Annotated in this window: 56 protein-coding genes; 41 read left to right on the top strand and 15 right to left on the bottom strand. The window is 47.0% G+C overall.

Going from position 1 to position 54,433, the window contains the following annotated elements:
• The first annotated feature begins 84 nt into the window (after positions 1–84).
• The 8 genes from rpmH to rsmG are packed head-to-tail and all read left to right on the top strand — an operon-like array spanning position 85 to position 7,025.
• Positions 85–234 carry a 50S ribosomal protein L34 gene (gene rpmH, locus ACZ5ZV_RS20540; protein ID WP_262555132.1) on the top strand — a complete coding sequence of 50 codons (150 nt, stop codon included), beginning with the start codon at positions 85–87 and terminating at the stop codon, positions 232–234.
• Positions 224–583: a ribonuclease P protein component gene (rnpA, locus tag ACZ5ZV_RS20535; protein WP_262555134.1), complete on the top strand. Its 360-nt coding sequence runs from the start codon at positions 224–226 to the stop codon at positions 581–583. Before rpmH ends, rnpA begins: the two co-directional genes overlap by 11 nt.
• Positions 498–821: a membrane protein insertion efficiency factor YidD gene (gene yidD / locus ACZ5ZV_RS20530; RefSeq protein ID WP_464119146.1), complete on the top strand. Its 324-nt coding sequence runs from the start codon at positions 498–500 to the stop codon at positions 819–821. The genes rnpA and yidD overlap by 86 nt, the downstream gene beginning before the upstream one ends.
• A complete protein-coding gene (yidC, locus tag ACZ5ZV_RS20525) occupies positions 805–2,421 on the top strand; it encodes a membrane protein insertase YidC (RefSeq protein WP_464119144.1) in 1,617 nt (538 codons plus the stop codon). The genes yidD and yidC overlap by 17 nt, the downstream gene beginning before the upstream one ends.
• A gap of 47 nt (positions 2,422–2,468) precedes the next feature.
• Positions 2,469–3,029, top strand: a complete 561-nt coding sequence (locus ACZ5ZV_RS20520; protein WP_464119142.1) for a Jag family protein — start codon at positions 2,469–2,471, stop codon at positions 3,027–3,029.
• 18 nt (positions 3,030–3,047) lie between these two features.
• A complete protein-coding gene (gene mnmE / locus ACZ5ZV_RS20515) occupies positions 3,048–4,478 on the top strand; it encodes a tRNA uridine-5-carboxymethylaminomethyl(34) synthesis GTPase MnmE (protein WP_464119141.1) in 1,431 nt (476 codons plus the stop codon).
• Positions 4,479–4,480: 2 nt separating this feature from the next.
• Positions 4,481–6,409, top strand: coding sequence for a tRNA uridine-5-carboxymethylaminomethyl(34) synthesis enzyme MnmG (gene mnmG / locus ACZ5ZV_RS20510; protein ID WP_464119139.1), 1,929 nt, complete (start codon positions 4,481–4,483; stop codon positions 6,407–6,409).
• A complete protein-coding gene (gene rsmG, locus ACZ5ZV_RS20505) occupies positions 6,360–7,025 on the top strand; it encodes a 16S rRNA (guanine(527)-N(7))-methyltransferase RsmG (protein WP_464119137.1) in 666 nt (221 codons plus the stop codon). Before mnmG ends, rsmG begins: the two co-directional genes overlap by 50 nt.
• 20 nt (positions 7,026–7,045) lie before the next feature.
• Here rsmG and ACZ5ZV_RS20500 read toward each other — a convergent pair whose 3' ends face one another.
• Positions 7,046–7,537, bottom strand: a complete 492-nt coding sequence (locus ACZ5ZV_RS20500; RefSeq protein WP_464119135.1) for a hypothetical protein — start codon at positions 7,535–7,537, stop codon at positions 7,046–7,048.
• Positions 7,538–7,664: 127 nt separating this feature from the next.
• Here ACZ5ZV_RS20500 and ACZ5ZV_RS20495 point away from each other — a divergent pair, with 127 nt between their 5' ends.
• The 10 genes from ACZ5ZV_RS20495 to atpC all read left to right on the top strand — a co-directional run bounded on the left by ACZ5ZV_RS20495 (position 7,665) and on the right by atpC (position 15,791).
• Complete coding sequence (locus ACZ5ZV_RS20495; protein WP_464119133.1) at positions 7,665–8,477, top strand: ParA family protein; 813 nt, start codon at positions 7,665–7,667, stop codon at positions 8,475–8,477.
• A 14-nt stretch (positions 8,478–8,491) separates the two neighbouring features.
• Positions 8,492–9,508 carry a ParB/RepB/Spo0J family partition protein gene (locus ACZ5ZV_RS20490; protein ID WP_464119131.1) on the top strand — a complete coding sequence of 339 codons (1,017 nt, stop codon included), beginning with the start codon at positions 8,492–8,494 and terminating at the stop codon, positions 9,506–9,508.
• Positions 9,499–9,864 (top strand): bactofilin family protein, encoded by a 366-nt coding sequence (locus ACZ5ZV_RS20485; protein ID WP_262555149.1) that lies wholly within the window; start codon positions 9,499–9,501, stop codon positions 9,862–9,864. The genes ACZ5ZV_RS20490 and ACZ5ZV_RS20485 overlap by 10 nt, the downstream gene beginning before the upstream one ends.
• Positions 9,865–9,959: 95 nt before the next feature.
• Complete coding sequence (locus ACZ5ZV_RS20480) at positions 9,960–10,394, top strand: ATP synthase F0 subunit B (protein ID WP_464119129.1); 435 nt, start codon at positions 9,960–9,962, stop codon at positions 10,392–10,394.
• A gap of 12 nt (positions 10,395–10,406) precedes the next feature.
• A complete protein-coding gene (locus tag ACZ5ZV_RS20475) occupies positions 10,407–10,955 on the top strand; it encodes a F0F1 ATP synthase subunit B family protein (RefSeq protein ID WP_464119127.1) in 549 nt (182 codons plus the stop codon).
• Between the two features lie 4 nt (positions 10,956–10,959).
• A complete protein-coding gene (gene atpH, locus ACZ5ZV_RS20470) occupies positions 10,960–11,508 on the top strand; it encodes an ATP synthase F1 subunit delta (RefSeq protein ID WP_464119126.1) in 549 nt (182 codons plus the stop codon).
• Positions 11,509–11,510: 2 nt separating this feature from the next.
• Positions 11,511–13,034: a F0F1 ATP synthase subunit alpha gene (atpA, locus tag ACZ5ZV_RS20465; protein ID WP_464119124.1), complete on the top strand. Its 1,524-nt coding sequence runs from the start codon at positions 11,511–11,513 to the stop codon at positions 13,032–13,034.
• 12 nt (positions 13,035–13,046) lie between these two features.
• Entirely contained in the window at positions 13,047–13,931 is an 885-nt protein-coding gene (gene atpG / locus ACZ5ZV_RS20460; protein ID WP_464119123.1) for an ATP synthase F1 subunit gamma, read from the top strand.
• 11 nt (positions 13,932–13,942) lie between these two features.
• Positions 13,943–15,349 carry a F0F1 ATP synthase subunit beta gene (gene atpD, locus ACZ5ZV_RS20455; RefSeq protein WP_464119121.1) on the top strand — a complete coding sequence of 469 codons (1,407 nt, stop codon included), beginning with the start codon at positions 13,943–13,945 and terminating at the stop codon, positions 15,347–15,349.
• 25 nt (positions 15,350–15,374) lie between these two features.
• On the top strand, positions 15,375–15,791 hold the full coding sequence (gene atpC / locus ACZ5ZV_RS20450; RefSeq protein ID WP_464119119.1) for an ATP synthase F1 subunit epsilon: 417 nt from the start codon (positions 15,375–15,377) through the stop codon (positions 15,789–15,791).
• A gap of 71 nt (positions 15,792–15,862) precedes the next feature.
• On the opposite strand, the gene ACZ5ZV_RS20445 is transcribed toward atpC, so the two are convergent.
• Entirely contained in the window at positions 15,863–17,398 is a 1,536-nt protein-coding gene (locus ACZ5ZV_RS20445) for a glycoside hydrolase family 3 protein (RefSeq protein WP_464119118.1), read from the bottom strand.
• Between the two features lie 180 nt (positions 17,399–17,578).
• Here ACZ5ZV_RS20445 and ACZ5ZV_RS20440 point away from each other — a divergent pair, with 180 nt between their 5' ends.
• Positions 17,579–18,517: a hypothetical protein gene (locus tag ACZ5ZV_RS20440; RefSeq protein ID WP_464119117.1), complete on the top strand. Its 939-nt coding sequence runs from the start codon at positions 17,579–17,581 to the stop codon at positions 18,515–18,517.
• Position 18,518: 1 nt separating this feature from the next.
• On the opposite strand, the gene mfd is transcribed toward ACZ5ZV_RS20440, so the two are convergent.
• Positions 18,519–22,043 (bottom strand): transcription-repair coupling factor, encoded by a 3,525-nt coding sequence (mfd, locus tag ACZ5ZV_RS20435; RefSeq protein ID WP_464119115.1) that lies wholly within the window; start codon positions 22,041–22,043, stop codon positions 18,519–18,521.
• A gap of 120 nt (positions 22,044–22,163) precedes the next feature.
• Between mfd and ACZ5ZV_RS20430 the strand changes: the two genes are divergently transcribed.
• The 10 genes from ACZ5ZV_RS20430 to ACZ5ZV_RS20385 all read left to right on the top strand — a co-directional run bounded on the left by ACZ5ZV_RS20430 (position 22,164) and on the right by ACZ5ZV_RS20385 (position 33,326).
• Positions 22,164–22,535, top strand: coding sequence for an NADH-quinone oxidoreductase subunit A (locus ACZ5ZV_RS20430; protein ID WP_262555174.1), 372 nt, complete (start codon positions 22,164–22,166; stop codon positions 22,533–22,535).
• Positions 22,536–22,538: 3 nt separating this feature from the next.
• Positions 22,539–23,696 (top strand): complex I subunit 1/NuoH family protein, encoded by a 1,158-nt coding sequence (locus tag ACZ5ZV_RS20425; protein WP_464119113.1) that lies wholly within the window; start codon positions 22,539–22,541, stop codon positions 23,694–23,696.
• Between the two features lie 9 nt (positions 23,697–23,705).
• The gene (locus tag ACZ5ZV_RS20420; RefSeq protein ID WP_464119112.1) at positions 23,706–24,242 is read left to right on the top strand and encodes an NADH-quinone oxidoreductase subunit J; all 537 of its coding nucleotides are present in this window, start codon (positions 23,706–23,708) and stop codon (positions 24,240–24,242) included.
• Positions 24,232–24,555: an NADH-quinone oxidoreductase subunit NuoK gene (gene nuoK, locus ACZ5ZV_RS20415; protein WP_464119110.1), complete on the top strand. Its 324-nt coding sequence runs from the start codon at positions 24,232–24,234 to the stop codon at positions 24,553–24,555. Before ACZ5ZV_RS20420 ends, nuoK begins: the two co-directional genes overlap by 11 nt.
• A gap of 28 nt (positions 24,556–24,583) precedes the next feature.
• The gene (gene nuoL / locus ACZ5ZV_RS20410; protein ID WP_464121438.1) at positions 24,584–26,497 is read left to right on the top strand and encodes an NADH-quinone oxidoreductase subunit L; all 1,914 of its coding nucleotides are present in this window, start codon (positions 24,584–24,586) and stop codon (positions 26,495–26,497) included.
• 3 nt (positions 26,498–26,500) lie between these two features.
• Complete coding sequence (locus ACZ5ZV_RS20405) at positions 26,501–28,054, top strand: complex I subunit 4 family protein (RefSeq protein ID WP_464119108.1); 1,554 nt, start codon at positions 26,501–26,503, stop codon at positions 28,052–28,054.
• A complete protein-coding gene (locus ACZ5ZV_RS20400; protein ID WP_464119106.1) occupies positions 28,054–29,514 on the top strand; it encodes an NADH-quinone oxidoreductase subunit N in 1,461 nt (486 codons plus the stop codon). The genes ACZ5ZV_RS20405 and ACZ5ZV_RS20400 overlap by 1 nt, the downstream gene beginning before the upstream one ends.
• 77 nt (positions 29,515–29,591) lie before the next feature.
• Positions 29,592–30,506, top strand: a complete 915-nt coding sequence (locus tag ACZ5ZV_RS20395; RefSeq protein ID WP_464119104.1) for an AAA family ATPase — start codon at positions 29,592–29,594, stop codon at positions 30,504–30,506.
• A complete protein-coding gene (locus ACZ5ZV_RS20390; RefSeq protein ID WP_464119102.1) occupies positions 30,442–31,386 on the top strand; it encodes a DUF58 domain-containing protein in 945 nt (314 codons plus the stop codon). The genes ACZ5ZV_RS20395 and ACZ5ZV_RS20390 overlap by 65 nt, the downstream gene beginning before the upstream one ends.
• Positions 31,383–33,326: a transglutaminase TgpA family protein gene (locus ACZ5ZV_RS20385; protein WP_464119100.1), complete on the top strand. Its 1,944-nt coding sequence runs from the start codon at positions 31,383–31,385 to the stop codon at positions 33,324–33,326. Before ACZ5ZV_RS20390 ends, ACZ5ZV_RS20385 begins: the two co-directional genes overlap by 4 nt.
• Here the strand turns inward: ACZ5ZV_RS20385 and ACZ5ZV_RS20380 are convergent, their stop codons facing one another.
• Positions 33,327–34,529: a patatin-like phospholipase family protein gene (locus ACZ5ZV_RS20380; RefSeq protein ID WP_464119099.1), complete on the bottom strand. Its 1,203-nt coding sequence runs from the start codon at positions 34,527–34,529 to the stop codon at positions 33,327–33,329.
• Positions 34,530–34,820: 291 nt separating this feature from the next.
• Here ACZ5ZV_RS20380 and ACZ5ZV_RS20375 point away from each other — a divergent pair, with 291 nt between their 5' ends.
• The gene (locus ACZ5ZV_RS20375) at positions 34,821–35,306 is read left to right on the top strand and encodes a hypothetical protein (RefSeq protein WP_464119098.1); all 486 of its coding nucleotides are present in this window, start codon (positions 34,821–34,823) and stop codon (positions 35,304–35,306) included.
• A 43-nt stretch (positions 35,307–35,349) separates the two neighbouring features.
• Here the strand turns inward: ACZ5ZV_RS20375 and ACZ5ZV_RS20370 are convergent, their stop codons facing one another.
• From ACZ5ZV_RS20370 to ACZ5ZV_RS20360, 3 genes are read right to left on the bottom strand one after another with little or no spacing between them, the layout of a single operon-like run.
• Positions 35,350–36,432, bottom strand: a complete 1,083-nt coding sequence (locus ACZ5ZV_RS20370; RefSeq protein ID WP_464119097.1) for a PulJ/GspJ family protein — start codon at positions 36,430–36,432, stop codon at positions 35,350–35,352.
• On the bottom strand, positions 36,429–36,929 hold the full coding sequence (locus ACZ5ZV_RS20365) for a type II secretion system protein (RefSeq protein ID WP_464119096.1): 501 nt from the start codon (positions 36,927–36,929) through the stop codon (positions 36,429–36,431). Before ACZ5ZV_RS20365 ends, ACZ5ZV_RS20370 begins: the two co-directional genes overlap by 4 nt.
• Entirely contained in the window at positions 36,930–39,464 is a 2,535-nt protein-coding gene (locus ACZ5ZV_RS20360; protein ID WP_464119095.1) for a hypothetical protein, read from the bottom strand. It lies immediately after the preceding gene.
• 180 nt (positions 39,465–39,644) lie between these two features.
• Here ACZ5ZV_RS20360 and ACZ5ZV_RS20355 point away from each other — a divergent pair, with 180 nt between their 5' ends.
• Positions 39,645–40,880 (top strand): ISL3 family transposase, encoded by a 1,236-nt coding sequence (locus ACZ5ZV_RS20355; protein ID WP_464119094.1) that lies wholly within the window; start codon positions 39,645–39,647, stop codon positions 40,878–40,880.
• Here the strand turns inward: ACZ5ZV_RS20355 and ACZ5ZV_RS20350 are convergent.
• The 3 genes from ACZ5ZV_RS20350 to ACZ5ZV_RS20340 form a co-directional block, all read right to left on the bottom strand.
• Positions 40,875–41,789 carry an IS630 family transposase gene (locus ACZ5ZV_RS20350; RefSeq protein WP_464119093.1) on the bottom strand — a complete coding sequence of 305 codons (915 nt, stop codon included), beginning with the start codon at positions 41,787–41,789 and terminating at the stop codon, positions 40,875–40,877. The genes ACZ5ZV_RS20355 and ACZ5ZV_RS20350 overlap by 6 nt on opposite strands.
• Positions 41,790–41,938: 149 nt before the next feature.
• Positions 41,939–42,514, bottom strand: a complete 576-nt coding sequence (locus ACZ5ZV_RS20345) for a hypothetical protein (protein WP_464119092.1) — start codon at positions 42,512–42,514, stop codon at positions 41,939–41,941.
• Between the two features lie 140 nt (positions 42,515–42,654).
• A complete protein-coding gene (locus ACZ5ZV_RS20340) occupies positions 42,655–43,806 on the bottom strand; it encodes a hypothetical protein (protein ID WP_464119091.1) in 1,152 nt (383 codons plus the stop codon).
• Positions 43,807–44,135: 329 nt separating this feature from the next.
• Between ACZ5ZV_RS20340 and ACZ5ZV_RS20335 the strand changes: the two genes are divergently transcribed.
• From ACZ5ZV_RS20335 to ACZ5ZV_RS20320, 4 genes are all read left to right on the top strand, one after another.
• On the top strand, positions 44,136–44,720 hold the full coding sequence (locus ACZ5ZV_RS20335) for a hypothetical protein (protein ID WP_464119090.1): 585 nt from the start codon (positions 44,136–44,138) through the stop codon (positions 44,718–44,720).
• Between the two features lie 53 nt (positions 44,721–44,773).
• Positions 44,774–45,088: a transposase gene (locus tag ACZ5ZV_RS20330; RefSeq protein ID WP_464119089.1), complete on the top strand. Its 315-nt coding sequence runs from the start codon at positions 44,774–44,776 to the stop codon at positions 45,086–45,088.
• A gap of 20 nt (positions 45,089–45,108) precedes the next feature.
• The gene (locus ACZ5ZV_RS20325) at positions 45,109–46,080 is read left to right on the top strand and encodes a transposase (protein WP_464119088.1); all 972 of its coding nucleotides are present in this window, start codon (positions 45,109–45,111) and stop codon (positions 46,078–46,080) included.
• Positions 46,081–46,182: 102 nt separating this feature from the next.
• Positions 46,183–46,455: a hypothetical protein gene (locus ACZ5ZV_RS20320; protein ID WP_464121442.1), complete on the top strand. Its 273-nt coding sequence runs from the start codon at positions 46,183–46,185 to the stop codon at positions 46,453–46,455.
• Here ACZ5ZV_RS20320 and ACZ5ZV_RS20315 read toward each other — a convergent pair.
• Complete coding sequence (locus ACZ5ZV_RS20315; RefSeq protein ID WP_464119087.1) at positions 46,361–46,873, bottom strand: ATP-binding protein; 513 nt, start codon at positions 46,871–46,873, stop codon at positions 46,361–46,363. The two genes, ACZ5ZV_RS20320 and ACZ5ZV_RS20315, sit on opposite strands and share 95 nt — an antisense overlap.
• 254 nt (positions 46,874–47,127) lie before the next feature.
• On the opposite strand from ACZ5ZV_RS20315, the gene ACZ5ZV_RS20310 reads away from it, so the two are divergent.
• On the top strand, positions 47,128–48,717 hold the full coding sequence (locus ACZ5ZV_RS20310) for a hypothetical protein (protein WP_464119086.1): 1,590 nt from the start codon (positions 47,128–47,130) through the stop codon (positions 48,715–48,717).
• A 12-nt stretch (positions 48,718–48,729) separates the two neighbouring features.
• Here the strand turns inward: ACZ5ZV_RS20310 and ACZ5ZV_RS20305 are convergent, their stop codons facing one another.
• On the bottom strand, positions 48,730–49,056 hold the full coding sequence (locus ACZ5ZV_RS20305) for a hypothetical protein (protein WP_464119084.1): 327 nt from the start codon (positions 49,054–49,056) through the stop codon (positions 48,730–48,732).
• Positions 49,057–49,130: 74 nt separating this feature from the next.
• Here ACZ5ZV_RS20305 and tnpA point away from each other — a divergent pair, with 74 nt between their 5' ends.
• The 3 genes from tnpA to tnpC are packed head-to-tail and all read left to right on the top strand — an operon-like array spanning position 49,131 to position 51,357.
• On the top strand, positions 49,131–49,421 hold the full coding sequence (gene tnpA, locus ACZ5ZV_RS20300) for an IS66 family insertion sequence element accessory protein TnpA (protein WP_464118800.1): 291 nt from the start codon (positions 49,131–49,133) through the stop codon (positions 49,419–49,421).
• The gene (tnpB, locus tag ACZ5ZV_RS20295) at positions 49,418–49,774 is read left to right on the top strand and encodes an IS66 family insertion sequence element accessory protein TnpB (RefSeq protein ID WP_464118799.1); all 357 of its coding nucleotides are present in this window, start codon (positions 49,418–49,420) and stop codon (positions 49,772–49,774) included. Before tnpA ends, tnpB (ACZ5ZV_RS20295) begins: the two co-directional genes overlap by 4 nt.
• A 35-nt stretch (positions 49,775–49,809) precedes the next feature.
• Positions 49,810–51,357, top strand: a complete 1,548-nt coding sequence (gene tnpC, locus ACZ5ZV_RS20290; protein ID WP_464118798.1) for an IS66 family transposase — start codon at positions 49,810–49,812, stop codon at positions 51,355–51,357.
• A gap of 10 nt (positions 51,358–51,367) precedes the next feature.
• On the opposite strand, the gene tnpB (ACZ5ZV_RS20285) is transcribed toward tnpC, so the two are convergent.
• Positions 51,368–51,724 carry an IS66 family insertion sequence element accessory protein TnpB gene (gene tnpB / locus ACZ5ZV_RS20285; protein WP_464119083.1) on the bottom strand — a complete coding sequence of 119 codons (357 nt, stop codon included), beginning with the start codon at positions 51,722–51,724 and terminating at the stop codon, positions 51,368–51,370.
• A 521-nt stretch (positions 51,725–52,245) separates the two neighbouring features.
• On the opposite strand from tnpB (ACZ5ZV_RS20285), the gene ACZ5ZV_RS20280 reads away from it, so the two are divergent.
• Complete coding sequence (locus ACZ5ZV_RS20280; RefSeq protein WP_464119082.1) at positions 52,246–52,482, top strand: GyrI-like domain-containing protein; 237 nt, start codon at positions 52,246–52,248, stop codon at positions 52,480–52,482.
• 40 nt (positions 52,483–52,522) lie between these two features.
• On the opposite strand, the gene ACZ5ZV_RS20275 is transcribed toward ACZ5ZV_RS20280, so the two are convergent.
• Both ACZ5ZV_RS20275 and ACZ5ZV_RS20270 read right to left on the bottom strand, forming a co-directional pair.
• Positions 52,523–52,807 carry a hypothetical protein gene (locus ACZ5ZV_RS20275; RefSeq protein WP_464119081.1) on the bottom strand — a complete coding sequence of 95 codons (285 nt, stop codon included), beginning with the start codon at positions 52,805–52,807 and terminating at the stop codon, positions 52,523–52,525.
• A 52-nt stretch (positions 52,808–52,859) separates the two neighbouring features.
• A complete protein-coding gene (locus ACZ5ZV_RS20270; RefSeq protein ID WP_464119080.1) occupies positions 52,860–53,048 on the bottom strand; it encodes a DUF1328 domain-containing protein in 189 nt (62 codons plus the stop codon).
• Between the two features lie 836 nt (positions 53,049–53,884).
• On the opposite strand from ACZ5ZV_RS20270, the gene ACZ5ZV_RS20265 reads away from it, so the two are divergent.
• Positions 53,885–54,298, top strand: a complete 414-nt coding sequence (locus tag ACZ5ZV_RS20265) for a hemerythrin domain-containing protein (RefSeq protein ID WP_464121437.1) — start codon at positions 53,885–53,887, stop codon at positions 54,296–54,298.
• Positions 54,299–54,433: the final 135 nt, after the last annotated feature.

Below are 54,433 nucleotides of genomic sequence, written 5' to 3'. Positions count from 1 at the left end.
TAGTTGTAACCAACTTTGTGGAATACATATATAGGTGTCTTTGACGTCAGTTAGCGTCGTAAAAAAACCCTGGGGAGAATAGTAATGAAACGTACATACCAACCATCCAATAAACGTCGTAAAACCACTCACGGTTTCCGCGCTCGTATGGCTACTAAATCTGGTCAAGAAGTTCTTAATCGTCGTCGCGCTAAAGGTAGAAAGCGTTTGACGGTTTCTACTGGTGGAAAATAACTCTCCACAAGTTATTAAGCGAAGTTCTGAGTTTCTCTCTCTAAAACAAAACGGGAAAAGACACTGGCCTACAAAGTGGTTGCTTCTGAATTATCAGAAGAACCAGGTGGGTCAGTTGCGTTTTGGCGTAACTGCTAGTCGTAAAACCGGCTCGGCCGTTGTGCGCAATAAGTTGAAACGCTGGACGAGAGAGTATTTCAGAAGCTTCCTTGTGGCGGGACATCCCCTTGAAGCTGACATCAATCTCATTTTTAAACCAATGGATGCAAACTTTTACAAAGGCCTCAGTCATGAGGAATTTGTTAAAGCTTTGGACCGGGGTTTGGAAACTCTACGAAAACACCTCTAAGTATATCTTGTGGCTGTTGATTGGAGCTTACCGAACTCTGGGGACCACTCATTTGGGTGGATCATGTCGTTTCGAGCCTAGCTGCTCTGCCTATGCCCTTGAAGCTATAAAGACTCATCATACACACAGTGCTCTGTGGTTAATAACCAAAAGAGTGTGCAAGTGCCGACCGGGGGGACCTTATGGGTACGATCCGGTACCGCCTGCAAAGGGAGTAATCCATGCAACAAAAGAATAATCCATCGTTCTTCGATCCGAAAACCCTTCTTGCTGTTGCCGCTGTGGCAATCGCTTATTATGGCTGGAATACTTATCTGGCTAAAAAGTATCCGAACTATAACAAACCAAAGACTCAATCTGAGCAAACTGTCGGCGCCACATCGGGCGCAACTTCTTCTGAATCAGGCGCAGCTTCTGCAAATACTGTTGATACAAAATCTGAAATCGTGACAGCACCGGCTGTAGCGAAAGAATTTCACTTTGAAAATGACAAAGTATCTTTCGTTGTAACCAGTTTCGGTATGGGGTTGAAGAATTACACCATCAACAACTATCAGGATAAAGAAAAGAACAATATCAAACTAGGTGTGTCCCAGACTGATGGTTTGTTTGAAATGCGTTGGGCAGGGGATGTTAAGCCTCTGAATTTTGATCTGGCTGAACAGGCTCCTGGTCATTATATCGGTACCGCGCAAGTTGGTGAAACAGTTGTAAAAAGAGAGTTGAAGTTCAACACCGAAACCTCCTCTTTCACAAACACGATCTCTGTATCAAATCCAACAGAAGAACTTAAAAAGGGCTTCTCTTTATTGATTCCAGAGACTATTCACACACCCGCATCCACTTCCTTCTTGTTCCCTTCTTATGAACATCAGGATTTCTTTGTTACCCACAGCGCGGGTAAGCATGAGACTGTGAACTTCAGTAACTCCAAAGAGAATGTATCAAAGGACTTTACCGGTGCATCTTTGGTTTCTGTGAGCTCTCAGTACTTTGCGGCGGCTATTCTGGATAAGTCTGATGTTATCCCTGAAGTTAAATTGAATGCCCAGATTAACAACAAGACTGCTATGGCGGAGCTAGTTTACAAACCGGCTCAGATTAAGTCTGAAATGACCTTCTCTGAGATCTTCTATGCGGGTCCTAAATCCATTGATGCTTTAAAAGCAGTGGACCCTGAGATGGCTAGCCTGATTGATTTTGGTTTCTTTGGCTTTATCGCTCGTCCACTTCTTTATGTGATGAAAGCGGCCCATTCTGTTGTCGGTAACTGGGGTTTTGCGATTATTATCCTGACCTTGCTGGTTCGTCTGTGTGTGTTGCCGTTTAACATCATGTCCTTCAAATCCATGAAGGCGATGCAAAAGGTTCAGCCGATCATTCAGGGGCTTCGTGAAAAATACAAAGAAGATCCAATGCGTTTGAATCAGGAAATGATGGCTGTGATGAAGCAAAACGGAGCAAATCCATTGGGTGGCTGTTTGCCGATGTTATTGCAGATTCCGGTGTTCTTCGCGCTTTATCGTGTGATCGGTTCTTCCATCGAGCTTTACAATTCTCCGTTCATCTTCTGGATCACGGATTTGAGCTCTCACGATAAGTTCTATGTGTTGCCGGTCTCTATGGCGGTCTTCATGTATATCCAGCAAAAACTCACTCCGAGCACGATGGATCCGACTCAAGCGAAAATCATGGCGTTCCTGCCTGTGGTGTTCTCTTTGTTCATGTTGCAGCTGCCAAGTGGTTTGACTCTTTATATGGTGATCAGCACGTTGTTCGGTATCATCCAGCAGTATCTGATCATGAGAGAACCGAAAGCTGCCACGGCCAAGGCGTAACTGGCCATTTTTTATTTGAATTTTTATTATTTTATATAGGAGGCAAAATGGGTTTTTTTAGTAAGCTTTTCGGGGGGAAAAGCAAAAGTGCTAATAGCGAAGTAGAAGCACTGGTTGAAAAAACGCTTGAGGGAATCATCGAGAAAGCTCAATTTGAACTTTCTTTTGAACTGTCCACCGAAAAAGACGACGACGGTTCGACAACATTGGCTGTTCAGTTTTCTGGAGCCGATGAAGAGATTCTGAAGGATAAAAAAGGACAGATGTTGGATGCTTTCCAATTGTTCCTTAAGCGCGTGATCCAGCACAATTTCCCTGACGATAAAACAAACATCACAGTGGACTGCGGTGGTTACCGCGATGAATCTGCAAATGCTTTGATTGAGCGTGCAGAGAATCTAAAAGCAATCTGTATCGAGCAAGGAAAGTCTGTTTATTACAGAGCTCTTCCGCCGAAAGACAGAAAAGTCGTTCATCAGTACCTTGCCAAGGATCCGCGTGTGAAAAGCCGCTCTTTGGGTGATGGTCTGTATAAAAAAATCAAAATCTATCCTGCAAAAGGCGGTAACGCCAACAGTTCAGGTAATGAGGAAGCGGCTCACGACTAGTGAGCCCAGGTGGGGCCTATGATCCGCGGAGATCGTGATAAGGATACAATTTGTGCGATCTCCACTCCTCATGGAGTGGGTGGAATCTCTGTCATCAGAGTTAGCGGGCCCCAGACTCTTTCTATCGTTTCGAAAATATGCACTTTTTTGCCTGAACATCCTGAGTCTCATAAAGTTTATTTCGGTAATCTGAAAAATGCCCAGACGGGTGATGAGATTGACGAGGTTTTGGCAACCTACTTCAAACAGGGACGCTCTTTCACCGGTGAAGAAGTCATCGAGATTTCCTGCCACGGAAGCCCTCTGATCTGTCAGACAATCTTAAATCAGCTCATTCAATTGGGGGCTCGAGCCGCAGATCGCGGTGAGTTTACCTACCGTGCGTTTATGAACGGTAAGTTGGATCTGGTTCAGGCCGAATCCGTTTTGTCTTTGATCGAATCGCAAAGTCAGCAGGCAGCCAAGTTGGCTCTTCGCCAGCTGAAGGGTTCGTTGTCTGAAAAGCTAGAGAAAGTGGAAGATGACATGACCTGGATTTTGGCGCACGCCGAAGCCAGTATTGATTTTTCCACCGAAGGCATCGAAGTCATCGAAGACAATGTGGTGCAGGTTCGCCTACGCAAAGTTGAAGCTGTTTTGAAAGAATTGGTGGCGACGTTTAAAGTCGGACGCCTTCTGAAAGACGGATTCCGCGTTGTTTTGACCGGTCTTCCCAATGTCGGAAAATCCAGTTTATTGAATTTGTTCCTGGAAGATGAACGTGCCATCGTGACCGATATCCCCGGGACCACCCGCGATGTTATTCACGGGGATACCAGCTTTGAAGGCGTAAAGTTCACGTTTGTGGACACGGCTGGCCTGCGGGATCAGGCAACAGATCTGGTTGAACGCATTGGGATTCAGAAAAGCTATGAGGCGCAGAATGAATCCGATGTGGTGTTCTTCGTTTTTGATATTGAAAAGGGTTTAAGCCCTGAAGAGTTGCTGATCTTGGATTCTTTAGAGCCTCAGAAGACCTATATTTTGGCCAATAAAACCGACAAAATTGGGGGGTCTAAACCCCTGGAAACCGTCGAAAAAGCCCTTAAAAACAGTAAATTTTTCCAAAAAATTGGCGACAGCCCGGCTTTCTTCACAAGAAGGGTGTTCTTTGTCAGCGCTCTTGATAAAAAGGTGCGTTCTGAAGTGCTCCAAAGCCTGGTGAAGGAATTCGCGGACTTGCAGGTGGAAAACACAGTTTTGATTTCCAATGCCCGTCACTATGAAAACCTCAATCGTGCTTTGGAGAACACACGACGTTCTCAATCAGTTGTGGATCAAGGCATGGGCGCTGAGTTTTTGGCTCTTGAGCTTAAAGAAGCTCTCATTGCGATTCACGAAACTTTAGGGAAGCGGTTTGATGATCAGATCATGGACCGAGTCTTTAAAGAGTTTTGTATCGGGAAATAAATATGGCGAATAAAAAGTATGATGTGATTGTTGTCGGTGCCGGCCATGCGGGTATCGAGGCCTGTTTGTCGTCAGCGCGTTTGGGTTTAAGCACTCTGATGGTGACCACAAACACGGATCGCATCGGTTATATGAGTTGCAATCCTTCCATTGGCGGTCTTGCCAAAGGGCATATGGTTCGTGAAATCGATGTGCTGGGTGGACAGATGGGTGTTGCAGCTGATGAAACTTGCATCCAGTACAAACGCCTTAATGCCTCCAAAGGTCCCGCAGTTCGTGGGACGCGCGTGCAGAATGACAAACATCTTTATTCGCAGTTTCAAAAGAATGCCCTGTTCAATCAACCGAATCTGGAAGTTCTCCAGGGTGAGGTCAAACGCCTGATTCTTGAGAAGGATCTGTGTGTGGGTGTGGTTCTTCAGGATGGCTCTGAAATTTTCGCTAAAGCGACGATCATCACCACTGGAACTTTCATGAACGGAGTGATGCACATCGGTCTTCGCCAGGAGGCGGGTGGCCGTGTGGGTGATAAACCATCCATTGGTTTGTCGGATCAATTGGCTCAGTTCGGGTTTGAAGTAAAACGACTGAAGACTGGGACGCCAGCGCGTCTTTTGAAGGATTCCATCGACTGGTCAAAAACGGTTCCTCAGGGCGGTGATGAAAAGGTTTATCCTTTTAGTTATAAGTCCTCTGATAAACTCAAACTGCCGCAGGTGTTGTGCTACCTGACTCGCACGACAGAGAAAACCCACGAAATCATCCGTGGGAACCTGGATAAGTCCCCGATGTATTGTGGAATTATTGAAGGTGTCGGACCTCGATACTGTCCGTCTATCGAAGATAAGATCACTCGTTTTGCGGAAAGAACCAGCCATCAAACATTCCTGGAGCCGGAAGGTCTTTCCACGGATTTGATTTATCTTCAGGGCATTTCAACCAGTCTTCCGGAAGAGGTTCAGGATCAGTTCTTGAAAACGATCCCGGGACTTGAAAATGTCAAAGTCGCTCGCTATGGCTATGCTGTCGAATATGATTATATCGAGCCCACTCAGATCTGGCATCGACTGGAAACCAGAACGATTCGCCAGCTTTTCCTAGCGGGTCAGATCAACGGCACCTCCGGTTATGAGGAAGCAGCTGCTCAAGGTTTGATTGCCGGTATAAACGCGGCTCATAGTATTTTGGGTCGGGAAGAGTTCATTTTGGGCCGCGATCAAGCCTATATGGGTGTGATGATCGACGATCTTGTGACGAAGGGAACGCGTGAGCCGTATCGTATGTTTACATCTCGCGCGGAGCACCGCCTTGTTTTACGAGAAGATAATACTATCGATAGGTTGAGTGATATCGGTATGAAGTTGGGTCTTGTGCCGGCGGAGTCTTACGAGCTTTTGAGCAAGTTGCGCGAACGCCGTCAGATTTTGCATGATCGACTTCGCAATACGGTTGTTTATCCGACCAAAGATGTGCAGCAGATTCTTGCGACAATACCGACTCCAGCTATGACAAAGTCTCTGACTTTCGAGGAGTTGCTGCGACGCCCTGAGCTTACTAGTTCACATCTGGAACTGCTGAATTTTGAGCTGGATCCGGACCCAAATGTGGTTGAACCGGTCGAGATTGAAGTGAAGTACTCGGGTTATGTAAAGAGACAGATGGACCTGATCGTTCAGTCCAAAAGAATGGAAGAAATGGTTCTTCCAGACGGTCTTTCTTACAGTGAGATTCGTGGTCTTTCTAATGAAGAGAAAGATAAGCTGCAACGCGTTAAGCCACGGACCTTAGGTCAAGCTCAAAGGATAAGTGGTGTTAATCCTTCGGCCATTCAGGCTATAATGATCCATCTAAAAGGTCATAAGAAGATCAAGGAGATGGATCTTGAAGGACAACAAGGAACAGGAAGCGCCGATAATACACTGGCGCATTGATGAGTGGTTTCCCGATTTAAGTCCAGATTTACGAACTAGACTAAAGACGTATCATGAAGAGCTGATTAAGTTCAATCGAACGGTGAATCTGATTTCACCCAAGACGCTCTTCGTGGCCGATGCGCTTCACTTTGCGGACGCCATTCTGGCCTCTCAAGTAATTTATAAGGCTAACCCTAAGATCGATAAGATTTTTGATTTGGGAAGCGGTAATGGCTTTCCGGGGTTGGTTTTTGCCCTTTTGTATCCGCAGGTCCAGGTCGTTTTGATTGAGTCGGATATTAAAAAGGTTGAGTTCTTAAAACACATGGCTGCCATGCTGAAAGCGTCTAATTGTACGGTCGAACACAGAACAGTAGAATCGATGCCGGATAATTCTATGCAGTTCGTGATGGCTCGTGGTTTTAACTCTATTTCAAAGGCAATCATGCTTGTGCGCAAAAGCGTTCAAAAGGGTGGTGCTTTTTATCATCTCAAGAGCGAAGAGTGGGGGATTGAGGTGGGAGAGATCCCGACTCAGCTTTGCTCTATTTGGTCGCCCTCGCTAGTGGGGGAGTACAAGCTTCCGGTGGGGGCTGTGAAGTTTTCCGTGGTAAAAACAGAGAAAATCGCCTGAATGTTCCACGTGGAACATGTCTAATGACCCCCGGCCGCTGGTTCGGGGGTTTTTTCTTGCCCTAAACCGGCTTCTTTCATTCTTTCTTTTGCATCCCAGGTTCTTTTTGCGCTTCTTAGGCGTTTCTCTGTCTGATAGGAGTCCCATTCCTGGGGGTTAGGCCATGGATCACCTTTTTTAAATGCTTTGGAATAAGATTTCTTAGCCTCGCGCTTGCGGGCATCGACTTTTAACTCAAGATACTGCTTTTCCTGCTCCAGCCGGACAATTCTTTCTTTCGACTCGCGCACACGCTTCTGAGCGTACTTTATTTGACCTGTTTGAGGGACTACGTCAGACAATTCCTTTTCGAACCCCTCTAAGTTCTTCTTTTCTGCTTCCAGAAGCTGACCTGCCTCTGCGGCGCTGGCTTGAAGATCATTGAAGATCGGATCCTTCAACTCGGGGTTGGGATCGGGTTTGTTGCAGGCAACGAGGCTTAAACTAAGGATGATCAGACAAATTATTCGCATAAAAACACGTGTTCCACGTGGAACATCGGAAAAAACGCATAAAAACATAAGGTGTGGCGCGAAAAACTGGTCTTTATTCTTGAATGTTCACGCGATTCGAGCGACTTTTTCTACTCAAGGAGGAAAAATGGCAAAAACAATCTGTATAGCGAATCAAAAGGGTGGTGTTGGTAAGACAACGACGTCTGTAAACCTCTCCTCTGCCTTGGCTTCTCTTGGTAAAAGAGTTCTTTTGATCGACATGGATCCACAAGGTAACGCCTCCAGCGGTTTGGGTATCAAAAGATACGAAAGCCAGGATGCGAATAGCTACCATGTGCTCATCGGCGAGAAGACTCTATCAGAGGCTACTCAAAAAACTTCCAATCCAAATTTGCAAGTATCCACGGCTAATCCTGATCTGGTGGGCGCGGAGATTGAATTGGTTGATATGCCGCAGCGTGAATACCGTCTAAAACAGGCGATTGCCACTGTGGCTGATCAATATGACTTCGTGATCATCGATTGCCCTCCATCTTTGGGGCTTTTGACTTTGAACTCCCTGAATGCGGCGGACAGTTTCCTGGTGCCTCTGCAGTGTGAGTACTATGCGCTTGAAGGGCTTAGTCAGCTTTTGAATACGGCAGGACTAATCAAAAAGAATTTGAATCCTCAATTGCATATCGAAGGCATCGTTCTGACGATGTTTGATATTCGAAATAATCTAAGTCACCAAGTTGTGACCGAGATTAAGAACCACTTTGGCGAGAAAGTATTCAACGCCATCATTCCAAGAAATGTACGCCTATCCGAGGCACCAAGCCATGGTCAGTCCATCTTCGAATACGACAGCAAATCCATTGGCGCAACCAGATACCTAGAGCTTGCCCGCGAAGTGATCGCCCGTTCCGAGGTGAAAACGACGTCCGAAGCGGCTCCACACGCAGAACAGATGGCATAAGAGGGGAATTATAAATGTCTGATATTGCTGTTGAATCCTCAAACAATAAGAAAAAGGGACTGGGCCGAGGCCTAGGTTCCTTGTTGGGTGGCCCAGCTCCGGCGGCCGAAGCTCCAGTGGCGAAGGCCCCAGCTGCACCTATTAATAATGTGAACTCCACGCCAGCTCCTGCACCAGCAGCTGCGCCTCAGGCAGTCGCAACACCCGTTGCCCCTCCCGTAGATCCTGAGAGCAAAATCTGGAAGGTTGCTATCGATAAACTGTCGCCAGGCCAATATCAGCCTCGTAAACAGTTCGACAAGGAACCGCTGCAAGAGCTGGCTCAATCTATTAAAGAAAACGGTATTCTTCAGCCAATCGTGGCGCGCAGAACCGCTTCCGGAAAACTGGAAATTGTCGCAGGGGAGCGTCGTTGGAGAGCATCCCAACTGGCGGGCTTGCATGAAGTTCCAGTTATCCTGAAGAATTACGATGACAAACAAGCGCTGGAACTGGCGATTGTTGAGAATATTCAACGTGAAGATCTGAATCCAATTGAGGAAGCAGAAGGTTACTCCCGTCTGATTTCTGAATTTAAGTTGTCGCAACAGCAAGTGGCTGAAAAAGTCGGCCGTGACCGTGCGACGGTAGCTAATGCAGTTCGTCTTCTTTCCTTGCCTGAGCCGGTGAAAGAAATGATCTCCGGAAACGAACTTTCCGTGGGCCACGCCAAAGTCCTTCTTTCTTTGCAAGATCCAAAGAAGCAGATCGAATTTGCGAAGAAAGTTTTGAACGAAAAGATCGCAGTTCGTAAGCTTGAAAAAATGGTGCAGGCGGTCGTAAAAGGCCAAGAGGAAGTTGAAGAGGCGCCAACTTTTGATTCTAATGTAACCCAGCGATTGATTTCTGGTTTGAGCGATGAGCTACAGAAAATGCTGGGAACAAAAGTGAACATTGATTATGCCAATTCAAAAGGTAAAATCAGCATTCATTTCTATTCCGATGACGAACTAACCAACTTGGTAGATAGGCTTAAAGAAGGATGGCAGTAGGACTTTCCCCCGCACTTCAAGAAGATCTTCTTTCTGGTCATGTGACAGCGATCCTTGACCAGGGGACCCATTTCGAAGGAAAGCTCAGTTTCGAAGGGACTGTTCAGATCGGCGGAGACTTTAAGGGGGAAATCTTTACTAAGGACACCATCGTGATCAATGAGGGGGCCTCTGTGACCGCCCAAATTGAGGCCGACACCATCGTTATATCCGGCCGGGTAGAGGGAAATCTCTTTGCCCGCCGCAGGGTTATCATGCACCCTCCCGCTATATTCAAAGGCACCGTAACATCTCCAAGTCTACGTATTGATGAAGGGGTTGTTTTTGAAGGGGCTTCATACATGCCTAAGTCTTAGGCAGTCCAACATTATCAGTTAGAAATACGCCTTGACCTGTTCTGTCCCCCAATGCTAATCCCGAAGGTCAAAAAATCAGTAGGGATTTCAACCAAATGGACATTTTTGGACAACTAGGTATCAATACCACGGCAGTCATTCAGTTTGTGCTCTTTGCAATCGCCTTGATCTTCTTGAGCAAGGTTGTATTCGCTCCTTATGCTCATGCATTGGAGGAAAGAGAAAGAAGAACCAAAGGCGGGGAAGACCTTGCCCTTGAGTACCAAAGCAAATCCATCGAATTGCAGACAGAATACGAAACAAAAGTGCGTGATCTGAATGCTCAGATGAAATCCATCATCGATGCTGCGAAAACTCAGGCAAACAAAGACTATGAGTCTTTGGTTTCCAAGGCGCGCACAGAGTCTGAAGCTCTTGTTCAGAACAATAGAACAAAAATCACCACAGCGGTTTCATCTGCGGCAGCGGATTTGAAATCTCAAACAAATGCTGTGGCAATGGCAATCACTAGCAAGCTTCTTGGTAAATAAGAGAGACACACTATGAAATTGATCTTGAATCTGATGGTATTGTTGGCTCCTGCGGCTGTATTGGCAGCGGGTGGACATGGTGGTGAGGGTATTCCTAAGGCAGTCATGTACCAGGCGATCAACGTTGTGATCCTTGTTGCAGGTCTTATTTACTTCACAAAAGATGGTATTGTTTCTTTCTTCGCAGGCAGAAAAACAGCTTATCTTGAGGCTGCTCAGAAATCTGCTTTTGCGCGTGAGCAAGCTGAAAAAGAATTCGTGGATATCAAATCCAAATTGGCAAATTTGGATCAGACTCGTGAAGAGAACCTGCGCAAAGCACAGACTCATGCAGAAGAGCTGAAGAAGCAAATTTTGGACGAGGCTGCTGATGTATCCAAGCGCATTCAAAACGATGCGGAACTGACTGTGAAGTTGGAAGTTCAGCGTGCGCAGAAGGAACTTCGTTCTCAGCTATTGAAAGATTCCGTCGAGGCGGCACGCATCGTTTTGACGAAGGATCTTGGTTCTGCAGATCAACAAAAATTGCAAAAAGATTTCATCAACAACGTTGGAGTGTAAGCCGATGAGAGTCAGCGAGATTTCCAAAAGATATGCGAAAGCCCTTTTGGCTGTAGCAAAACAAAAAGGCATCCACTCCCAGGTATTTGGGGAACTGCAAACACTGGTACAGTCCTTTGCGGCCGATGCATCTGTAAAAAACTATTTCGAAAATCCTATGGTCAGCTCTGATCAAAAGGTTGCCGCTGTAAAGGCGGCTTTGTCAGGCAAAGGTGTGTCTGAAGAAGTCGTAAATACACTGGTTCTTTTGGCAGAAAAAAACCGCATGGACATCCTTGGCCAAATGGCGATCGCTTTCCGCGATCTTTTGGACATTGAAGAGGGTGTTACCCGCGGTGTGGTTCGCTCTGCTCAGCCTTTGACTGCTGATGCACAAAAAGAGATCGAACAGAAAATTAACAAAGTTTTGAATAAGAAAATCGTTCTGACGTACGAACAGGATTCCAAACTGCTTGGGGGCGTTGTTGCCTCTGTAGGCGGCTGGACTTTCGATGACAGCATCGACACACATCTTAAAAAATTGAATGAAGAATTAAACAGGAGAGCCAACTAAAAATGGAAACACAAATCCGTGCCGACGAAATCAGTCGCGTTCTCAAAGAGCAAATCAATCAATACAACAAAAAGATTGAAGTAAGTGAAACAGGTAGCGTTCTTTCCGTAGGGGACGGGGTTGCTCGTATCTATGGTCTTGAAAATGTAATGACTGGTGAACTTATCGAGTTCCCAGGTGAAGTTTTCGGGATGGCTTTGAACCTTGAAGAAGGTCACGTTGGTGCCGTTCTTTTCGGTGAAGACCGTCTTATCAAAGAAGGCGACGTTGTTAAGAGAACTAAGAAAATCGTTTCCGTTCCAGTTGGTGAAGCGCTTCTCGGCCGTGTTGTTGACGGCTTGGGTAACGCCATCGACGGCCGTGGTCCTATCAACACTCCTCACAGCCGCATCGTTGAAACAAAAGCTCCTGGTATCGTTTACCGTCACCCGGTTGAAGAGCCTCTTCAAACAGGTATCAAGGCGATCGACGCCCTTGTACCAATTGGACGTGGTCAGCGTGAGTTGATCATCGGTGACCGTCAAACTGGTAAAACAACTATCGCAGTTGACACTATCATCAACCAAAAAGGTCTTGGTGTTCAGTGCTTCTACGTAGCTATCGGTCAAAAGCAGTCCACAGTTGCCTTGGTTGTTGAAAAACTTCGTGCAGCGGGCGCTCTTGAGTACACTACTATCATCGCGGCCAACGCGTCTGACCCAGCTCCGCTTCAATACTTGGCGGCGTACACTGGTACAGCTATGGCGGAATACTTCCGTGATACTGGCAGACACGCTTTGATCGTTTACGATGACTTGACGAAACAAGCACAAGCTTACCGTCAATTGTCCCTGCTTCTTCGTCGTCCTCCAGGCCGTGAAGCTTACCCAGGCGACGTATTCTATCTTCACAGCCGTTTGCTAGAGCGTGCATCCAAATTGTCTGCTGATAAAGGTGGCGGTTCTTTGACTGCTTTGCCAATCATCGAGACTCAAGCGGGTGACATCTCTGCTTACATCCCGACAAACGTTATCTCCATCACTGACGGTCAGATCTTCCTTGAATCCGACTTGTTCTATAAAGGTATCCGTCCAGCGATCTCTGTCGGTAAATCTGTATCCCGCGTGGGTGGTGCCGCTCAGATCAAGGCGATGAAACAGGTTGCCGGTTCCATGAAACTTGAGCTTGCTCAGTTCCGTGCGATGGAAGCTTTCGCAGCGTTCGCTTCTGACCTGGATAAAGCGACTCAACAACAGTTGGCTCGTGGTCGTCGTTTGGTCGAAGTTTTGAAGCAGCCTCAATATCAACCGGTGAAGGTTGAAGAGCAGATCGTTATGATCTTCGCAGCTTCCAATGCCTTCGTTGATAGCTACCCAGAAACTGATGTTAAGAGATACGAAGCTGAGATGATCGAGTTCTTGAAAAACAAGCATGGCGACATCCTGAAAACTATCTCTGAGAAGAAAGCTATCGGCGACGACACTAAAAAAGCGTTGTTGGCGGCTCTTGAAGAGTTCAAAGCGATCTTCCAACCTTCTAACAAGTAATTTGGTGCTTAAATGGCAAGCTTGAAGGATATCCGGGCTCGAATTGAGTCCACTAAAAACACCCAGCAGATCACGAAAGCGATGAAGCTCGTGTCTGCTGCGAAGTTGAGAAAGGCGCAGAATAACATCGTTAATATGCGTCCTTATGCTCTGACTTTGCGTAAGGTGATTGCGGATATCGCTGTGACAAACAAAGTGTCGCATCCGTTGATGGAGAAGAAAGAACAAGTAAAGAATGTTTTGCTTGTTGTTATCAGCTCTGATCGCGGCCTGTGCGGCGCTTTCAACAGCAATATCAACAAATTCACTGAGAACTACTACAAAGAGAACAAGGATAAGGTCGAGAAGATCGACTTCCTGTTCATTGGCCGTCGCGCTCATGACTACTTCGTAAGAAGAGACATCAAGCCTGTTGATTACATCACCAAGCTTGATAAGGATATCTCCTATGAGCTGGCTTCCAAGGTTTCAAATCGTATTTTGAACGACTACCTTGAAGGTAACTACGACGAAGTTCGTATCGTTCACAACGAATTCAAATCTGCGATTTCCCAGGTTGTTGTATGTGAAACAATCCTGCCGATCGATATCGGCATGACGACTTTCAACACGCAGCCAGAGAAAGCGAATGATTTTGCTGTGGATATGATTTTCGAACCGGCTCCAGAGAAGATCATCAAAGAGCTTCTTGAAAAGCACTTCGAACTTCAGGTTTACAGATGTATGTCCGAGTCCGTAGCGGGTGAACATGGTGCTCGTATGAGCGCGATGGAGAACGCGACGAACAACGCGAAAGAGATGATCAACAAACTCACTCTGACGTACAACAAATTGAGACAAGAAAAAATTACTACAGAATTGACTGAAATCGTATCGGGCGCAGAAGCGCTTAAATAGGGAGCTGAATAATGGCATTCGGTAAAGTAAAACAGGTGATGGGTCCCGTAGTGGACGTGGAATTTGAAGGCGGCGAACTTCCTGCCATCAACTCCGCTCTTCGTGTAACTAATAAATTTATCTCTGACTCTGAGTTCAACCTTGTTCTAGAAGTTGCCCAGCACTTGGGTGACGGTGTTGTAAGAACAATCGCGATGGACCAAACTGAAGGTTTGGTTCGTGGTGAAAAAGTTAAAGCATTGGGCACTCAGATCACAGCTCCAGTGGGCCGTGAATCTTTGGGTCGTATCATCAACGTGGTTGGTGAGCCAATCGACGAACAAGGTCCAGTAAACGCAAAAGAACACTGGGGTATCCACAGAAATGCTCCTAAGTTTGAAGACCAAGCGACTGCAGCTGCGATGTTGATGACTGGTATCAAGGTCGTTGACTTGCTGGCTCCATACGCAAAGGGTGGTAAGATCGGTTTGTTCGGTGGTGCGGGCGTTGGTAAAACAGTTCTGATCCAGGAGCTTATCCGTAACATCGCGACTGAGCACGGTGGTTTCTCCGTATTTGCCGGCGTAGGTGAGCGTACTCGTGAAGGAAATGACTTGTGGCAAGAGATGAAGCAGTCTGGCGTTTTGGCTAAGACTTCTTTGGTGTTCGGTCAGATGAATGAACCTCCTGGAGCACGTGCGCGTGTTGCTTTGACTGGTTTGACTGTTGCGGAATACTTCCGTGACGTTGAAAACCAAGACGTTCTTTTCTTCGTGGATAACATCTTCCGCTTCACTCAGGCGGGTGCTGAAGTTTCCGCGTTGTTGGGTCGTATCCCTTCTGCCGTTGGTTACCAACCAACTTTGGCGACTGAGATGGGTGCTCTTCAAGAGCGTATTACTTCCACTAAAAAAGGTTCCATCACTTCCGTTCAAGCGGTTTACGTACCAGCGGATGACTACACGGATCCAGCTCCAGCAACCACGTTCACTCACTTGGATGCTACGACAAACTTGGATCGTGATATCGCGGCTATGGCGATCTTCCCTGCGGTTCACCCATTGACGTCCACTTCACGTCTTTTGGATCCAACTGTTATCGGTGAAGAACACTACAAGTGCGCTCGTGACGTTCAGGCGTTGTTGCAGCGTTACCGTGAACTTCAAGACATCATCGCCATCTTGGGTATGGACGAGTTGTCTGAAGCGGATAAACTGGTTGTTTCCCGTTCTCGTAAGATCCAGCGTTTCTTGTCTCAGCCGTTCTTCGTTGCTGAGCAGTTCACTGGCTTGCAAGGTAAATACGTTGATATCAAAGACACTGTTAAGGGCTTCCGTGAAATCCTTGATGGTAAACATGATGCTCTTCCAGAGCAGGCGTTCTACCTTGTTGGTACTATTGAAGACGCTATCGAGAAAGCTAAGAAGCTGCAGGCCTAGTGCCTGCCCTTCCTAAGGGGTGAATATGAAACTAACAATCGTGACTCCGGAAAAGCGCATCCTTGTTGGCCAAGAGGTTGACGAGGTGACTGTTCCAGCATTCAAGGGGGAACTCAACATTCTTCCTGGTCACGCTCCTTTGATCACGACTCTGGAAACAGGCGTGATGAAATGGAAACTCAAAGGAAAAGAAAAGCAGGACGTGGCTGTTATCAGCTGGGGTTACTGCCAGGTTTCTCCTGAGGGCGTGAATATTCTTGCGAACATTGCTGATCTTCCAGAAGAGATCGATCTTCAGGCAACGAAAGAGTTCCTGGCTCTTTCTGAAAAGAAGATCATGAACGAATTGATCACAGACGAAGACTGGGCAGAGTTCCAGCGCGACTGGGCTCATGCCAGAGCAAAAATCGAAGTGGCAGAACAACTGCCAGCCAAGAAGTAAGAATCAAAAACGGAGGCCCAAAGCCTCCGTTTCTTTTTTAGGTGAAGCCACCATTTCTATACTGAAGAAAACTAATCGTTCAGGGCAAAGGTGCCCTGAGAACTTTGCAGGATCTCCTCGCGATACTTGGCGATCTTCCTTCCTGCGTCCGTGTGATTAAAATAAAGCTGAATGACCTGGCGATATCCACGACTGCGCGGGAACAGGCGGGGGGCTCCCAGATTCACGATAATCAGTTTGCTCTTGTGCTCAGGACTCAGACCACGAATCTGGCGGGCGGTGCGGGGACCGGTTACACCAACAAACAAAGCCGTGCAGCGATGCTTCTTCATCCATAAAGCGATATCGCCAGATCCGGTTCGACTCTGCATGTGAACAGATGGCATCTTCGTTCCTTCGGTGAACGTGTTTAAGAAGTCCTTGGAAGGTGAAGCCGCACAGACCCTTTCAGTGCTGGCGGGTTTCCGCGGGGCTTTTATCTGGGGAAGGTTGCGTGGAATCAGGCTGGTTTTCAGATTCTGAGAAAGAACTTCGTCCTCAAGGCTGGCATAATCACGCGATGTCAGGCTGTTGCCACTTAAAAGAGAAGGCATCTTTGGGTCCTTGCGATAGACGTTGGCAAAGGCCTTTACACGAAGAATCCGTCTCAGTTTGTTGTCCACGTCCTGGGCGGAAAGATCACCGTCCTGCAGGGCCTTGAGGACGTAATCAAATGCTTTTCCTTGATCGGCAAAAGACCATGTCAGCATCACAATGTCAGAACCTGACTTTAATGCTTTCAACGCCGCGGCCTCGGGCCGCAGAACCTGCTTTGATCCCTGCATCTGCAAGTCATCCGTCATGATAAGACCCATAAACTTTAAATCATGGCGCAGAAGATCTGAAGCAATCCTGCTGGAAAAGCTGGCGGGTTCGCGGCTGGAATCCAACTCCGGATAAATCAGATGTGACATCATCACGGCGATGTTCTGTCCAAGTTTGCTGTACCCGATAAATGGAACCAGATCGCGCTTTTTGAAAGTTTCCAATGGCGTCTTGTTTTCAACGACAGTCACGTGAGGATCCTGATTCAGACTGCCGGTGCCAGGGAAGTGTTTTGCCGTGGGAATCACGCGCGCCTTCAGAAGACCCTTGGAGTAGGCAACACCAATATCTCGAACCATTTCAGGGTCGGAGCCAAAAGAGCGCACACCAATGAAGCTGGTCGAATAGGGATCTACTACATCCAGAACCGGGGCTAGATTCATGTTAAAGCCCACTTCACGCAGGAACAAACCGGTCTGATGTCCCATTTCCTCTGCCAGCAAAGGTGATTGCGTCTGTCCAAGAGCGAGCGCGTTCGGAGGTGCAGGAGTGATGGGAAGTCGGGAGACGGCACCACCTTCCTGGTCGATGGCGATAAACGGAGGCAATTGGGAATATCTGTAGCTGGCCTTGTACAGACTTAAATTCAACTCACGGATCTGTGAGGCCGAAGTGATATTGCGTTTAAACAGTAAGAAGGAGCCGGGCTTGTATTTTCCGATAAACGCTTCAAGCTCGGGTGTGATTTCGGTGTAGGGAAAGCCCACGATAAAAAGCTGCCCCACTTTTTCTTCGGGGGTCATCTGGGCTATTTTCTTATCGATAATTTTTGCGATCCGATCTGGACCAGCTAGCACAAGGTGGGGAAAAACAAGAATCAGCAGACTAATGCTCAAATTCCTAAAGATTTCCCTGATATACTTGCTCATATATTCAGACTATCACTGTGCCTGAACGAAGGTAGGCAAGATTTGAGAGACAGCATGAAATTGCACCAAAGTCTTAAATCAAAGGTATGTATTCTGCTAACAGTCTTTGTTGGTTTTACTGCCATGGCTCAGGATCTTGAGGAAGAATTCGAGGCCGTGGAATCTCAAGATGTTATTGTCGAAGAAGCGCCCGTCGCGGATGATGCACTGGATTTCGCTGCGGAAGAAGAGGCAGCGGTTGAAAGTGAAGAAGCCACTGTCGAAGCTGCTCCCATTGAGGAGGAAGCTCCGGCTGTCGTTGAAGCTCCTCAAGAAGAAACTATCCCCGTGGAGAATATGGTCGAGGTGCCGCCTCAGGATCTTCCCTTGGTGGAGCTGCAAATTCGACAGGACAACCTGGCACCTTACAAAGAGCGCCGGGAAACTCATGGGGTCTATTTTGGCATGGACTATGAGGCTATTAACTTTAAAAATTTGATCTCGACCCTGGATGGCATGTCTTACAAGGATGTCTTCGGTGAAGACACAGTCAATTTGGTTCAAGCTGGTATCGACTATAAATTCAATTTCACTTTGGGCTCTCTGTCTGCTGGAATTTTCTATGGGATGGGCCGGGTTGATGCGGAAAACTCCCGCAGTCTTGAGATCAGTAAATACGGGGCGGCCTTCCGATTCACAGCAGACATGATTATGAATGAGCCCTATGTGGTACCTTACGTCGGGGTCAATGTCTGGCAGATGGGGATATCCGAAAAAAGTGCGACAGATTCTTTCTCTGCGACAACTCAGTTGGGCTATAACTACTCGCTGGGGCTGTTGATCCAGCTTGATTGGATTGATTACGAGACGGCGAAAGAGACGACCTTTAACTGGGGCTTGGAGAATACCTTCCTGGATGTGTACGCCACACAGTATGCGAAAACAGAAGCGCCGGATGATCCCAATACTGAAACGGACTTTACTTATGGCGCGGGTCTGCGTTTTGAGTTCTGAATCAAATTAAGCGCAAGAGCGCATCGAGCTCATCATGAACAGCAGACCACGTGATCGTGGAAAGCTTGATGTTCAGGCGGTTGTCCGGAGTCAGTGAATACTTTTTACTTTCTCGCACGGCCAGCTGAATGACTTTCTCCGGGCTGAGTTTTGTTTTCTCAGTAAAGATCAAGGACACGGATTTTAAGCCGGCGCTGATATCACGAACACCCAGCTCTTTACACTGACGACGAATCAGCATCAGGCCCATCAAATTCACAGTTTGATCAGGAATCGGTCCAAACTGATCGCGCAATTCTTCTTCAATACGATCCAGATCTTCGTTGGAAGAAATATCCGCCAAAGCCTTATAGTACCCCAGACGAATACGGATGTCCTTGATGTAAGAATCCGGAATCAGTGCTGGAATCTTCAGGTTGATCTCTGGATCCAGATCCATGTCCTCAACGGTTTCGCCTTTGGCTTCCGCCAGGGCCTCATTCAAAAGATCCATATAAAGTTCATAACCCACAGAGTTGACGTGGCCGGATTGCTCTTCGCCCAGAATGTTTCCAGATCCACGCAGTTCCAAATCGTACTGTGCGATCTTGATACCGCTTCCCAGGGCGGTGTTTTCCTGAATGATTTTCAGGCGCTCTTGCTGTTCTTTGTCCAGCTTGCGATCCCGTGGCATCATCAAATAACAATAGGCGCGGGTCTTGCTGCGACCGACACGTCCGCGCAACTGATAAAGCTGCGAAAGACCAAACAAGTGGGCCGTGTCGATGAACATCGTGTTAGCGCGAGGCACGTCCATTCCGGATTCCACAATCGCCGTACAGACCAGAACATCGATCTCATGATGGAAGAAAGCCAGCATGGCTTTTTCCAGCTCGTGTTCCTCCATCTGTCCGTGAGCCACGCGAATGCGGGCTTCCGGCACGATCTGGCGAAGTTCGTCCACCAGGCCATAGATGGACTCGATGCGATTGTGAATAAAGTAAACCTGGCCGCCACGGGAGATTTCTGCAGTGATGGCTTTGCGAATGGTTTCAGGATCAAACTTTGTCACGAAGGTTCTTGTTGGCAGACGATCCACGGGGGCCGTATTGATCAAGCTGAGATCCCGAATGCCCACAAGAGCCATGTTCAATGTTCTTGGGATCGGTGTGGCTGACAAAGTCAGAGTGTCGACGCTGGTTTTAATCTTTTTGATCTTTTCCTTGTGAGTGACGCCGAACTTTTGTTCTTCATCAATAATTAAAAGCCCCAGATCTTTGTATCCAACGCCCGAACCTAACAACTTGTGTGTGCCCACGATCAGGTCCACCTTGCCGTCCTTCAGATCTTGCAGGGTCTTTTTAGCTTCAGCGGGTGGAACGAATCGATTCAGCACGCGAATATCCACAGGCCAGCCCTCGAAGCGCTTTTTGAACGTTTCAAAGTGCTGGAATGTCAAAACCGTTGTGGGCGCTAGCACCGCCACCTGTTTGCGAGCTTGAATGGCAAAGAATGCCGCACGCATGGCGACCTCGGTTTTACCAAAGCCCACGTCGCCGCAGACCAGGCGGTCCATCGGTTTGGTGGACTTTAAATCGCGACGAATGTCGTTAATTGCACGAAGCTGGTCATCTGTTTCTTCGTAAGGGAAGCCGTTATCAAACATCGCCACTTCGTTTTCATTGATCACAAACGGGGGCCTGTGCATTTCTGCACGTTTTGCATAGAGCTGTAAAAGTTCCGAGGCAATGTCGCGAACGTGGGCTTTAACTTTGGCTTTGGTTTTTTCCCAGGCCGTGCCGCCAAGTTTATCCAGAACACTGGTGGCTCCGGCGCCGGAGAACTTCTGCAACTGCCCCACACGATAAACAGGCAGATACAGCTTGTCTTTATCTTTGTAGCCGACCTGAATGTACTCAGATTCGACGCCGCCGATATTCATGATCTTGAGACCTTCATATTGGCCAATGCCGTGTTTGACATGCACCACCAGGTCGCCCGGCTTCAGATCACCAAAAGACAGTCGCTTGGCTTGTTTCTGGAAGTCCTCTGCGCCTGAACTTTCGCGGGAAGAGCGTTGTTTTTTGCCGTAGAAGTCTTCATCACGCAGGAAGATGATGCGTTCTTCTTCAAGACGCAGGCTTTCTGCCAGATAGCGCGGCACAATATGAATCCAGGACGGATTGTGATCCTGTTCCTGAAGCCAGGAGTCCCAGCGGTATTCATCATTATTGGTGCGAACAGCTTTAAGCTCCAGTTTTTCAAAGATCAAAGAAAGGCGATCGATGTGCGACTGGTTCTTTGTGCTGACAAAGATGCGATAGCCGTCATCCCGCCACCGGTGAAGTTTGTTGGTGGCTGCCTGCAGCCACTGTTCAGAGCCAACGGCATTGGCAAGTCCCAGATTGGTAAAGTCCTGGGTCAGGGCCGTGCGATACTCCACGCGAGTATCGTCAGAATTTTCCTCTTCAAAATACTCCAAGGACGAGAAATAAATCTGCCGAGAGTTCAGCGGGTAATTCAAATTTTCAAAAACCGTGTACAGATCCTCCAGGGCCGGGCGGATCACATGTCCTTCGCTGGTGGCATAGTCTGCTTTGATTTCTGCCCAGCTTTCGTCGGCACATCGGGAAATCTCTACGGGATCCAGGAACCACAGGTTTAAGGCCCCTGGGAAATGATCCACGGGTGTTGCCAGCTCTCCGTAAAAGTACGGAAGCAAGAATTCAATTCCCGGAAAGGCATTCTTTAAAACCAAAGAGCGCAGAGTTTCTTCAGACTCTGCCTTATCCACCTTGCGGCCGTCGATAGAGGTGCGCACCCGTTGCAGCAGTCGTTCATGGGTTTCGTCGCGGAAAAGCACCTCGCGGGCCGGAGTCAGAACAAAGGCAGAGATTTCATCAGCACTACGCTGATCGGAAATCGCGAAGTGACGAAGGCTTTCAACCTGATCGCCAAACAGATCCATGCGGATGGGTTGAGGCTCGGTGGGTGGATAGATATCCACGATGCCTCCGCGAACGGCGAATTGACCTTTGTCTTCAACCATTGGGGCTGCGACATACCCCAATGAACCAAAATATTCGTTAAGATTCTCGGGAAGCTCATCGCCAGCCCGGATTGTGCGGGAAAGATCCTTCAGGATTTTCACCGGCAAGGTCTTCTGCATCAGCGCGTCAGAAGAGGATATGAATATTTCTCCAGCTTTGGCGGATTGAGCTTTCGCCAAAAAGCGAATGCGATCAGCGACCACCTGTGTGTTTGGATAAAGACCCGAATACGGAGAAACGTCGAAAGCAGGCAGAATATGACTTTGACGACTTGGGTCAAAGAACTCCAGAAGCTGCTGCAAAGTCACAGCATCGCGATGACTGCCGACCACAACAAGATGCGGCAAGCCGTTGATTTTTTTAGAGTATGTTTGTGACAAGAAGTACGCAAGCGCAAGCGGTGACGCTGCCCCGGTCACTTGAATCTTACCGCGAGTTGTTTCGAAGGCCCTTTCCAGGATGGATTCAAGCCTTGTGTGAGTGATTTCCGCTTTCATTTGGTGGGCTCATCTTGCCACGCTTATCGCCTTGTTTCCATTCATATTTCTTGGTTTTCACTGACGACACATATATAACTAATTGAAATCCAAATAATAACGACAACTTTGGAGGGACTAGTGCCACTCGGTGGAGTCATATTCATCGTCATATTCATTGCTCTGTTTGGAGCATTTTTAGTTTGGCTTGCAGCCAACATTACCGGAACGAAACCGGTTTATAACCCCGTGAAGTACGAGCCCTACGAGTGCGGTATTCCTGGGATCGAAAAGAAAGAAACAAAGATCTCTGTTAAGTATTATTTAACAGCGATTCTTTTCATTCTTTTCGATATCGAGATTATCTTCATGTACCCTTGGGCGATTTCTTTCCGTGAATTCATCTCGACAGGTGGGGGCGCCTTCGTCTTCATTTCGATGATGGTGTTCATCGCGATCTTCATCTTCGGGCTCTTCTGGGAAGTTAAATCAAAAGCTTTGGAGTGGGACTAATCAATGGGAATGGGTAAAGATATTTTCGAAATCACCGTGAATGGCCTGAAGTTGGTCGTCATCTTCCTGATGATGGTTCAGTTGGTGCCGATTCTGGTTTGGCTTGAGCGCCGTGGTTCTGCTTTCATTCAAGACCGTCTGGGTCCGAACCGCGTGGGTCCATTGGGTTTGATGCAGCTTCTGGCTGATGCCGTGAAGTTCCTGACCAAAGAAAACTTCGTTCCTCAGAATGCAAAAACCTTCCTGTACTATGCAGCGCCGGTGTTTGCTTTGATTCCGGGTGCGGTGGCTTTCTCGGCAATTCCAATGTCTTCTCCAATTCAGGTTGGGACCTTTGAAATGTTTGGCTCCACATGGGGTCCTTACACTTTCCTGGTTCAGGGCTACGAAATTGGCGTGGGTATCGTCTTCATCCTGGGTGTCAGCTCCTTGGCTGCTTACACATTGTTGATGGCTGGTTGGGGTTCTGGAAATAAGTACACCCTGATGGGTGCGCTTCGTGCTTCCGCTCAAACGATCTCTTACGAGCTGGCATTGGGTCTTTCCATTGTCGGCGTGATCATGCTTTACGGCACGTTCAATCTGACGGAGATGACACTGGCTCAGCAAGGTCCTTTGACCTTCACGTTCCTGGGTCACACGATCGCGGCGAACTGGCTTCCGAACTGGGGTATCTTCTATCAACCGCTAGGGGCGATTTTGTTCTTCTCTGCGGCGTTCGCAGAATCCAACCGTCTGCCATTCGACTTGGCCGAAGGTGAATCCGAGCTGGTCGGTGGTTTCCATACAGAGTACGGCGGTTTCAAGTTCAACATGTTCTTCATCGGTGAATACGGCCACATGATGATCGCTTCCGGTCTGATGGTTTTGTTCTTCTTTGGTGGTTACACAATCCCATTTGTTTCTGTTGCAGAACTGAATGAGTGGGCCGCAGGTGTTACATCAACAGCAGGCAAGGCAAGTGCTTTGGTGGCGCTGATTCACTTCCTGGTGTTCAACGTGAAATTTGCATTCTTCATGTGGGTCTTCATCTGGGTTCGCTGGACTTTGCCTCGTTTCCGTTACGATCAGTTGATGGATCTGGGCTGGAAGACGATGCTTCCTTGGGCTTTGGCAAACACCATTCTCACAGCCTTTGTGATCTTCATCGCATCTTTGTAAGGAGTTAAAATGACAGCAGATGCATTTCTTTTCTGGTTCTTAGCGTTTGTCACTCTGGCCTCTGGCCTTAGTGTCATTTTGATGTCCAATCCGATCTATTCCGCTTTGTGCCTGGCGATGACAATGGTGGGTATCTCTGCCTTGTTTGTGACCTTGAATGCCTTCTTTATTGCGGGTGTTCAGTTGATCGTTTACGCCGGTGCGGTCATGGTTCTGTTCACGATGGTGATCATGCTCTTTGACTTGAAAAAAGACGTACAGGCCTTCACCAAAGGCAAATTCACTGGGGCGGTTAAAATCGCTTCCGTGGGCTTGTTGGCGGGTCTGGTTGTGGGTGCTATTGCCATGTCCGTCAGCTTGATGGGTGAAAAGACCACCGACAATCCAGTGATGGTCGGCACAGGCATGGAAACAACCAAGGCATTGGGTAACATCCTGTTCACCAAATACATCTTCGGTTTCGAGGCTTTGGGTGTGCTTCTTTTGGTAATCGCAGTTGGTGCAGTTGCATTGGCACGCAGTAAAGGTGGAACACATGAACACTGAGTTCATTACTAATATCGGCCTGACACACTATTTGGTTCTGGCAGCTATGTTGTTCGTTATCGGTATGGCAGGGGTTCTTCTGCGCCGTAACGTAATCGTACTTTTGATGTCTATTGAATTGATGCTGAACTCTGTGAATCTGACGTTCATTGCCTTTAGTAAATACCTGGGCATTCTGGATGGTCATATCATGGTCTTCTTTGTTATGACGATTGCTGCTGCCGAGGCAGCGGTGGGTCTGGCGCTGGCAGTATCCATCTTTAAACGATTCAACGAAGTGAACATTCGCTTCTTTGAGCACTTGAAAGGATAGGGGATAAGCTGTGAATCATTCTCTATTAATGGCAATCCTGATTCTGGCTCCTTTCGTTGGTTTCCTGATCAACGGTGCCAGATATAAAAAACACTCCGGAAATGTGGCTGGTTCCATCGCAACAGTAGCGGTGGCGATCTCCTTTATTTCTGCGATTCTTTTGGTTGTAGACCTCGTCTCCATGCCGGCTGAAGCCCGTCGTATTGCGGTGAGCTTCTTTGAATGGATGGCGATTGATAAATTCAAGGTCAACGCTGGCTTTGTAGTCGATCAAATCAGCGCCATCATGATCCTTGTGATCACGGGTGTTGGTACTTTGATCCACCTGTTCTCTATCGGCTACATGCACCACGATAAGGGTGTGGCGAAGTACTTCGCTTACCTGAATCTGTTCATCTTCAACATGTTGTTGCTTGTCCTGGGCGACAGCTTGCTGGTGATGTTCGTTGGTTGGGAAGGTGTCGGTCTTTGCTCTTATCTGTTGATCGGTTTCTGGTTCACGGACAAGGAAAAGGCAGCTGCCGGTATGAAGGCCTTCATCACCAATCGTATCGGGGATGCGGCGTTCTTGTTGGGTATGTTCGTTCTGTTCATTACTTTCGGAACATTGAATTTCTCTGAACTGAATGCCTTGGCTCCGACAGTGGTTGAGTCCTCTTGGTTGGGGGCCGTGACTTTGGGGACTTTGTTCCTGTTCATCGGTGCGACCGGTAAATCTGCACAGATTCCATTGTACGTTTGGCTTCCAGACGCGATGGCCGGTCCAACACCGGTTTCTGCGTTGATCCACGCGGCGACGATGGTGACTGCCGGCGTATACATGATTGTTCGTCTGAATCCGCTCTTCATCATGGCTCCGAACACGATGATGGTTATTGCGATCATCGGTGCGGCGACGGCTGTGTTTGCGGCGACTATCGGTATCACACAAAATGATATCAAGAAGGTTTTGGCTTATTCGACCGTATCCCAGCTGGGTTATATGTTCCTGGCAGTGGGTGTGGGGGCCTTCGGGGCAGCGATGTTCCACTTGATGACTCACGCCTTCTTTAAAGCTTTGATGTTCCTGGGTTCTGGTTCTGTGATTCACGGAATGCATGAAGAACAAGACATCAGAAAAATGGGCGGCCTGAAAAAGTACATGCCAATCACGCACATCACATTTGTGATGGGTTGGCTGGCAATCATCGGAACTCCACTGTTCTCTGGTTTCTTCTCTAAAGATGAGATCCTGGCTTATGCATTCCATTCTCCAATGGGTTCTCCAATCCTTTGGGCGGCGGGTGTTGTGGGTGCCACTTTGACGGCATTCTATATGACTCGTTTGATGGCTTTGACATTCTGGGGTAAGAGCCGTGTTTCCCCTGACGTTCACCCGCATGAGTCTTCCGCGATCATGACAATTCCTTTGATCATCCTGTCGATCCTTTCTGTATTTGCCGGCTGGATCGGGGTTCCGCATGTTATCGGTGAGCACTTGGGTCACATGCCAAACTTCTGGGAGCACTGGTTGCACCCAATGATTTCTCCGATCCCTGGTTGGACTGCATTTGATGCAACGACTGAATGGATCTTGATGGGCTGTTCAGTGGGCCTTGCGACAGTTTCTGCCATCGTGGCTTATCAGTTCTACGTGAAGTCTCCAGAGACTCCGAAGAAGATCGCTGAAAGCATCAAGCCTGTGTATAACCTTGTGAATAACAAATACTTTGTGGACGAGGCGTACTTCGGCGGAATCATTAATCCTTTGGTAAACCTCAGTAAGAACACTTGGTATTATATCGATGTAAACTTCATCGATAAAATGACCTTCTGGGCAGGCGATCTTGTGCGTGGCATGGGATCCTTTGCACGCTCTGTTCAAACTGGAAATATGCAGCAGTACGCGATGTACATTGGCATCGGCGTGGTTGTAGCCCTTTCATTTGTGATCATGAGGTAATGTATGATCCTAAGTAGCATTGTTTTCCTACCTCTTTTATTCGCACTTCTGATCGCGATCTGGCCAAAGGCGAATACCATTCGCCACTTGGCTTTGGGCTTTTCTTTGATTGAGTTCCTGGTCAGCCTTTCCATCTTCAAGCACTTCGACGCTTCGGCGACAGGCCTGCAGTTGGTGGAAAAGTTCATGTGGATTGAACGCTTCGGTATTCAATACTTCATGGGGATTGACGGGATTTCGTTGTGGCTGGTTCTTCTGACCACGTTCCTGACCCCGATCATCATTCTGGCTAGCTGGACATCCATCACAGAACGCGTAAAAGGCTTCCACGTTTGTTTGTTCATCCTGCAAACAGCCATGCTGGGCACGTTCCTGGCGATGGATGCGGTCTTCTTCTATGTGTTCTGGGAGCTTTCTCTGGTTCCGATGTACTTCATGGTCGGTATCTGGGGTGGCGCTCGTCGTATCTATGCAACAGTAAAGTTCTTCATCTATACGATGGCAGGCTCTGTTCTGATGCTGGTGGCGATCATCTATATGATGTATCTGACTCAGGAAGCGACCGGCCAGATGAGCGCAAGCCTTCTGGACTTCTACAAGCTTCAAATCCCGTTTGTAGGCGGGACTTTCTTCAGTCTGCAGACGCTTTTGTTCTTCGCCTTTGCTCTGGCCTTTGCAATCAAGGTTCCGGCGTTCCCGGTTCACACTTGGTTGCCTGATGCCCACGTTGAAGCTCCGACCCCAGGGTCTGTGATCCTGGCGGGTGTGATGCTGAAAATGGGTACTTACGGTTTCATGCGCTGGGTGATTCCTTTGTTCCCCGAGGCTTCTGAATACTGGGCTTGGTTGTTCATGTTGATCGGTACTGTGGGCATCATTTACGGTGCTTTGGTGGCGATGGTTCAGCCGGACGTGAAAAAGCTGGTCGCTTATTCCTCAGTATCCCACATGGGTTATATCCTGCTGGGTCTGTTCACATTTAACGCCTACGGCATGGGTGGCGGTCTGTATCAGATGCTGAATCACGGTATTTCCACCGGTGCGCTGTTCATCCTGATTGGTATGATCTACGAAAGAACGCATTCTCGTGAAATCTCAAAGTACGGCGGTTTGGCCGGCGTATTGCCGATCTTCACGATCTTCTTCTTTATCATCACGCTTTCTTCCATCGCGGTTCCAATGACGAATGGCTTCGTGGGTGAATTCTTCATCCTTCTTGGAACTTATCAGGCGCATCCGGTGTTTGCTTACTTCGCGATATCCGGTGTGGTTCTTGGGGCGGTTTACATGTTGTGGATGTTTAAACGCGTCTTCTTCGGTGAACAAGGGGAGCTTGTTAAGGATGAACACCATCCTCTGCATGACCTGAATGCCCGTGAAATCGCAGTTTTGGTTCCAATGGTAATCATGGTGTTCTGGATGGGTCTGTTCCCGAATCATTTCCTGAACTATTCCAAAGCCAGCATCGACTACCTTGTGAACAACAGAAGTAACTATAATCTGACGATTGTTCAGCCCGGCGCCGTTGAAGTGAGTCACGCGCAAGGAGAAAACTAATGAATATCAATATCGGTCTTAGCGACATTCTTCTGATCTCTCCGATGATCGCTTTGTTCTTGGCAAGTTTGTTGCCAATCACCACGAAGGTTCTTCGTGGAAACCGCGAACAACATTCATTGATCACGCTATCTCAGGCGTTGATCGGGATTGTGGTGGCCGTGGTTCTTCTGGTCGTTTTTGGCGGCGCTGATAAAACGGCCTTCAACAACGGTCTGATCTTTGATGGTGTGACTCAGTGGATGGGTATTATCTCTTTGGCAGGCGCGGGTGCCGCCATGGTGATGATGTATGAAAATCCGGCGACAAAAGGAAAGCAGTTCTCTGAACTGATCTTCCTGGCGATGAGTTCCGCGATTGGGATGCTGATCCTGGTTTCTGCTGTCGACCTACTGATGGTCTTCATCGGTCTGGAAATGATGTCTTTGGCCTTGTACCTGATGATCGCAATGAGCCACGAAGAAAAGCTTTCCAAGGAAGCAGCACTGAAATACTTCATCCTGGGTTCTTTTGCTTCGGCTTTGTTCCTGTACGGTGTGGCCTTCATCTTCGGCTCCACGGGTGGTACAAACATCCTGAGCTTCATGGAAAATGCAGCTGAGCTTGTTCAAACAAGCCGTCTATTCCTGTTTGGTGTGACTTTCGTGATCCTGGGCTTCTGCTTCAAGGTTTCGATTGCTCCATTCCACGCTTGGACTCCGGACGTTTACCAAGGTGCTCCGACTCCGCACACGGCTTTCATGGCGACTGCGGTGAAGACGGTGTCCTTCGCGGCTTTCTTGAGAATCATTGCGACGAAGTCTTTGACGGGTTCAGATCAGTTGTTTGACATCCTTCAATGGCTGGCAGTTATCACGATGATCGTGGGGAATACGGCGGCGATTCTTCAGAACAACTTCAAACGTATGATTGCTTACTCCTCTGTGGCACACTCTGGTTATCTTCTGGTGGGTGTTATCACGGCGGGCGTCAGTGACAATGGTGCGTTTGGGGCCTCTGGTGTGATCTTCTATCTGCTAGCTTACGGTCTGATGACGTTGGGAGCTTTCGCTATTGCGAGCATGATTGAAAAGTCTGAAAACCACATCGTAAACGTGGATGACCTTGCTGGTTTTGCGAAACAAAGACCGATGCTGGCTCTGTGCCTGACGGTGTTCCTGCTGTCTTTGGCAGGTATTCCACCAACACTGGGCTTCTTTGGTAAATTCTATCTGTTCAACGCAGCTATTGGTGAAGGTTTGTTGTGGTTGGCGGTATGGGGTGTATTGAACTCTGTCATCGGTGTTTACTACTACCTGCGCCCGATTGTTGTGATGTACATGAAAGAGGGTGAAGCCGAGATCGCGGGTCATTCTTTGAATGCCACAACCGTGACTGCAGTGGTTATGGCTGTTGCCATTATCTTGATGGGCTTTGTATCTGGTCCCATCTTCTCTGCCGTAGAAAAAAGCCTTTTGTAGGACTTTTGACCTGAAAGAAACTTCATTCTAAGCCCCGGTGATGCCGGGGCTTTTTTTTGCCTTTATTCTATCCACCTATGAATAAAAAGTTTCATGAACTTATCTCTGAAGCGTCCAAAGTTGTTCTGGATAAAAACGTGGAAATTCGTCTGGCGATGACCTGTCTGTTGGCAGGTGGACATCTGCTGATTGAGGACCTGCCAGGCGTTGGTAAAACCACTTTGGTGCAAGTTCTTGGAAAGTTGACGGGGTTAAAAACCCGTCGCATTCAATTCACAATTGATCTGCTTCCGGCTGATGTGATCGGTGGACAGGTGTTTCATCCTCAAGAGCAAAAATTTGTCTTTCACCCGGGTCCATTGTTTTCACAAATGGTGATGGCCGATGAACTGAATCGCGCCAGCCCTCGCACACAAAGTGCGCTGTTACAGGCTATGGAGGAAGGTGAAGTCTCTGTAGATGGAACTAACTGGCCTTTGCCAAAACCATTCTATGTTATTGCCACCCAGAATCCTCATCAACAGACGGGAACATTCCCACTTCCAGAAAGTCAGTTGGATCGTTTCCTGATGAGCTTGCAATTGCATCATGCCTCAAAAGAAACTGAAGTGCGTCTGTTGCAAGGAGAAGATCCTCGGGGAATGTTAAGCAAGATCCAATCTCTTTTTATTGAAGGGGAGATTGAACAGGCCCTGCACCAGGTGCAGGTCGTGAAAGTGGCTCCAGTGGTGGCGACTTACATTGCGGATATTCTGGAAAGGTCACGTCGAGCTGGTTTTGAAGGGGCTCCGTTGTCCACGCGGGCGGGTCTGGCCCTGGTTCGCGCAGCAAAAGCGTGGGCCTTTTTAGAGGGCCGAGACTATGTTCGTCCCGATGATGTGCAACAGGTTCTAGTACCCGTGCTAGGACACAGACTGGGAGGCAACCATGGCATCAAACGAGGTCGTGAGTGGGCAGTCAACCTTCAAAAGGCCACTGCTGTTCCTGTCTAAAAGGAAAAACAGAACATACATCATGCCTTCGCGTTTTGGTGTCGCCTTTGGGGCGATGGCGCTGATCTTGTTCTTTCTGGCTGTGGGTTATGCGAACAACCTGATTTATATCTTTGTGTTCTTCCTGATCTCTGTTGCTGTAACAGGAATGCTCTTAACGAACAAGAACATGGATGTTGTGCGTGTCGAAGGAATGGAAAGCCCCGAGCTTTTTGCCGGGGAAGAAGGACTTGTGCGCCTTGATCTTGAAAACAGCTCGGACATAACAGCCTGGGAAGTCGAAGCTGTCTTTGCCCGAAGCCAAGAAGTCACAACGAAAGTATCGTTGGCGCCGAAGTCTTATGAAAGTCTTTCGCTGAAATTTAAACCGACCCACCGGGGCTATGTCAGTTTGCCCAGGGTCACTCTGCAAAGTGCGTATCCGTTTGGACTTTTGCGGGCGTGGAAGTATGCGTTTTTTGAAGAAAAGATCTTGGTCTTTCCACAACGAAAAGGAGATGTGGAATTTCCTGTGGACTCCGTGTCCGGTGAAGGGGTGCGGCTGGCTGGATTGTTCCGGGATCACAGAGCCTTTCAAAGTGCCGATCCTTTAAGTCGTATTGACTGGCGTGCCAGTGCTCGTCGTCAGGAGTTGCTGGTAAAAAACTATGAAGAACCGGAAAAACCAGCGTTGCACTTTTCCTGGGATCAAACGGCGCATCTGGAAGATGATGAAAGCCGGATTTCACAGCTATGTCTGTGGATCGATCAGGCAGCAAAACGGGGCTATGCTTACTCGTTGAAACTAGGGTCACAAGAGCTGGGAAAAAACTCGGGGGTCTCCCATCGCAATGAATGTCTGAAAGCCCTGGCTCTTCTTCGGGTTGGGAGTTTGACATGAGCGAAAGAAGATTCTTCTCCCAGAAAGCCCTGGCTTTTTCTTTTGTGACCGCCATGGTGATGGTCGGTATGGAAGTGTCGCCGTGGATTGCCCTTTTTTCGGCCGGTCTTTTGATCTGGAAGTGGGGTGTGGAGAACCTGGACTGGAAGCCACTGTCCAAGAAAGTAACGGGCTTTTTAAGTATCGCTTTGCTTGTGCAGATTCTTTTGCAGTTCCGTACTTTTATTGGACAAGAGCCTTCTTATACTTTCTTGTTGGGACTTTCAGGTTTGCGCGTGATGGACTATCGCAATGAACGCGACCACCGCTTCCTGGTTCTTTTGGGTTTTGTTCTTGTATCTGTAAAAGCTCTTTTCAGTTTGGACATCTACTGGATTGTTCCCTCGGCGCTGGCCTTTGCAGGGTTGTGGTACTCCCTTCTTCCGCAGGAACTTCCACATAAAGGAAAAGTTCTTTTGAAGGTTTTTGCCCTATCGGTTCCGGGGGCGGTGATTCTGTTCTTTGCTTTTCCCCGCGTGGTACTTCCGTGGGCGATGTCGCGCGGAAGCAACACAGGACAAATTGGGTTTAGTGAGGAACTAAACCCCGGAAATGTAGCCGAACTTGCCGGTGTTTCCACAATGGTCTTTAGAGCCAAGCTTTCAGACACGGGAATAAAGAGCGGCGAGAATCTTTATTGGAGAGGTTCGGTTTTACCACTTTCTCGCGGCTTAAGTTGGCGACCGGGGGCTCTGGGACTGCGTTCGCCGGAGAATAAAAAAGAGGATGCCCAGGAAAGCTACTATGAGATTGCACTGGAGCCCCATTCTAACACATATCTTTTTGTTTTGGATGGAACCCGCGATGTGCAGTTGGAGCAGGGTCGCACAACTGCTTTGAACGGCGGCGTTTATCGCAGCACACGACCGATTATGACCACCACCGTTTATCGCGGCACCTGGAGCGAGGGCAGCAAAGACACTTTGGTTCCTGATGATGACGAGTATTTACAAGCTCCGCCCCTGCGTGGACAGGTGTTGGAGTGGGTGGAGCAGACCAAGAAAAGGTCCCCGGAAATTGAAGGCCGTCTTCAGGCTTTGCAGGACCTTTTTGCTAAGAATGATTTTACCTACAGTCTGAGTCCGGGCGTGTATGGTGGGCCGAATGATTTGGAAGCGTTCTTGTTTTATCGAAAACGCGGTTTCTGTGAACACTTTGCCGGAGCTTACGCCACATTGGCGAGGTCTTTGGGGATCGCCTCTCGGGTGGTCGTTGGTTATCAAGGTGGACGTTACAATCCTGTGGGTGATTTTTGGCGGGTGACTCAAAGAGATGCTCACGCCTGGGTTGAAATATTCCATCAGGGAAGTTGGCAGCGGGTGGACCCGACGAGCTGGGTGGCTCCGTTGCGTTTGGTGATCGGAGCGGAAGACTTCTTCAGTTTGTCTGAAGAGGATCAGAAAGTCTTTGCACGCAATGTACAGTGGAGGCCGTCCAAAGATGCGGGTATCACCCTGTGGGATCGCGCGGAGTTTTTAATGGACGATCTGAATTATCGGTGGACTTACTTCTTGGTGGACTTCGACAGAAGTTCTCAACAGAGCTTTTGGCAGTCCCTGGCGGATATGAAGGCACAGCTGATCCTGGGGCTGTTGTTCGTCGGAGTTCTTGGAGTTTTGCTTTTCCGTAGTCTTTTCAGGACAAAAGACTTGGTGAGCGAGGAGCGAGTTTTACTTCTGGAGGTGCAGAAGTGGGCTGAAAAAAGAAGTCTGTTCCAGGAAACCGGCGAAACCCCACTACAGTATCTGCAGAGACTGGCGGTAAAAAGCCCACCTCAGCGGGAGGTTCTTCAGGATATTGGCCAGTTCATTGATCACAAGGCCTATGCCGGCACCCAGCCAAAGACCTCAGTTCGGGATCTGCTGACCCAGTGGAAAAGAGCCATCGAAAAAAGCGGGTAGCTATTTGAAATCGTACTGGCGAAGGGCATTGATTCCGGATTTGAAACCGATGCGCACAATGCGCGCCAAGATATCCGGATTCAAGCTGAAGTGATCCACAAAGAACATCTCATAGTTCTGCGGGCGTGGAGCCACGTAGATGTAATCTACTTCCGGGCGATAGTTCACACGATTGCGAATGATTTCAAGGATTTTGTCCCTGTGCTCGGGTGGCAAGTTCTGTTGTTTGAAGTAACCATCCACAGCATTGTAGATTCCGCGGATGTCGTTTTTGTACTGAATGTGGCGTGCAATCTTTTGTTGGACCACCTGATACAAGGCCTGATTGGCGATCAGGGGGATGCCGTAGTCGTGCAAAGAGCCCATCTCTTTGGTGTAGTGATAGGGCTGAATGGAGTAAGAGGAAATGACTAAATCAGCTCCATAGTCTGCAGCCACATGGGTGGACAGAGTGTCACGGATCTCACCGTCATAATAGTGGATCTCTTTTCCGTCGGGGCGCTTGATTCCGTAAGGGGCAAACACCGGAGGCAAAGCCGTGGAGCAAGCCACCGCGTCACTGATCGTGGCGTAGTTAATGTACTTGGTGGTCTCGGTTTTAAAAGATTCCGGGAAGTTCCCGAAGATGGCCTTGCGGGTGTGGTTCAGTTGAGTTCCGATGATAAAGAGCTCAACTCCCAAACGGGCAAAGTCATTATCGACCAGGACTTCTTTGCGAAGATAGTTTTCGATGCCTTTGGTCGAAAACAGGCCGTTCAGTTTCAGGCCGTTTTTCAAAAGTGATTCAAAGCCTCCGGTCACCAGGGCTTTTTCCATCAACGAACGTGGGATGAACTTCAAAAGACTTCCCGAATTCAGGTTGAACAGGCTGCGATAGGAAATCGGTTTTAGATAGCGAAGATCTGATTTTTCAAAAGTGGGCTCAGATCCGGAACCGACTTGGAATGCATTGATCAGAGACTCCACTGGATAGCCAGCCGCCAAGACTGAAGCTACGAAAGCCCCCGCACTGGAACCGACATAAAGACGGATCGTCATCGGGTCGTTATCCCCGAAGTTCTGACGCACCATCTCTTTGGTTCCGCCGGCAAATTTGAATCCCTTTTCTTGAAGGGCCAAGCAAACCCCAATGTGGAAGGCGGCGGCTTTAATGCCTCCTCCGCTTAAAACTAGGGCCACTTTCTTTTTATCTCTAATACGCATACAACTTTTTAAATTATCGGACCTTCGGGCAAAACTCGCAAAGAATTCTTTTAAACGATGAAAAATCCATGACTTAGGGATGCGTATTCAGACTTTGGTCTAGTGAATAGGCAATGGCTAGCCAGATCAAAGTCCTGAATTTAGTTGAATTTGAACAAGTGTTCACACAAAATTTGACAGGCTTAAGTCCTGTGATAACGTTGACTACGCAAGCTGAGTAAGGGGACCACCTCTCCCAAAGGCGAGCTACTGAAGCTTCGGCGCCACCGAAGTAGAAAGTATGAGGAAATAATGAACGTCGAGACCTATGGTTCTTGGTTACCGCTAACGGACTACTCCACTAAGTACAAAATTAGTGTGAGTACCCTCCGCCGAAGGATCAAGGCTGACGACATTAAGTTCCGCTTTGAAGACGGCAAGTACTTCATCATGGACGAACCGATGGGTACCCATCAACGAGTACATCGCCCCTCCCAAGAAAGCGACCTTGCTTTGGTGGGTGCTCATCAAGGAATGATGAAAGGTTATGAAATGGCCACTTCAAAGGACGAAGTAAAGACCGCTGACCTGACCGATAAGATGGTGAAAGTGAATAAAGACGAACCCATCTTAACGGCCGCTAACAAACTGCTCAACGAGCTTAAGAAGGCCTACACCCAGATCCTTCAGGAAAAAGAGGAACAGATCCTTCACCTGAGAGAAGAAGTGACGGACTTAAAAACGCTGGTTCGAGTGTTGGAATCCGAAAACGACCGTCTAAAAGGGTTTAAACAATAAAAAAAGGGCTGAGTAATCAGCCCTTTTTCTTTTTCAACGGATCTCACTGTTGACAGCTGAGGGGTCGTTTGATGCTCAGGTTCTGCGAATAAACCGTTCTTTGCCTCATGATTTGGGTCTTCAGTTCACCCACGGTCTGGGATTGATTCCTTTTCAATAAACTTTCTGATGCATTCAGATTCAATGTGAACATCACTGTGTTGATACAAGCCATATTGGAAAGACTTAGCATCTCGGGCAGGAAGCTGGCTGGCTCTACCCGGATCCCGGCTCGGGTCGCCATGTAACCGACCCGGAAGGACTCAATCGTAAAGTCGACATGGGGGTTCTGCAGTAAAACGGTTTCTTCTCGGGTATTTTCATCAAATCGGATCAGACTGCGATCCGACTTACGCAGGCAAAGAGAGTACGTGCGGGATGAGTACACCTCAGAACCGGTAATAAAGACGGCCGTTTTGGAAGTGATCGCACTACCGCTGATATTCGTCGGATTCTTTAGGATGGCTGAAGCATACTTGAAAGTAACCGGCGCACCAAAAGAGTCGACTTTGGGAAGGTCATCATAGGGATCCAGATTGGTAGATAGACTCATTCTTTTGGATACCACCGTGTATCGACGAAGGTAGCGTCTATCGGCATCCACAAGAACCACTTCGACTGGCATCTTGGTCGCTGTGAACATCGAAGCCTCTGTTTCATCCGCCGTCAGGCGCAGTTCATGGGAAGCTCCGGTTTTATTGGAGTCAGCCATTTCTGACCAGGCGCGAAGCACTCGTTCAGATCTCTGCTTACGATCCAAAGTTGTATAACGAATCACAGAGGCGCCATTATCATTCAGGCAAACCGACGGCTCCATCCCGGGAGAGAGGGACGTCAAGCCGAAATACTCCACCGAACTGCTGTTGCTCAGATTTTCAACCGGGTCCATGCGAATCACGTTGCGAATATCGCCTTCGATTGTTCTGAGGGCCATGGACATTTCCAGCTGACCGGCGGACCAGGTCTCCATATTCTTCTGTTCAGAAAAAAAGTTATGGATCAGATAGGTGACAATGCCGATCACCATCGTTGAGATGCTGACAGCCAATAGAAGCTCCATGACGGAGAAGCCGGAACTCTTTTTCATCTTTTAAACAAGGTGACTTGGTTTTGAATCAACTGTCCCCCTGTCCCGTTTGGATAGCCACGCACGTAAATATTAACCTTCTTTAAGCTGTTGGAGTACTTCGGCAACTTCAGGCTGGAAGAGCTAAAATCCGCCTGAATACTGGCGGCGGGCTCCACTTCCCAGATGACTTGGATAGTGTTATTTCCAGGTAAAGCCACCCCGCATGCCGGCGGAGATCCGCTGACGTTGCTTTGATCTTTGAAATTGATCTGAAAGTCGTAAGTTCGCACGATGCAGTTGCCTGGCAAGGGAATGTCATCAACAGAGGCCCCTTTTAGTTCAATTGCATTGTTTGTCAGGACCTCTTTGAAGACTATGGAGCGATCAATGCCGGATTTATGTGTTCTGTTGGAAAGGGTCAATTGCATAAGAACGGTCAGGCTGATCAAGGAAATTGCCACAGCCCCCAGGACTTCGATGAGTGTCATACCCAAGTTGTTCAATTGAGGTTTCATCTAATTCCGTGTCTCCAGGATTGGTTGATCGACTCCGATGATGGATCCGAGATTTCGGTAATCAACAGGTGGGTCGGTATGTACGAAGATATAGCGACCGTTGTTAACACTGGGTTGTGTTTCAAGGACTCCACCAATGTAGTAACCGGCTTCGCGGGATTTAAAGTTTGAAGGGATGCAGGCGGATCCCGCAGGGACGTCCTGGTAATAGTATCCGGTGTCCCACTGAACATTTTTGTGCTCAAGGGAAAGGGGTGCTCCTCCGTTGGAACGCGTGTCAGCTAGGATACGCGAAGGAGTGTTCAGATCTTTCTTGCCCGAAGGAACAAAGGAATCAAAGTTTGTATACATGCGAATGCCTGAATAGACGACGTCAGATTCTTCACGACCTGCCATACCCGAGGCTCTTTGCAGGTCAAAAACCGCGGGATAATAAGCCCTTGGCATACGAGAGGTGTCACCATTGAAGTAATTGGAACTCAAGGGCGGAATGGGCGAATTTGCATTCGACACATACGTCGGGATTTTTGCGGTAACATTGAGTTTGTGGGGTGGAATTTCTTCCAGTGTATATCCGGCCATGCTAACCATGCACATATTGGATGGATACTGATGGGCACTGGAGTCAGGCCCGCTCCATAAGCCGCGCAAAACAAATGGCGTGGCAGTATTGGTGTTCGCGTTGGTGATCAGACTGACACTATCAATCTTATAGGTGCGGTACCCATAGCGGAATCCGTCATTTTCCTGGCGGATGTAATCAGTATAGTTGTGCAGAACAGGTTGAATTTTTCCACCCACAACGGGCCAATAAGTGCTCATGTAAGTGGGGGAGGCGGGCACATACTGCGGACTTAGAAGATGAACGCGCTCAGGCGACAGCATGACCATCGGAATGGGTTCGCGTCCACTTCCGCTGGCATCGCTATTAAAGACAATCTCGCGCAAACGACCAGGATCTGAACTTAAGGGCGAAGTCGTATCCTGCTGATAGCCCCTCAAAGCCAGCGTGTCCTCGCTGATAATCCATAACGAGAAATTTTTTCTGGCGGGATTGGTGGGCAGAACACCCGACATCAAACCCTGGGCTGTGGTTTGGCGAATTTCAGTTGGAACTTTTGTGTAAATTACACGACGAAGTAAGCGCTCTTTCAGGCTGGCATTGGTCAGCTGGGCGACATTGAAGTTATTTAAAGTGAGTGTATTCAAATCGATGTTGGAAACTTGCTCGCAGGCAGTGTTCCCAGTGGCATAGCGCTTCAGGTAGGAGGCATCCCAGATCGGGCAATCCGTGTAAGGGTTGGTAGGGCTATCGATGACACGACCGCATTGGCGCGCGTCCTCTTCCAGTGCCTCCATGTTATCCCAATTCAGCTTCGGAGAGGGAATCTCTTCAGCATCAGCGGTGAAGAGCGTGCCCTCCAGTCCGGCGTCCCTTCTCCAGGACTTAAAGCCTTTGGGAAAGTGTTCAGAGTTAGAACAGACTTTTTTGGTTGCGTCTGCGTCGACTTTTGAAATGCAGGTAGCATCCAGACGAACACCAAAATTATTGTCGCCACCCCAGCCATAATAAAAAATCGAGTAGCGATCAACATCATTGAAATAGGTGCCGTTATCAGTGGCCTCCCAGGACTTCAGCGGGGGAGTTCCACCAAATAGAGCAATCGGGTAGATTTCGCTGCGAATAGAAGTCTTCGTGAGCGGCCCGGCTGTTGTATCGATGACCTGCTGTTTAAGAGTCATGGCCTTGTTAAAGTCGCGAGTAATGATGGTGGAGCCTCCGCCAAACTGGCTATGATGTGTGGCCGGTGTTCCGATGGCGTTGGCAAAAGGAGCTAATAAGGTTTCAATATTGCTTGGGTGCGGATTGGGTTTAGGTACAGAGTACTGAATATACTGCATGCCCCCGCCAAATTGAATGCGATCGCCTTGAATGATGGTACCGTATTCGCCAGGCCAAATACTTGGGGACCCGTTCCAGTCCATCATTCCGTTGGGGCGATTGATGTTGCCGCCAAACTGTATTGGACCTTTAGTGTAAATCCGACGATCACGAGCGATTAAAGCGGTCGGGAAGTTGGCGTTGTAAAGACGTCGCAAAGTCAAAGGATCATCCGATCCCGAGAATAACAAGTAGTCAGACACATCCAGAACCTTGATGCGCTTGATGTAAACGGCCTTCAAATCTCGGTAATGACCTTCAGAAACCAGCTCGTAGTTTTTGGTGGTGAAGTTGTATTTGGCAGTCACATTCCAAGTCATGCCGCCATCTAATTTTCCTTCGACACTGAAGGATTCAGATTTCAGACAGTTGTTGTCAGGAGGTGGCTCCCACAGGCGACGCGCCAGCGCGGATTCCATCACCGCAAAGGCCGAAGTGGTGACTTCGTTGAGCAAAACTTGATCGTGATCCTTGGTTTTGTATTCGTAGTTTCTTTTTTGGATATCTGCAGAGTTTAGCACAAAGACGACGCCTATGGCACACAGGACGGTGACGAACAACAGGGTGCTTTGACCATTATAGTGAAACCTCATGGAACAATTTTAGATCGTTCGCTATATACAAACAAGTTAAAAGTCGGATTCGGACCTCAGACTAAGGTAGAGGATGTGTCCGTCTCGGATTGAAACAAAAAAAGGGGTATTCCGACTTTATTGTGGGACGCAGAGCGTAGTTGGTTGAGTTTTGCCTAAGTTTTAGGCTTTTATTCTCGGATGAAAAACTCATCTGATTTGCACCAACACTATAGCTTGTTATTGGGCCTTGTCCCACCGTGGACTGTCATTAATGTTGATTTGAGAATGCAAGAACGTCTTGTCGAGATTGATGTTCAGTGGCCGTCGGATCACGAAGTGGAATGTCCTGAGTGTCAACGCTCATGCAAGATAAAAGATCATCGTGAAGAACGGCGATGGCGTCATCTGGACACGATGCAGTTTCAAACTGTCATTAAATCAAGGGTGCCAAGATCCGAGTGTCCAGATCATGGAGTAAAAACCATCAGTGTGCCTTGGGCTGGGCCGAGTTCTCGGTTCACACTGTTGTTTGAACGCTTTGCAATTGATGTTATGATCGCAGCCAAGAGCATTAAAGAAGCTGCAAAGTTATTGGGGCTATCATGGGATCAAGTTCACCACATCCAATCCCGCGCAGTTGAGCGTGGTCTTGCGCATCGAAATCTTGATAAAATCAAAAATGTTGGTATTGATGAGAAAAGTTTTTTGAAGGGCCACAAGTACGCATTACTGATGGTGGACATCGACGGCAAACGAATTTTGGACGTCGTTGAGGGAAGGACACTTGAGTCGGCAAATCAACTCTGGTCAAGGATTCCGGAGGAGGTCCGTACTGGCGTTGATGCTGTGGCGATGGACATGTGGGATGCATTTATAACCTCTGCTAAGACAAATGCTCCACAGGCCAACATCGTTCACGACAAGTTCCACATCTCAAAGTACTTGAATGAAGCTGTCGATAAAGTACGTCGTGCAGAACATAGGGACCTTATGAGAGATGGCGACGAAACGTTGAAGGGGGCCAAGTATCTGTTTTTAAAAAACCCTGCAAACATGAGCGACAATGAAAAAGAAAAGTTCAAGAACCTTCGCATGAACAACCTGAAGGCAGGTCGAGCGTGGTCCCTCAAAGAACAGTTTTCTGATTTTTGGAATTACTCATATAAGGCGTCGGCAGAAAAGTTCTTCAAGCAGTGGTACTGGTGGGCTACGCACTCACGGCTAAAGCCTATGGTCGATGTCGCAAAGCTCATGAAACGACACTTGAATAACATCCTGACCTATCTGCGACATCAAATCACAAATGCTATGATGGAGGGGTTTAATTCGAAAATCCAATCAATTAAGGCTAATGCGCGAGGATTTAGAAACTTTGCCAACTACCGAATAGCAATCCTATTTTACTGCGGAAGACTCAATCTCTACCCTCTATAGACACAATAAAGTCGGAAGAACCCCATTTTTCAAAGTGTTCCACGCCAACTCATCTGGATTTAACTCTGGAGAATACGGCGGCAGATAAAACAACTCTAGCTTTCCCTTAGTGGAAGATACAAACTCCTTTGCTTTCTTTGATCTGTGTGCTGGATAGCCATCGACTATTAAAAAGATTTTCTTCTTCGACCCAGTCATCAGTCTCTTTAAAAATTCCACAAAAACAGCTGCACCGATTGACCCTTCTACAACCATAAATCGAAAATCCCCTCGGGGGTTCACGGCTGAAATCATATTCACAGAAAATCTGGCGCCAGTTGCCTCGACAACGGGAGTTTCGCCCTTGGGTGCCCATGTTGTTCCGCTATGGTAATCACTCCTGACACCAGCCTCATCAGCAAAATAAATGTCTGCTTTCTCGTTCTTGGCGCGAGCTTTAATCTTCTGGAATACTTTTTTAAGCCAGTTGTTTACCTGCTGTGAGTTCTGTTGCCAGGCTTTGAATATGGGGCGCTGGCAGGTTAACCCCAACTGCTTCAGAAGTCGGCTTACAGAGGATAGGCCCAGTTTTATTCCAAATTTATCTCGAATAATTTTCTGGATCATTTCCCGTGTCCAGAGAGCAAATTCAAACCTAAATTGGAGAGGAGTCTTTTGTACAATCGTGTCGTAGATCCACTTCATCTGCTTGCCGTTGATTTTTGGCGGACGCCCACTGATTTTCTTTGCTTTTAATCCATCCATTCCATGTTCACGGTATTGGGCCAACCAATTATAAACTGTTGATCGAGACAAACCTAATACTCGCCTCACTTCTTCAGGGCTAACACCACTTTGAATCTGCTTAACCCCACGAATACGAAGCGCTTCCAATGTCTTGTGATCTAATTTCCTAGCATCTTGTCGCATGATAAGAATCAAATCACAATTTCAACAAATTGTCCAAATACTTTCGGCCGGGTTAATATTAATAGTAAGGGATTTAGCAGTGATTTCATGAGAAGGAGCGTAGCCCAATTTAAGCTTAAGATTATCAGCTTTCAAATCTAAATCGGCCGTCAACCATTTTGGAATTTTGCTCCAGATGACATCGATATTGCCAGTGGCGATGCGTATATCCGTGTTCTCACGAGCAATTGATATCTTCTGTTCAACAGGTCTTCTGTTGGATTGTTTACGAGCCACGGAGGATTGAGTCGCTGAATCTTTCGATTATAGGCCTGGTAAAGACGGCAGTTCGAATCCAGATTTATGCGGCTAATGGGCTCAATTTCATTCGTGGGTCGCTTGAGAGTCATGGTGAAGTTTGTCACATTTTTATCGAATATGAAATTGGCAATCATGCCTGGGTTGCTGGCAATGGCGAGGTTGATCGTAGCGCCTGAGCTGCTAGAATCGATTTTTAAGTTAGAGGTTTGTCTGTTTAGCGCTGATGAAATATCTAACGGCAGTCCGTTTTGCATGTAGCTAATATCATTTTTAAGACCGCTACAAATTCTTTCCGCCAAATGTGTGAGTGCTGTTCTGGATGGATAGGCATCTAAAGGGGGAGTCCGAAAAGGGAACGCCTCAGGATAAAGTGAAAAAGCGAAGGATGTTGATATGGTCAGTTCTAAGAGGGTTTTGAGCAACATTTTGAGGCTCCCGGTTATGTTCTAAAAACGGCACTGGAAATAATTCCGGTGCCGTTTCTTTGCGATTTATTTTTTGCGCGCAGATCAGGATTATAAATGCCAAAGGCAGAACATATTTTCAAAAATTGAGCCTTTAAGCACTATCGTACTCCGCGTGCTGGGGCTTCTTGAGCCCAGGATCGGTCGTTGAAGTTTATTGGAGTTTGCTCTGTCTCAGCTTCGGAATCATATTCATTGCCCAATTCAAACGATTCGGCCTGGGCAGACAAAGCAGCAGCAGAGAGGAATGCAGCTAAAGCAACCTTGACATTTCCTCGAGGCAATCGAGATCCCTTTTTAATCATGCCCTCAAGTTCACCTGAATTGGTAAACAGAACTTGATCTCCCTGAGGGTTTTTCAAAAAATAACCATCGTCGCGTCGCCAGCCACCTGGTACGCTTTTCATTTCTCCATACCATTTTCCAATGCTATAGCCCTTCGCTTCCAGCTTCATAAAGTTCTCTAATGTGAGTGTATATGGTTTATTGATTCTTTCGAAATCGTTAAGAATTTTTTTGACCTCGGATACATCGCTCGCGTTGTCGAGTTGTCTTGAAAGGTTATTGAGTTGCCCTACATCATGTCTAAATTGCTCATAAGTGGGAAATTTTTCTCCAAAACTCATCACTTTCATTTTCTGATAGGCTTCTTCGAGTGATGTGTTTCTGTTGTTTATCTCACTATAAAAAGATTTATCAGCAAATGCGTGTACAAGACGTTTTTTATCGTTGCTATCTAAAGTAAATTTGGTGAAAGACCCATCCCGGCGATGAGCAATGAAATCTCGATTATTAGGGTTCTCATTGATTTCTCTGATTTCCCGCGACGTAAACTCTGACCTTCTAAGCTCCATTTTTTGAATACCCTTCAAATCTGAGCGAGATGGATTGTTCTCCGCTGCCGCCTCTCTATAGGCTTCATTATATGCTGCTGGATTTGTTCTTAAGTGATGTACAGTGTCTGCGTGCAACCTTCTTTTGCCTTCCTCTGCATGCTGCTTTTGAGTTTGTAGATATAATATCTGAGCGGAAAGATTTTTGTGTACTGAGGCTCTGTCTGCGGGAAGGGTTCTTTGATAGGCTCGTAAGTCAGCAATTTTGGCATCAAGTCTTCTGATCTCGTCATTATAGCCAGAAATTTCATTTCCGTAGCGCTGCTCAAGTGCTCTTTCATAGATTTCATTCTCATTTTTAATTTGAGCAAAAGCAAAATTAGCTGAGAGTGCAATGGTCAATAAAGTTAAAATTTTCATAAAGACTCCTTTTTTTTGTTCTCTTGATTCACAAAGAAAGAGAGTGCATATCAAATGCCAGCTCAAAATCGATTAAGAGCAGCCTGGTTGTCTCATTTAGGGAAGGCGACAATTTGTGTAGATAATGGTTAGAACCGTGACAGAGGGGACCCTCTTCGAATTGCCCGGAAATAAATGTTACCGAAGATGCCTCAAAACGAGATCCAGATTTTCGTCCCCAACCTCATTGCCCGTTAAATAGTGTTACCGAATCAGCTAGTCTTAAGTCCTTGAAATCACAGGGAGGTGATTTAGTGGAAGGGTCTAGCAAATGGGACTATGTTCGAGTTATGAGTGAGCGTTACCAGAATGCGTGTCGCAAAGAGAAGCGTCTCATTTTGGATGAGCTGGAGAAAAATTTAAAAGTTCATAGAAAAAGTGCCATTAGGGTATTGAATTCCATCAAGACTAAAAAACCGCAAGAGTCGCGCGGACGTCGCCGCATTTACAACGACTTCGTGATCCAGCACTTAAAGAGGCTGTGGTTGGATATGGGTCAGTTGTGTTCTCGTCGTATGAAGAAGGCCCTACCTCGTTGGATCATTCATTACGATGCGCCCGAGGTGACTAAACATTTATTGCTACAAATGAGCAAGACAACCATCGACGTTTACTTGCGACCTTATAAAGCTCAATACCGCCGTCATTGGAACAGTGGCACGAGGGCTGGGAAGTATATCACGACAATGATCCCTTTAAAGCCCCTAGACTACAACGTGAGATCCGTGGGCCATGTCGAGGCTGACACCGTTCACCATTGTGGCGGGAGCTTAAGTGGAGCTTATGCGATCACTCTGACGGTAACAGATGTTCTAAGTGGTTGGACAGAATGTCGAGCGATTTGGGGTAGATCTTCGTTCTGTACTGTTTTTTGAAAATGGGAGGAAAATTGCAAATTTGGTGAGTCATAACCATAAAGGAATGACGAGTGAACCAAGCCAAGAAAGCGAAAAGATCTTTTTCGCCTGAACAAAAATTAAACATCCTGAATCAAATCGAGACTAGTATCAAAAGTGGAATGACCACGATGGCGGCAGTTGAAAAAGCCGGCATTGCTTACAGTGTTTTTAACAAGTGGAAGCGTCAGCTTGCGGTTGGAATCAAGTCGAGCCTTCGTAATGGCAAGGCACCCGCAGATAAAGAGAAGAAGCTATTAGAACGCAAGGTTGCGCGCCTTGAGGCGCTTGTGCTTTCCCAAGCACAAGCGATTGCGGATTTAAAAAAAGAGACGAATTGGGAATAATCGAGCCGAGGCAACATTTAATGGAAATTCAAAAAACAGAGATTCTGTCTTTCGTCGAAAGCGAAAAACGGAAGGGCCGCGTATTGGTAGAAATACTAAAAAATCTAAAGGTTTCAAAATCAAGCTACTATCGATGGAGGAAGGCCTCTTCATCGGTGGCGACAACTGAGCCGCGCACAACAGTGCGCAGTCTCACCGAGGTTGATTACTCTGAAATTGATAAGATGAAAGAACAACACCCTGAGATGCGCCATCGACAGATCCAAGGCATGTTACAACTTGAGGGAACTTTTGTATCGCCGACGAGCGTTTACAAACGTCTAAAAGAGAATAATCAAGTCGAGCCTTACGCACGAAGACCCGCACCTTGGCAGGAGCCTCACTATGAAGTTTATCAGGCCAATGTTATGTGGGGTGCAGACTGGACAAAGCTTCGTATCGGCGGAATGCGTTGGTACTTGCTAACGATGATTGATTTCTTTTCAAGGCTGATTATCCACTACGAAATCGTTCCATCCGTAAACGCCTGGCACATTAAACGTCTTTACCAAGATGGCCTTGAAAACTTCAACATCCCTCTAGATTGGCACTTAAAGCCGGAACTGCGACTGGATCAAGGAAGTCCGAATACTGCCCGCGTGACGAAAGAATTTTTCAAAGACATAGGTGCCGATCTTTCCTACGCGCGCGTGCGAAGACCAACGGACAATGCTTTAACAGAAAGATTTTATCGAACGATCAAGCAAGAAGAAATTTACTTAGTTGGCGACTATCAAGACGAAGCGACTGCGAAAGAAGTCATTGGTGAATACATTGAATGGTACAATGAAAAACGTCCTCATCGGGCGCTTTGGAATTTTACTCCGCAGATGGTTCACGAGATGAATAATAAAACGACGTTGCTAAATAACTTGAAAGAGCTTAAACAAAAAACTTGGACAGAGCGGAAAGAATATTGGAAAGAAAAAAAAACAAAAATGTTGTTGACGTGAAAACTAGGAATGTCTAAAAGTTCAACAACCAACCTGACGAACCAAATTCTGGGATTTCGTCTCACTTAAGAAAAAACAGTACAGTTCGGAGTTACGACGTGTATGGTGGACATCGAACAGGGTTTGCCGTTTAAGTTACACACGATCTGCACGGATAATGGTAACGAGTTTTTAAACCATCAATTCCTCCGTTACCTGCAAGATCGCGAAGAAAAGGTTGCTCTTAAGCGAGGTCGTCCCTACCGCAAGAATGATCAGTGTTGCGTGGAGCAAAAGAACTTCACCCATGTTCGGGAGTTGTTTGGCTGGGATCGTTTAGAGAAAAAATATCTGATCGAAGTAATGAACGACATTTTTCAACGATCTTTCCTTTGAGTCGGTAACTTTTGCCCTTAAATACATGGACAATTGCATGTTCAAACATTCGATCAATGGCCGCGTTCGCAAGCACGGCATCCGGAAAAACCTGGCACCACTCCTTCACCTCACGATTGCTCGTCAGGATCATCGCAGAACTGTGTTTGCGACGATCCAATAGATCAAAAACTTCCTCTGCAATTTCTCGGGGATAGCTGACGACACCGAAGTCATCATAAATCCAAAGTTTTGCAGAGAGAATTTTCTTAAACAGTATATCCAAGTTGTTCTTCGCACGCGCTTCAAAAATGTCTGCCTGCAATTTCTTTGCAGAAGTCCAATAGACCTTGTGACCTTGGTGGTCAAAAGTCCGGTTAACAAAAAAGCGGGACAGAAGTTCAATTTCAATTCGAACTCTTCGTGATAGAGGCGCCACTCGTAGATGCGGGATTTTATGTAGCCGTGACCAAGGTTGTAGAAAATCTCAATAATAAACAACTTTCCCGGGTCTCCTCATAACTCCGGCAAAATTTTTAAAAATTATTTTTAAGCGTGAGAAATCGCTAAGGGATTGTCTTTGTTTGAAAAAGAATGCTTTCAAAATAAGCATTCCCAAGATGATTCATACGGAATTGCTGTCCTCATGCTGGCAGGGTTAATCTTTTTTTAAAAAAATCCGAAAGATCTTCAATGGTTGCAAAAGAGAAAAATATCCTCTATTTACTAATAATATTTCTTTGTTCTTCTAAAGGATTCAGCTTAACTTGCACTGATTCTATCACTCAGGAAAAATTTAGTCCCAAGAAGATAGAAGAATATGCTCATGTGGAAGGGGATTTTCTTTCTAAGCATCGTGTGTGTAGAGGGAAAACGTCGTGTATCAAATTATCTAACATACAAGTCCTTAAAGATAGCAATCTGTTTCCACGTCCATCTGGCTCCTCTAGGTTTTTTGATAAAGATTTTAAACAATCTCCTAATTGCTCAGGATGTCGATGGAGTGCGTATGTAACTTCGGAATCTGAATCAAGATCAATACTGTCCCTGCGAGACGCAGTGATGCCCAGGGAAGCTGTTCTCGCAAAAAAATTACTATTAAATACAGAGGCCTATGTAGACAACTATCTTGATGACAGCACGCGAGTCACGCAAATAACGTCAGAATGTTTACGTTTCAATGAGACGTTTGAAAGTAGGGGGGTCCCCTTTTTTCAAAGAGGAGCCTTGGCCTCAGAAGATGAAAATATTCCTTCAGTATGTCAGAGATTATGGAGTAAGAATTCAGAAATACCAAAACTGAACTCAAGACTTAAAGACTACCGTCAGACGATGTTTTTACTAAACCTAATAAATAAAAAAAAGGTTCAAAGTCTGGCGGAGTTTGAGTTTATCCTTGAGCGCCTCAGCGACGAAAGTGATGTTGGGTATAATAGTTTAAATATTCAGGATAAAAAAATGATCGAAGCTGAAATACTTCCATCTAAGATAAAGTTCTTCGATCAAAACCTGCCATCTGAACTCTGGAATGATTCACCGGATAAAGTTGAAAAATTAACACCTTCAGAAAGGCATGGTCTGTTGAAAGTCTTTAAGTCAATACAGGGAATCAATTCGCAGAGTGACGTTTCTGCTATGAAGCACAGCCTTTCAAGTGCGTATTTTAAGATTTTAAATGAGAATCCTTTGTTAATTGAGTTTAAATCAGCACACCCCAGCGCAAAGGAGTTAAGAGACGCATTTGCGAAATTTCATGCAAAAACAAAATTACTTAAAGAGTTTAAGATCAAAGACAAGACGGACTACCTTAATTTTTCAACGGCTGTCGAAGCGGCTATTAAAAATTCTCCGGAGGCGGAGCAAGGAGATTTGTGCGTTATTGCCAGTAAAATAATTTCAGACAAGAAGAAACTCAATGGTGGGGTGGAAAACTTTTTGCTGGCAGCGATGGCTGTGGAGTCCCTTGGAGCGTCTATCGTTGCCAAGGGGGCCGCAAAGAAAGCGATTGGCTTTCTTCTAGGGGCTAGGTATTCCGGCTCAGCTCTTCAGGTCAAGCTCATCAATGATTCAATGGAAAGTTTGGAACAGCATTCACAAACTTGCTTGCGGACAACAACTTCATCGAAATCTTTATGTGAAGTGAATCAAATCAACTCTGCACAGTCGAATCTATTCATCAACTCCGCTTTTCTCGGGATATTCATGATACCTAAGAAAGCGGCACCGTTTGTCGTTACGCCAGTGCTATTGAACACAGACAATCCCCAAAATGGTTCCAGATAGTAGGTGCTGATGTTATCGAAGTTTTCTTTTTAAGCTATTCACGAGACTCCAGTTTTTTGCCAGGGGCTCAACGTCCTCCAGGCAAACCATAAGATAAACACCTTTTTCATCCATAATCTTTTCTGTCAGATATTTTTTCTCAATAAGGGGATTTACTTCATCGACCCGAATGAGGTTGCCAGTTTCCTTCATAGATTCATTCTGCACATCTTGAAGGTTTACTTTACGAAATCCTTTATTGTTGGGGTCAGTCTTGCGTGCAAACAGCAAGATACCATTGAGGATCTTAACCTCGCTGTCACTCAAGCTCGGCAGACGATCTTTTTCTTGCTTGAACAACGTAAGCGCCCCATGACGCCTTTTTGCCGGACCTCTTAAAAGCACATAGTCTGAACTTCACAAGGAGGTTCAGTATGAGATCAATATCCAAACATTCCGACAAAGAGATATTCTGGCGGGACCAGGTACGATCATTCGCCAGGTTTCACGGATCGCAGGCGGCGTTCTGCAGACACCACGGGCTCTCAGTCAGTACATTCCAGTATTGGTACCGCAAGTTTCATCAAACAGATCGCGAAGTACAGATCATCGAGCCATCGCCATTTATTGAGGTTCAAGTTGAGTCCCCCCCTTCAAAGCACAATATGCCCGATGCAAAGTGGGTTGCAGAGCTGATCCTGCATCTTCAGGAGGGCTTGCGATGAAATCCCCGAAAGAGTTTAAAGGAGTCTTTCTTCACAGAGATCCCGTGGATATGAGGAAAGCCATCAACGGCCTCAGCGTTATAGTGCAAGAAGCTGGTATGGGGGATCTAATGGGGCCTTATCTATTTGTCTTTTGCGGTAAGCGCCGGGACGTGATGAAGGTTCTTTATTTTGACAGATCCGGATTCGCGCTTTGGCAAAAGCGATTGGAAAAGGACAAGTTTCCGTGGCCCAAGAAATCCTCTGTGGAAAACGTGCAGTTATCCACAGAACAATTTACTTGGCTACTTGAGGGCTACGATGTCTGGAAGATGAAGCCGCACGCGGAGTTAAAATTTGAAAAAGTTTGTTGAGAGCTTTAGCTGAATGCTTGATACTCGCAAAAGGCATGTCAAAGTCGGAAACACTTTCTACACCAGAACAAGAAATGGCTCTGCGAATTGCAGATCTGGAAAAGCTTTTAAAGCAAGAGCGTGAAAAGAATAAAAACTTTGAGAGTCAGGTCAGTTGGTTGACGGAGCAACTTAAAGCTTTAAAGCGCAATCAATTCGGAGCAAAGTCCGAGCGCTGGGAATCCCAAGAACAGTTAAAGTTTAATGAAGCCGAAGTGGAATCTCAAAGTCCTACCCCCGACAAAGAAGACTACACAGTTGAAGTGCGAGGGCATACCAAGAAGATTCGGGGGCATAGAAAGCCCCTGCCGGAGAATCTGCCCCGCGAGATTGTAAAAGTCGAACTTCCAGAGTCCGAACAAATCACGGAGCAAGGTGAAAGGCTCAAAGTCATTGGCTGGGAGATCTCTGAGAAACTTAGGTACGAGCCGGCCAGGATCAGCGTGCTTGAGTATCACCGGGCCAAATACGGTGTTGGCAGTGGTGATTACGAAAAGACCGCGCCGCCGGTTCCTTCAGTGATCCCAAAAGGCATTGCTACACCAGAGTTATTGGCCGCTATCGTTGTAGGTAAGTATAGCGACGGCTTGCCACTTTATCGTTTAGAAGAGATTTTCGCCCGTCAGGACGTGGAGTTGAGCCGTACAACAATGGCTAGATGGATGGTGCAAGTAGCTCAAGCCCTGATGCCAATCAGAAACGTCTTATCCGACCGGATGTTGAGTGCACACGCCATTTCCTGCGATGAGACGAGTGTTCAGGTGTTAAAAGAAAATGGCCGTTCTGTCGAGAGCAAATCGTGGATGATTGTGCGGGCAACTCCGTGTGAGAAAAGCAAGATCGTATTGTTTGATTACAGCCCTTCTCGTAGCGGCGAAGTGATGAAGAGCCTCTTTGCGGGCTACGAGGGGCGCCTATTGTGTGATGGTCTTGATGTGTACAACGGTCTTGAAAGTGAAACATTGGTTCGCTTCGGCTGCCATATGCACGCGCGCCGCCGGTTTGAACAAGCGGTCAAAGATGGTGCTAAATCCGGAAAAACCATGGCGGCTCAAGTGATGGACATCTACAAAAAGCTTTATGACTTCGAAGAAAAAATACGAGATCACGCACCCGAAGAAAAAGTCAAAGCGAGATTGAGAGATCAAAAACCTCTGCTTGAGGAAATTAAGCAAATCGCGGAATCCAATATCGCAAAGGTTCCAGACAAGAGCAAGCTGGGACAGGCTTTCAAGTACTACTTGAATGAGCATACGTATCTGACGAGGTACTTAGACGATGGGTTGATGGAGCCAGACAATGGGTTCGCTGAGCGCGCCATCCGCAAGTTTGCTATCGGCAGAAACAATTGGCTTTTTAGCGACACGCCCGATGGCGCGGAGGCCAGCAGTATTCTTTACAGTCTCGTGGTGACAGCAAAGCTCAATGGCGTCAATGCTTACAAGGCCCTCTGTAAAATCTTGACTGATGTTCCTCTGGCCAAAACCGTGGAAGATTATGAACGTCTCGCCGACGCCATCTTAACATCCGAGGCACCGGTTTAACAAAAAGGCGTCATGGGGCGCTTACGAAGCAAATCACAATTTCAACAAATTGTCCAAATACTTTCGGCCTGGTTAATAATATCAGTTTTAATTCCTCTTGTGTGACTTCATTGCGACCCAATAGTTCTGATAGGGACATAAATCGGCCTCGCTCAATTCGTTTTGCTATCAGAACCAACCCGCTGCCGTCATATACTAAGAATTTGATCCTCTTTTTATTCTTACCAAAAAACAAATACACATGGCCCTGATCCATGATCGCATTCATTTGATGAACACAGAGCGAGTGCAGCCGCTCAAACCCACATCGCATGTCAACTTCTTCCCGATAAACAAAGATCCGAAGTCCCTTTCGATCTAGAAACATTCAGCACCTCGCTGAAGTTGCAAAATAATCTTTGCTGCAATGGATTCTGGAACCTCTAAAATATATCCTTCCGGAGTTCTAATTGTAACAGTTAGACTTCGATTAGAGTTCTGACTGTCAGACGGTCCAACCGTCACGGTTGGACCCGGTCTAATTGTGAGACCATGAAAATCTGATTTAGATTTCTTTTTAGGGTTTTTCCACGACATGATTGTGGCGTAGGGAATGTCGATGAGTTCAGCCGTCTTCTTTTGCTGTACGCCCGATGAGAAGAGTTCGCGAACTTGGTCTTTGATGGACTTCGGCCAAGGTTTTCTTTTGGAGCTAACCTCAGCGTGGTACTGGCGAGTTAGTTCTTGGATTTCTAGCGAGAGCTCCCGGCCCCTCCGGGTTCATTGAATCATAAGATTTTCGGCGACAAATTTCCTTCAGAAATCCCTTCGGGCCGAAATCCTGGGGGGGCTGAAAGAGGACACCACATTTTTTTGGTTTGTTCTTCCTAGCCTTTAATAGGGGTTAAGGTGGCTCCAGGCACGAAGGTTCCTAAAGGGATGACGCATCTAAAAATCCCAGCCCAAGACTACGTTCATGTAGCCTCACCAAAAGGTGAAATGCCGGGTGTGGTTGTTGAAGCGTGGAAAAAAGTCTGGTCCGCGACGGATTTCAAAAGAAAGTATTCCTATGACTTTGAAGTTTACGGGGACAAAGCAAAAGACCCGAAGTCTGCGGAAGTGGATCTTTATATCTCGACTCTTTAAGAGAGAAGCAAAAGGGGCGAAAGCCCCTTTGCCTTTGTTATTAATCGACCTTGTCTTTTACTTGTTCAACTTTCGTCGATGTTTTGTCTTTCAGCGTTTCTGCTTTGTGTTTTACTTTTTTTGCAACACACTCCACTTTGCCATTGATAGTTTCACATACTTTGTCCGAAAGATCTCTGCCAGCTTCTTTTGTGGCATCGACGGCTTTATTTCCTGCGTGTTTGGCTTTTTCGGCCATAGTTTCTTCTGCTTGTGCTGTGTGGGCTACGGCAAAAGCAAATGTTAAAGTGGCGATCATCAAAGTATTTTTCATAGTTTTATTCATGCGATTCTCCTTATGATTCTTTTAAAAATTTTTGCTAATAGATGTCGTTTACTTATGGCAGGCGGCCTGTTTTTTTGCCAGAACCAGACAACAGTGAGCCGACGTAAGATAAGATGGCTAGGACAATGAAGACTCCGACCAAGATTTTTCCGATTTCCATGGAAAGACCCGCGATGCCTGCGGCACCTAGGACATAAGCCACGATAGCTAGGACGAAAAATGCAATTGCTACTCTAATCATAAAACTCTCTCTTTCTTTAGTATTCGTTGAGTTTCTGGTTAAGCAGTAAGGCAACTTAAGGGCCATGCCCGTAATGCTGTTTAATTGCATTTGAGGTTTCTTGTCGCCCTTTTTGGGACTTTTCTGATTATACAAATGGGGCACTTTGGTGCGAGGTGGGGGCGTGTGGGGATTGTCGGGACGTTAAGGGGCTGATGGTTGTGAGACGCCATTTTTCACTAAAATGGGGCTTGTGCACGAAGTAAGAACGCAGAGCCGGCTCCATAAGCTTGGGCTTTGCCGGTTGCGGGATCGAAGCACAAGGCCGTGCCTTTAGCGAGAGCTCCCGGCCCCTCCGGGTTCATTGAATCATAAGATTTTCGGCGACAAATTTCCTTCAGAAAGCCCTTCGGGCCGAAATCCTTGGGGGGGCTGAAAGAGGACACCACATTTTTTTGGTTTGTTCTTCCTAGCCTTCAAGGTTCTAACCAATCTAATCAACAGAATCAGTCTAGTAGAAAGCCCACAAGCCCTACGGACAAAAAGAATACGACGCAATCTGATAAACGGAATGAAGGTCGTACATCTCCAAAGTCGGATCGTCATCAAAGTGAGTCTGACGAAGAATAGTCCCGAGATGAATGGATCGAAAAACCCGATGCAAGTCGGGTTTTTTTATTTTCCATCTTGCCCCAAAGTTTGGGGCGAAAATTCCCAAAAATTACTTCAATGTCATTGTCGGTGTTCTTAGAGTTGGCGCCGACATTGCTTTTATGTTTAGCATCCAAGGAGGATGCTATGCCGAATCATCAAACTATGTCAGAAAAATCGCCTAAAAAGAATCTAGGTGCAGAGTCATTTCAGAACGTTCCGAAGCCTTTGCGGAATTTGCGCCATTGTTGGTGGTCCACGCCAAACCGGAAGAACAAGTTCTTTATACTTATATCAAGGCGGATGAAGATCTGCGTGAAGGCGGTTTTGAAGGTGATGTCGAGCACCAACTGGCAGACCAACTTGTTGAAGAAATTATGCGTACCGATGACGAAGATCTGTGGTCAGCTCGAGTGAAAGTTTTAGCGGAATTGGTCGAGCATCACATCGAAGAGGAAGAAGACGATCTTCTCCCCGATTTCAAGAGGGAATCTGAACCGAGTGAGCGTCGGGCTCTGGGACAAAAGTTTTTACTTTTGAAAACTCAGTTGCTTGAGCAAGGCGGCACAGAGACGCCCTATGAAAGCAGAATATTGCCACGTTCTGAGGGTCAACACTAACATTAAGTTAACTGCTTAACGGACGCGCATATTACCGTCGTAATGTGCGCCCCTTAGTTAGTTGCGTTAGTTACGATAAATGCATATTTGGAAAAAAAATTGCGTTGTAAATTTTTTGGGATCTAATGCCAATAG

This window comes from Bdellovibrio sp. HAGR004, from assembly GCF_055397015.1.
This window is presented reverse-complemented; position numbering and strand designations above follow the sequence as displayed.

Coding starts and splice junctions, on each gene's coding strand:
- rpmH (WP_262555132.1), top strand. CDS start 85: ATGAAACGTACATACCAACCATCCAATAAACGTCGTAAAACCACTCAC.
- yidD (WP_464119146.1), top strand. CDS start 498: ATGCAAACTTTTACAAAGGCCTCAGTCATGAGGAATTTGTTAAAGCTT.
- yidC (WP_464119144.1), top strand. CDS start 805: ATGCAACAAAAGAATAATCCATCGTTCTTCGATCCGAAAACCCTTCTT.
- ACZ5ZV_RS20520 (WP_464119142.1), top strand. CDS start 2,469: ATGGGTTTTTTTAGTAAGCTTTTCGGGGGGAAAAGCAAAAGTGCTAAT.
- mnmE (WP_464119141.1), top strand. CDS start 3,048: ATGATCCGCGGAGATCGTGATAAGGATACAATTTGTGCGATCTCCACT.
- mnmG (WP_464119139.1), top strand. CDS start 4,481: ATGGCGAATAAAAAGTATGATGTGATTGTTGTCGGTGCCGGCCATGCG.
- ACZ5ZV_RS20500 (WP_464119135.1), bottom strand. CDS start 7,537: ATGCGAATAATTTGTCTGATCATCCTTAGTTTAAGCCTCGTTGCCTGC.
- ACZ5ZV_RS20495 (WP_464119133.1), top strand. CDS start 7,665: ATGGCAAAAACAATCTGTATAGCGAATCAAAAGGGTGGTGTTGGTAAG.
- ACZ5ZV_RS20490 (WP_464119131.1), top strand. CDS start 8,492: ATGTCTGATATTGCTGTTGAATCCTCAAACAATAAGAAAAAGGGACTG.
- ACZ5ZV_RS20485 (WP_262555149.1), top strand. CDS start 9,499: ATGGCAGTAGGACTTTCCCCCGCACTTCAAGAAGATCTTCTTTCTGGT.
- ACZ5ZV_RS20480 (WP_464119129.1), top strand. CDS start 9,960: ATGGACATTTTTGGACAACTAGGTATCAATACCACGGCAGTCATTCAG.
- ACZ5ZV_RS20475 (WP_464119127.1), top strand. CDS start 10,407: ATGAAATTGATCTTGAATCTGATGGTATTGTTGGCTCCTGCGGCTGTA.
- atpH (WP_464119126.1), top strand. CDS start 10,960: ATGAGAGTCAGCGAGATTTCCAAAAGATATGCGAAAGCCCTTTTGGCT.
- atpA (WP_464119124.1), top strand. CDS start 11,511: ATGGAAACACAAATCCGTGCCGACGAAATCAGTCGCGTTCTCAAAGAG.
- atpG (WP_464119123.1), top strand. CDS start 13,047: ATGGCAAGCTTGAAGGATATCCGGGCTCGAATTGAGTCCACTAAAAAC.
- atpD (WP_464119121.1), top strand. CDS start 13,943: ATGGCATTCGGTAAAGTAAAACAGGTGATGGGTCCCGTAGTGGACGTG.
- atpC (WP_464119119.1), top strand. CDS start 15,375: ATGAAACTAACAATCGTGACTCCGGAAAAGCGCATCCTTGTTGGCCAA.
- ACZ5ZV_RS20445 (WP_464119118.1), bottom strand. CDS start 17,398: ATGACCCCCGAAGAAAAAGTGGGGCAGCTTTTTATCGTGGGCTTTCCC.
- ACZ5ZV_RS20440 (WP_464119117.1), top strand. CDS start 17,579: ATGAAATTGCACCAAAGTCTTAAATCAAAGGTATGTATTCTGCTAACA.
- mfd (WP_464119115.1), bottom strand. CDS start 22,043: ATGAAAGCGGAAATCACTCACACAAGGCTTGAATCCATCCTGGAAAGG.
- ACZ5ZV_RS20425 (WP_464119113.1), top strand. CDS start 22,539: ATGGGAATGGGTAAAGATATTTTCGAAATCACCGTGAATGGCCTGAAG.
- ACZ5ZV_RS20420 (WP_464119112.1), top strand. CDS start 23,706: ATGACAGCAGATGCATTTCTTTTCTGGTTCTTAGCGTTTGTCACTCTG.
- nuoK (WP_464119110.1), top strand. CDS start 24,232: ATGAACACTGAGTTCATTACTAATATCGGCCTGACACACTATTTGGTT.
- nuoL (WP_464121438.1), top strand. CDS start 24,584: ATGGCAATCCTGATTCTGGCTCCTTTCGTTGGTTTCCTGATCAACGGT.
- ACZ5ZV_RS20405 (WP_464119108.1), top strand. CDS start 26,501: ATGATCCTAAGTAGCATTGTTTTCCTACCTCTTTTATTCGCACTTCTG.
- ACZ5ZV_RS20400 (WP_464119106.1), top strand. CDS start 28,054: ATGAATATCAATATCGGTCTTAGCGACATTCTTCTGATCTCTCCGATG.
- ACZ5ZV_RS20395 (WP_464119104.1), top strand. CDS start 29,592: ATGAATAAAAAGTTTCATGAACTTATCTCTGAAGCGTCCAAAGTTGTT.
- ACZ5ZV_RS20390 (WP_464119102.1), top strand. CDS start 30,442: ATGGCATCAAACGAGGTCGTGAGTGGGCAGTCAACCTTCAAAAGGCCA.
- ACZ5ZV_RS20385 (WP_464119100.1), top strand. CDS start 31,383: ATGAGCGAAAGAAGATTCTTCTCCCAGAAAGCCCTGGCTTTTTCTTTT.
- ACZ5ZV_RS20380 (WP_464119099.1), bottom strand. CDS start 34,529: ATGCGTATTAGAGATAAAAAGAAAGTGGCCCTAGTTTTAAGCGGAGGA.
- ACZ5ZV_RS20375 (WP_464119098.1), top strand. CDS start 34,821: ATGAACGTCGAGACCTATGGTTCTTGGTTACCGCTAACGGACTACTCC.
- ACZ5ZV_RS20370 (WP_464119097.1), bottom strand. CDS start 36,432: ATGAAAAAGAGTTCCGGCTTCTCCGTCATGGAGCTTCTATTGGCTGTC.
- ACZ5ZV_RS20365 (WP_464119096.1), bottom strand. CDS start 36,929: ATGAAACCTCAATTGAACAACTTGGGTATGACACTCATCGAAGTCCTG.
- ACZ5ZV_RS20360 (WP_464119095.1), bottom strand. CDS start 39,464: ATGAGGTTTCACTATAATGGTCAAAGCACCCTGTTGTTCGTCACCGTC.
- ACZ5ZV_RS20355 (WP_464119094.1), top strand. CDS start 39,645: ATGAAAAACTCATCTGATTTGCACCAACACTATAGCTTGTTATTGGGC.
- ACZ5ZV_RS20350 (WP_464119093.1), bottom strand. CDS start 41,789: ATGCGACAAGATGCTAGGAAATTAGATCACAAGACATTGGAAGCGCTT.
- ACZ5ZV_RS20345 (WP_464119092.1), bottom strand. CDS start 42,514: ATGTTGCTCAAAACCCTCTTAGAACTGACCATATCAACATCCTTCGCT.
- ACZ5ZV_RS20340 (WP_464119091.1), bottom strand. CDS start 43,806: ATGAAAATTTTAACTTTATTGACCATTGCACTCTCAGCTAATTTTGCT.
- ACZ5ZV_RS20335 (WP_464119090.1), top strand. CDS start 44,136: ATGAGTGAGCGTTACCAGAATGCGTGTCGCAAAGAGAAGCGTCTCATT.
- ACZ5ZV_RS20325 (WP_464119088.1), top strand. CDS start 45,109: ATGGAAATTCAAAAAACAGAGATTCTGTCTTTCGTCGAAAGCGAAAAA.
- ACZ5ZV_RS20320 (WP_464121442.1), top strand. CDS start 46,183: ATGGTGGACATCGAACAGGGTTTGCCGTTTAAGTTACACACGATCTGC.
- ACZ5ZV_RS20310 (WP_464119086.1), top strand. CDS start 47,128: ATGGTTGCAAAAGAGAAAAATATCCTCTATTTACTAATAATATTTCTT.
- tnpA (WP_464118800.1), top strand. CDS start 49,131: ATGAGATCAATATCCAAACATTCCGACAAAGAGATATTCTGGCGGGAC.
- tnpB (WP_464118799.1), top strand. CDS start 49,418: ATGAAATCCCCGAAAGAGTTTAAAGGAGTCTTTCTTCACAGAGATCCC.
- tnpC (WP_464118798.1), top strand. CDS start 49,810: ATGTCAAAGTCGGAAACACTTTCTACACCAGAACAAGAAATGGCTCTG.
- tnpB (WP_464119083.1), bottom strand. CDS start 51,724: ATGTTTCTAGATCGAAAGGGACTTCGGATCTTTGTTTATCGGGAAGAA.
- ACZ5ZV_RS20275 (WP_464119081.1), bottom strand. CDS start 52,807: ATGAATAAAACTATGAAAAATACTTTGATGATCGCCACTTTAACATTT.
- ACZ5ZV_RS20270 (WP_464119080.1), bottom strand. CDS start 53,048: ATGATTAGAGTAGCAATTGCATTTTTCGTCCTAGCTATCGTGGCTTAT.